This is a genomic window from Candidatus Endoriftia persephonae (genome assembly GCF_023733635.1).
GTDB lineage: Bacteria > Pseudomonadota > Gammaproteobacteria > Chromatiales > Chromatiaceae > Endoriftia > Endoriftia persephonae.
Genome location: NZ_CP090569.1, coordinates 3,466,051 through 3,521,259, shown reverse-complemented (window position 1 = coordinate 3,521,259; position 55,209 = coordinate 3,466,051). Strand labels below are relative to the sequence as shown.

Annotated in this window: 54 protein-coding genes (2 of these 54 cut by a window edge); 36 read left to right on the top strand and 18 right to left on the bottom strand. The window is 60.0% G+C overall.

Features of this window, described 5'->3' with window-relative positions; translation table 11 throughout:
* From L0Y14_RS15980 to L0Y14_RS15970, 3 genes are all read left to right on the top strand, one after another.
* Window positions 1-159, top strand: partial view of an AAA family ATPase gene (locus L0Y14_RS15980; protein ID WP_240991707.1) — the final stretch only. It extends 1,623 nt beyond the left edge of the window; 159 of the gene's 1,782 nt are visible here — the last part of the coding sequence; the start codon falls outside the window, past its left edge; its stop codon occupies window positions 157-159.
* A 274-nt stretch (window positions 160-433) separates the two neighbouring features.
* Window positions 434-5,059: a glutamate synthase large subunit gene (gene gltB, locus L0Y14_RS15975; RefSeq protein WP_006475441.1), complete on the top strand. Its 4,626-nt coding sequence runs from the start codon at window positions 434-436 to the stop codon at window positions 5,057-5,059.
* 93 nt (window positions 5,060-5,152) lie between these two features.
* Window positions 5,153-6,607: a glutamate synthase subunit beta gene (locus L0Y14_RS15970; protein WP_005958490.1), complete on the top strand. Its 1,455-nt coding sequence runs from the start codon at window positions 5,153-5,155 to the stop codon at window positions 6,605-6,607.
* 59 nt (window positions 6,608-6,666) lie between these two features.
* Here the strand turns inward: L0Y14_RS15970 and L0Y14_RS15965 are convergent, their stop codons facing one another.
* A complete protein-coding gene (locus tag L0Y14_RS15965) occupies window positions 6,667-7,077 on the bottom strand; it encodes a hypothetical protein (RefSeq protein WP_005958489.1) in 411 nt (136 codons plus the stop codon).
* Window positions 7,078-7,322: 245 nt separating this feature from the next.
* On the opposite strand from L0Y14_RS15965, the gene L0Y14_RS15960 reads away from it, so the two are divergent.
* Window positions 7,323-7,532: a hypothetical protein gene (locus tag L0Y14_RS15960; protein WP_139042015.1), complete on the top strand. Its 210-nt coding sequence runs from the start codon at window positions 7,323-7,325 to the stop codon at window positions 7,530-7,532.
* 63 nt (window positions 7,533-7,595) lie between these two features.
* Here the strand turns inward: L0Y14_RS15960 and L0Y14_RS15955 are convergent, their stop codons facing one another.
* On the bottom strand, window positions 7,596-8,657 hold the full coding sequence (locus tag L0Y14_RS15955; RefSeq protein WP_005958487.1) for an XrtA/PEP-CTERM system-associated ATPase: 1,062 nt from the start codon (window positions 8,655-8,657) through the stop codon (window positions 7,596-7,598).
* Window positions 8,658-8,984: 327 nt separating this feature from the next.
* Between L0Y14_RS15955 and L0Y14_RS15950 the strand changes: the two genes are divergently transcribed.
* From L0Y14_RS15950 to L0Y14_RS15930, 5 genes are read left to right on the top strand one after another with little or no spacing between them, the layout of a single operon-like run.
* The gene (locus L0Y14_RS15950) at window positions 8,985-9,449 is read left to right on the top strand and encodes a peroxiredoxin (protein WP_006475445.1); all 465 of its coding nucleotides are present in this window, start codon (window positions 8,985-8,987) and stop codon (window positions 9,447-9,449) included.
* Window positions 9,450-9,473: 24 nt separating this feature from the next.
* The gene (locus tag L0Y14_RS15945; RefSeq protein ID WP_005958485.1) at window positions 9,474-11,789 is read left to right on the top strand and encodes an ATP-binding protein; all 2,316 of its coding nucleotides are present in this window, start codon (window positions 9,474-9,476) and stop codon (window positions 11,787-11,789) included.
* A gap of 34 nt (window positions 11,790-11,823) precedes the next feature.
* On the top strand, window positions 11,824-12,681 hold the full coding sequence (locus L0Y14_RS15940; protein ID WP_005958484.1) for a response regulator: 858 nt from the start codon (window positions 11,824-11,826) through the stop codon (window positions 12,679-12,681).
* Window positions 12,682-12,691: 10 nt separating this feature from the next.
* Window positions 12,692-13,024 carry an ArsR/SmtB family transcription factor gene (locus L0Y14_RS15935; RefSeq protein ID WP_006475446.1) on the top strand — a complete coding sequence of 111 codons (333 nt, stop codon included), beginning with the start codon at window positions 12,692-12,694 and terminating at the stop codon, window positions 13,022-13,024.
* Window positions 13,025-13,029: 5 nt separating this feature from the next.
* Window positions 13,030-13,233 (top strand): SlyX family protein, encoded by a 204-nt coding sequence (locus L0Y14_RS15930; protein ID WP_005958482.1) that lies wholly within the window; start codon window positions 13,030-13,032, stop codon window positions 13,231-13,233.
* A 41-nt stretch (window positions 13,234-13,274) separates the two neighbouring features.
* Here the strand turns inward: L0Y14_RS15930 and L0Y14_RS15925 are convergent, their stop codons facing one another.
* From L0Y14_RS15925 to argH, 4 genes are all read right to left on the bottom strand, one after another.
* Window positions 13,275-16,100 (bottom strand): class I adenylate cyclase, encoded by a 2,826-nt coding sequence (locus L0Y14_RS15925; RefSeq protein ID WP_006475447.1) that lies wholly within the window; start codon window positions 16,098-16,100, stop codon window positions 13,275-13,277.
* Between the two features lie 4 nt (window positions 16,101-16,104).
* Window positions 16,105-16,926: a GGDEF domain-containing protein gene (locus L0Y14_RS15920; protein WP_006475448.1), complete on the bottom strand. Its 822-nt coding sequence runs from the start codon at window positions 16,924-16,926 to the stop codon at window positions 16,105-16,107.
* A gap of 189 nt (window positions 16,927-17,115) precedes the next feature.
* Window positions 17,116-17,490, bottom strand: coding sequence for a nucleotide pyrophosphohydrolase (locus L0Y14_RS15915; RefSeq protein ID WP_005958477.1), 375 nt, complete (start codon window positions 17,488-17,490; stop codon window positions 17,116-17,118).
* Window positions 17,487-18,881: an argininosuccinate lyase gene (gene argH, locus L0Y14_RS15910; protein WP_005958476.1), complete on the bottom strand. Its 1,395-nt coding sequence runs from the start codon at window positions 18,879-18,881 to the stop codon at window positions 17,487-17,489. Before argH ends, L0Y14_RS15915 begins: the two co-directional genes overlap by 4 nt.
* Before the next feature lie 55 nt (window positions 18,882-18,936).
* Here argH and L0Y14_RS15905 point away from each other — a divergent pair, with 55 nt between their 5' ends.
* From L0Y14_RS15905 to L0Y14_RS15895, 3 genes are all read left to right on the top strand, one after another.
* A complete protein-coding gene (locus L0Y14_RS15905) occupies window positions 18,937-20,013 on the top strand; it encodes a sensor histidine kinase (protein WP_006475449.1) in 1,077 nt (358 codons plus the stop codon).
* Window positions 20,010-20,738: a LytR/AlgR family response regulator transcription factor gene (locus L0Y14_RS15900; RefSeq protein ID WP_039959364.1), complete on the top strand. Its 729-nt coding sequence runs from the start codon at window positions 20,010-20,012 to the stop codon at window positions 20,736-20,738. The genes L0Y14_RS15905 and L0Y14_RS15900 overlap by 4 nt, the downstream gene beginning before the upstream one ends.
* A 208-nt stretch (window positions 20,739-20,946) precedes the next feature.
* The gene (locus L0Y14_RS15895; protein ID WP_138921819.1) at window positions 20,947-21,936 is read left to right on the top strand and encodes a hypothetical protein; all 990 of its coding nucleotides are present in this window, start codon (window positions 20,947-20,949) and stop codon (window positions 21,934-21,936) included.
* 119 nt (window positions 21,937-22,055) lie between these two features.
* Here L0Y14_RS15895 and L0Y14_RS15890 read toward each other — a convergent pair whose 3' ends face one another.
* Window positions 22,056-22,607, bottom strand: coding sequence for a chalcone isomerase family protein (locus L0Y14_RS15890; RefSeq protein ID WP_240991636.1), 552 nt, complete (start codon window positions 22,605-22,607; stop codon window positions 22,056-22,058).
* 315 nt (window positions 22,608-22,922) lie between these two features.
* Between L0Y14_RS15890 and L0Y14_RS15885 the strand changes: the two genes are divergently transcribed.
* The 5 genes from L0Y14_RS15885 to L0Y14_RS15865 all read left to right on the top strand — a co-directional run bounded on the left by L0Y14_RS15885 (window position 22,923) and on the right by L0Y14_RS15865 (window position 27,790).
* Entirely contained in the window at window positions 22,923-23,444 is a 522-nt protein-coding gene (locus L0Y14_RS15885) for a c-type cytochrome (protein ID WP_006474599.1), read from the top strand.
* Window positions 23,445-23,577: 133 nt separating this feature from the next.
* On the top strand, window positions 23,578-24,507 hold the full coding sequence (gene hemC / locus L0Y14_RS15880; RefSeq protein WP_039959362.1) for a hydroxymethylbilane synthase: 930 nt from the start codon (window positions 23,578-23,580) through the stop codon (window positions 24,505-24,507).
* Complete coding sequence (locus tag L0Y14_RS15875; RefSeq protein ID WP_050799369.1) at window positions 24,497-25,306, top strand: uroporphyrinogen-III synthase; 810 nt, start codon at window positions 24,497-24,499, stop codon at window positions 25,304-25,306. Before hemC ends, L0Y14_RS15875 begins: the two co-directional genes overlap by 11 nt.
* Entirely contained in the window at window positions 25,296-26,525 is a 1,230-nt protein-coding gene (locus L0Y14_RS15870) for a uroporphyrinogen-III C-methyltransferase (RefSeq protein WP_006474602.1), read from the top strand. Before L0Y14_RS15875 ends, L0Y14_RS15870 begins: the two co-directional genes overlap by 11 nt.
* Window positions 26,522-27,790, top strand: a complete 1,269-nt coding sequence (locus tag L0Y14_RS15865) for a heme biosynthesis protein HemY (RefSeq protein ID WP_006474603.1) — start codon at window positions 26,522-26,524, stop codon at window positions 27,788-27,790. The genes L0Y14_RS15870 and L0Y14_RS15865 overlap by 4 nt, the downstream gene beginning before the upstream one ends.
* Before the next feature lie 47 nt (window positions 27,791-27,837).
* Here L0Y14_RS15865 and L0Y14_RS15860 read toward each other — a convergent pair whose 3' ends face one another.
* Window positions 27,838-28,848, bottom strand: a complete 1,011-nt coding sequence (locus L0Y14_RS15860) for a CDP-6-deoxy-delta-3,4-glucoseen reductase (protein WP_006474604.1) — start codon at window positions 28,846-28,848, stop codon at window positions 27,838-27,840.
* Between the two features lie 89 nt (window positions 28,849-28,937).
* On the opposite strand from L0Y14_RS15860, the gene L0Y14_RS15855 reads away from it, so the two are divergent.
* A complete protein-coding gene (locus L0Y14_RS15855) occupies window positions 28,938-29,810 on the top strand; it encodes an SDR family oxidoreductase (RefSeq protein WP_251859230.1) in 873 nt (290 codons plus the stop codon).
* On the opposite strand, the gene L0Y14_RS15850 is transcribed toward L0Y14_RS15855, so the two are convergent.
* Window positions 29,807-30,445 carry a nucleotide-binding protein gene (locus L0Y14_RS15850; protein WP_006474607.1) on the bottom strand — a complete coding sequence of 213 codons (639 nt, stop codon included), beginning with the start codon at window positions 30,443-30,445 and terminating at the stop codon, window positions 29,807-29,809. The two genes, L0Y14_RS15855 and L0Y14_RS15850, sit on opposite strands and share 4 nt — an antisense overlap.
* A gap of 69 nt (window positions 30,446-30,514) precedes the next feature.
* Window positions 30,515-31,981, bottom strand: coding sequence for a 4-hydroxy-3-polyprenylbenzoate decarboxylase (gene ubiD, locus L0Y14_RS15845; protein ID WP_005958461.1), 1,467 nt, complete (start codon window positions 31,979-31,981; stop codon window positions 30,515-30,517).
* Window positions 31,982-32,174: 193 nt separating this feature from the next.
* On the opposite strand from ubiD, the gene L0Y14_RS15840 reads away from it, so the two are divergent.
* The 6 genes from L0Y14_RS15840 (at window position 32,175) to L0Y14_RS15815 (ending at window position 40,055) form a co-directional block, all read left to right on the top strand.
* Window positions 32,175-33,227 carry an efflux RND transporter periplasmic adaptor subunit gene (locus L0Y14_RS15840; RefSeq protein ID WP_006474608.1) on the top strand — a complete coding sequence of 351 codons (1,053 nt, stop codon included), beginning with the start codon at window positions 32,175-32,177 and terminating at the stop codon, window positions 33,225-33,227.
* Entirely contained in the window at window positions 33,220-36,441 is a 3,222-nt protein-coding gene (locus L0Y14_RS15835; RefSeq protein ID WP_006474609.1) for an efflux RND transporter permease subunit, read from the top strand. Before L0Y14_RS15840 ends, L0Y14_RS15835 begins: the two co-directional genes overlap by 8 nt.
* Before the next feature lie 224 nt (window positions 36,442-36,665).
* On the top strand, window positions 36,666-37,535 hold the full coding sequence (phnD, locus tag L0Y14_RS15830; RefSeq protein ID WP_050799370.1) for a phosphate/phosphite/phosphonate ABC transporter substrate-binding protein: 870 nt from the start codon (window positions 36,666-36,668) through the stop codon (window positions 37,533-37,535).
* A gap of 31 nt (window positions 37,536-37,566) precedes the next feature.
* The gene (locus tag L0Y14_RS15825) at window positions 37,567-39,024 is read left to right on the top strand and encodes a HAMP domain-containing sensor histidine kinase (RefSeq protein ID WP_006474612.1); all 1,458 of its coding nucleotides are present in this window, start codon (window positions 37,567-37,569) and stop codon (window positions 39,022-39,024) included.
* A 77-nt stretch (window positions 39,025-39,101) separates the two neighbouring features.
* The gene (locus tag L0Y14_RS15820) at window positions 39,102-39,323 is read left to right on the top strand and encodes a hypothetical protein (protein WP_006474614.1); all 222 of its coding nucleotides are present in this window, start codon (window positions 39,102-39,104) and stop codon (window positions 39,321-39,323) included.
* Window positions 39,324-39,452: 129 nt separating this feature from the next.
* Window positions 39,453-40,055 (top strand): YqiA/YcfP family alpha/beta fold hydrolase, encoded by a 603-nt coding sequence (locus tag L0Y14_RS15815; RefSeq protein WP_005958452.1) that lies wholly within the window; start codon window positions 39,453-39,455, stop codon window positions 40,053-40,055.
* A gap of 23 nt (window positions 40,056-40,078) precedes the next feature.
* Here L0Y14_RS15815 and L0Y14_RS15810 read toward each other — a convergent pair whose 3' ends face one another.
* Together L0Y14_RS15810 and L0Y14_RS15805 are read right to left on the bottom strand one after the other, a co-directional pair.
* On the bottom strand, window positions 40,079-40,543 hold the full coding sequence (locus L0Y14_RS15810; protein WP_005958451.1) for an OsmC family protein: 465 nt from the start codon (window positions 40,541-40,543) through the stop codon (window positions 40,079-40,081).
* A 41-nt stretch (window positions 40,544-40,584) separates the two neighbouring features.
* Complete coding sequence (locus tag L0Y14_RS15805; RefSeq protein ID WP_006474616.1) at window positions 40,585-41,220, bottom strand: uracil-DNA glycosylase family protein; 636 nt, start codon at window positions 41,218-41,220, stop codon at window positions 40,585-40,587.
* A 103-nt stretch (window positions 41,221-41,323) separates the two neighbouring features.
* On the opposite strand from L0Y14_RS15805, the gene L0Y14_RS16760 reads away from it, so the two are divergent.
* From L0Y14_RS16760 to L0Y14_RS15795, 3 genes are all read left to right on the top strand, one after another.
* Window positions 41,324-41,473, top strand: coding sequence for a PLDc N-terminal domain-containing protein (locus L0Y14_RS16760; RefSeq protein WP_005958449.1), 150 nt, complete (start codon window positions 41,324-41,326; stop codon window positions 41,471-41,473).
* A complete protein-coding gene (locus L0Y14_RS15800; protein ID WP_005958448.1) occupies window positions 41,474-42,469 on the top strand; it encodes a zinc-dependent alcohol dehydrogenase family protein in 996 nt (331 codons plus the stop codon).
* 373 nt (window positions 42,470-42,842) lie between these two features.
* Window positions 42,843-43,706: a hypothetical protein gene (locus L0Y14_RS15795; RefSeq protein ID WP_006474617.1), complete on the top strand. Its 864-nt coding sequence runs from the start codon at window positions 42,843-42,845 to the stop codon at window positions 43,704-43,706.
* Here L0Y14_RS15795 and L0Y14_RS15790 read toward each other — a convergent pair.
* Window positions 43,703-45,151 (bottom strand): lipase maturation factor family protein, encoded by a 1,449-nt coding sequence (locus L0Y14_RS15790; RefSeq protein ID WP_006474618.1) that lies wholly within the window; start codon window positions 45,149-45,151, stop codon window positions 43,703-43,705. The genes L0Y14_RS15795 and L0Y14_RS15790 overlap by 4 nt on opposite strands.
* Window positions 45,152-45,271: 120 nt before the next feature.
* Between L0Y14_RS15790 and L0Y14_RS15785 the strand changes: the two genes are divergently transcribed.
* Window positions 45,272-45,658 (top strand): hypothetical protein, encoded by a 387-nt coding sequence (locus L0Y14_RS15785; RefSeq protein WP_005965758.1) that lies wholly within the window; start codon window positions 45,272-45,274, stop codon window positions 45,656-45,658.
* 99 nt (window positions 45,659-45,757) lie between these two features.
* Window positions 45,758-45,952, top strand: a complete 195-nt coding sequence (locus L0Y14_RS15780; RefSeq protein WP_006474620.1) for a putative motility protein — start codon at window positions 45,758-45,760, stop codon at window positions 45,950-45,952.
* A 35-nt stretch (window positions 45,953-45,987) separates the two neighbouring features.
* Here the strand turns inward: L0Y14_RS15780 and L0Y14_RS15775 are convergent, their stop codons facing one another.
* Together L0Y14_RS15775 and L0Y14_RS15770 are read right to left on the bottom strand one after the other, a co-directional pair.
* Complete coding sequence (locus L0Y14_RS15775; protein ID WP_006474621.1) at window positions 45,988-46,434, bottom strand: NfeD family protein; 447 nt, start codon at window positions 46,432-46,434, stop codon at window positions 45,988-45,990.
* Entirely contained in the window at window positions 46,434-47,351 is a 918-nt protein-coding gene (locus tag L0Y14_RS15770) for an SPFH domain-containing protein (RefSeq protein ID WP_006474622.1), read from the bottom strand. Before L0Y14_RS15770 ends, L0Y14_RS15775 begins: the two co-directional genes overlap by 1 nt.
* 114 nt (window positions 47,352-47,465) lie before the next feature.
* Here L0Y14_RS15770 and L0Y14_RS15765 point away from each other — a divergent pair, with 114 nt between their 5' ends.
* From L0Y14_RS15765 to L0Y14_RS15735, 7 genes are all read left to right on the top strand, one after another.
* A complete protein-coding gene (locus tag L0Y14_RS15765) occupies window positions 47,466-48,197 on the top strand; it encodes a tRNA 2-thiocytidine(32) synthetase TtcA (RefSeq protein WP_006474623.1) in 732 nt (243 codons plus the stop codon).
* Window positions 48,194-48,655 (top strand): CBS domain-containing protein, encoded by a 462-nt coding sequence (locus L0Y14_RS15760; protein ID WP_005965771.1) that lies wholly within the window; start codon window positions 48,194-48,196, stop codon window positions 48,653-48,655. Before L0Y14_RS15765 ends, L0Y14_RS15760 begins: the two co-directional genes overlap by 4 nt.
* Window positions 48,652-49,971 carry an ArsB/NhaD family transporter gene (locus L0Y14_RS15755; protein ID WP_006474624.1) on the top strand — a complete coding sequence of 440 codons (1,320 nt, stop codon included), beginning with the start codon at window positions 48,652-48,654 and terminating at the stop codon, window positions 49,969-49,971. Before L0Y14_RS15760 ends, L0Y14_RS15755 begins: the two co-directional genes overlap by 4 nt.
* Window positions 49,972-50,096: 125 nt before the next feature.
* Window positions 50,097-50,306: a hypothetical protein gene (locus tag L0Y14_RS15750; RefSeq protein ID WP_006474625.1), complete on the top strand. Its 210-nt coding sequence runs from the start codon at window positions 50,097-50,099 to the stop codon at window positions 50,304-50,306.
* Between the two features lie 16 nt (window positions 50,307-50,322).
* The gene (locus L0Y14_RS15745; RefSeq protein WP_006474626.1) at window positions 50,323-50,829 is read left to right on the top strand and encodes a hypothetical protein; all 507 of its coding nucleotides are present in this window, start codon (window positions 50,323-50,325) and stop codon (window positions 50,827-50,829) included.
* Window positions 50,830-50,950: 121 nt separating this feature from the next.
* Window positions 50,951-51,457, top strand: a complete 507-nt coding sequence (locus tag L0Y14_RS15740; protein ID WP_006474627.1) for a DsrE family protein — start codon at window positions 50,951-50,953, stop codon at window positions 51,455-51,457.
* A 115-nt stretch (window positions 51,458-51,572) separates the two neighbouring features.
* Entirely contained in the window at window positions 51,573-51,746 is a 174-nt protein-coding gene (locus tag L0Y14_RS15735; RefSeq protein ID WP_006474628.1) for a hypothetical protein, read from the top strand.
* Between the two features lie 297 nt (window positions 51,747-52,043).
* On the opposite strand, the gene prlC is transcribed toward L0Y14_RS15735, so the two are convergent.
* The 3 genes from prlC to L0Y14_RS15720 all read right to left on the bottom strand — a co-directional run.
* Complete coding sequence (gene prlC, locus L0Y14_RS15730) at window positions 52,044-54,080, bottom strand: oligopeptidase A (RefSeq protein ID WP_005965780.1); 2,037 nt, start codon at window positions 54,078-54,080, stop codon at window positions 52,044-52,046.
* Between the two features lie 117 nt (window positions 54,081-54,197).
* Complete coding sequence (locus tag L0Y14_RS15725) at window positions 54,198-54,761, bottom strand: CNP1-like family protein (protein WP_006474629.1); 564 nt, start codon at window positions 54,759-54,761, stop codon at window positions 54,198-54,200.
* A 74-nt stretch (window positions 54,762-54,835) separates the two neighbouring features.
* Window positions 54,836-55,209, bottom strand: the 3' end of a protein-coding gene (locus tag L0Y14_RS15720) for an E3 ubiquitin ligase family protein (protein WP_251859229.1). Its footprint extends 577 nt past the window's final position; the window shows 374 of its 951 coding nt (coding positions 578-951); its start codon lies beyond the right edge, outside the window; it ends in the stop codon at window positions 54,836-54,838.

Here is a 55,209-nt window from a genome sequence, read left to right as displayed (position 1 = left end):
AACAACAAACCCTGGCATGTGCTGCTGTGGGGTGTCTATCCTGACAGGAAGAGCGCGAAGGCGGCTCAGGCCGAGCTTCCGGCCTCGCTGCGGCGAAAAACGCTCTGGATTCGCGGTCTGGGTTCGATCCAATCGAGCATGCTTGAATCACCTCGATAGACGAGGTAAAGCATCCATATTTCAGCCACTTAAGAGCAGAATGCCTGCTTCATTCTGGAGCTGGACAGCCTCCCGTTAGGCTGCTGATTGTCAAGCACTGGCTTGTGCTCCATTTCTCATATATGCTACGCGGTTTCGTGCGCGCCATATTGCGGTGCAGCAGGTGCTATTGCCCGGCGATCAGCGCCAAACAGGATTCAACTGCCTTGAATAAGCGCCAAATGTCTGGTTTATATCCGGCCTTGGCGCATTAATCGACCTTAGAGGTTTTGCAATGAACCAAGGTGCTTTACCTCCGCGCCAGGGGTTGTACGATCCCGCTAACGAACATGATGCCTGTGGTGTCGGCTTTGTTGCCAACATCAAGGGCGAGAAGAGCCACCAGATCGTCCAGCAGGGGCTGGAGATTCTTGATCGACTGACCCACCGTGGTGCAGTCGGTGCCGACCCCAAGGCGGGTGACGGTGCTGGCATCCTGATGCAGTTGCCTGATGTCTTCTTCCGCGCAGTCGTCGATTTTGATTTGCCGGCGGTGGGTGAGTACGCGATTGGCATGTTGTTTCTGCCGCGTAACGAGGCGAGCCGCACTGTCTGCGAAGAGGTCGTCGAGCGCCTTATCAAGGAAGAAGGCCAGCAGCTGATCGGCTGGCGTGATGTGCCGGTAGACAACAGCGGTCTCGGCTACAGTGTGACCCCGACCGAGCCGGTGGTGCGTCAGGTGATCGTAGCGCGTGGCGACAACTGTGCAGATCAGGAAGCTTTCGAGCGCAAACTGTTTGTGATCCGCAAGCAGATCGAACAGCTGGTGCGTAAGGCTGAGATGGAAGGCGGTAGCTCCTTCTACTTCAGCTCCTTCTCCTCGCGCACCATCGTCTACAAAGGCATGCTGCTGTCGAACCAGGTCGGTGAGTACTATGAAGATCTGCGTGATGAGCGGATGACCAGCGCCCTGGCGCTGGTGCATCAGCGCTTTTCCACCAACACCTTCCCCACCTGGGATTTGGCCCACCCCTTTCGCATGATCGCCCACAATGGTGAGATCAACACCCTGCGCGGCAATGTCAACTGGATGCGGGCGCGTAAGCACTCGATGGCCTCCGGTATCCTGGGCGAGGATCTGGAAAAGATCTGGCCGCTGATCCCGGAAGGCCAGTCCGACTCGGCCTGCTTCGATAACGCCTTGGAGCTGCTGGTGGCCGGCGGTTACAGCCTCTCTCACGCGATGATGATGCTGATCCCAGAAGCCTGGGGCGGTAACAAGCAGATGGATCAGCAGCGCCGCGCCTTCTACGAATACCATGCGGCCCTGATGGAGCCCTGGGATGGCCCTGCCGCAGTCGCCTTCACCGATGGCCGGCAGATCGGCGCCACCCTCGACCGCAACGGCCTGCGTCCTGCCCGTTACCTGATCACCGAGGACAATCTGGTGGTGATGGCCTCTGAGATGGGCGTGCTCGATATCCCGGAAGAGAAGATCGTCAAAAAGTGGCGTTTGCAGCCGGGCAAGATGTTTCTCATCGATATGGAGCAGGGGCGCATCATTGACGATGCCGAGCTGAAACAGCAGATCGCCAGCGCCAAGCCTTACCAGGCGTGGCTCGATAAGACCCAGATCCACCTGGACGCCCTCCCCTCGGATGTCGCTCCAATGGCTCCGGATGCCGCGACTCTGCTGCGCGCTCAGCAGGCCTTCGGCTACAGCCAGGAGGACATCAAATTCCTGCTCACGCCGATGGTGCTGACTGGCCAGGAGGGCACCGGCTCGATGGGTGCAGACAACCCGCCCTCGGTGCTGTCGCTGCGTGCCAAGCATCTCTCCACCTATTTCAAGCAGAACTTCGCCCAGGTGACTAATCCGCCGATCGACCCGATTCGCGAAGAGATCGTGATGTCGCTGGTGAGCCTGATCGGGCCGCGGCCAAACCTGCTGAACCTCTCCGATGCGGGTCGACAAAAGCGCCTGGAGGTCTCCCAGCCGGTGCTGACCAATGAGGACCTGGAGCGCATCCGCCACATCGAAGACAACACGGGTGGTGCCTTCTGCACCAAGACCCTGCATATCAGCTACCCTGTCAGCGAGGGCGCGGCAGGGATGAAGGCGGCGCTGAGCGCGCTCTGCGAACTGGCAGAGCAGAGTGTTGAAGAGGGCTACAATATCCTGATCCTCTCCGACCGCCGGGTCGATGCCGACAACATCGGCATCCCGGCGCTGCTGGCCACCTCTGCGGTGCACCACCACCTGATCCGTAAAGGGTTGCGTACTGAGTCGGGGCTGGTGGTCGAGACTGGTGGCGCGTTGGAGATACACCACTTCGCCACACTCGCCGGCTACGGTGCCGAGGCGGTCAATCCCTATCTCGCCTTTGACACCATCCAGGCGCAGCTTGCCTCACTGCCTGAGCCGCTGGCGTTTGCCGAAGCCCAGGCCCGCTACATTAAGGCGATTGGTAAGGGGCTGAAGAAGGTGATGTCGAAGATGGGCATCTCCACCTACCAATCCTACTGCGGTGCGCAGATCTTCGATGCGGTGGGTCTCTCCAGCGTCTTCATCGACGACTACTTCAGCGGTACCACCACTACCATCGAAGGTGCGGGCTTGTTGGAGGTTGCCGCCGAGGCAGTGAAGTGGCATGGCAAGGCCTTTGGTGAGCAGCAGATCTACCAGAAGCATCTCGATGTGGGCGGCGACTACGCCTACCGGCTACGTGGTGAGGATCACAACTGGACCCCTGAGAGCATCGCCAAGATGCAACATGCGGTACGTGCCAACGACTGGAACAGCTACGAGGCGTTCGCTAAGTCGATCAACGAACAGAATGAGGTCCTGCTGACTCTGCGCGGCCTGTTCGAGTTCAAGTTTGCCGAGCAGCCGATCCCGCTGGACGAGGTCGAGCCGGCTAAGGAGATCGTCAAACGTTTCGTTACCGGCGCCATGTCCTTCGGCTCCATCTCCTATGAGGCTCACTCCACCTTGGCGGTGGCGATGAACCAGATCGGCGGCAAGTCGAACACCGGTGAGGGCGGCGAGGAGCCCGCGCGCTTCAATCCGCTGCCGGACGGTTCGCGTAACCCGGAGCGTTCCGCCATCAAGCAGGTCGCCTCCGGCCGTTTTGGCGTAACCACCGAGTATCTGGTCAACTCCGATGATATTCAGATTAAGATGGCCCAGGGTGCCAAGCCCGGTGAGGGTGGTCAGCTGCCGGGCCACAAGGTCAACCAGCAGATCGCACGGGTACGCCACTCCACCCCGGGTGTGGGGCTGATCTCGCCGCCGCCGCACCACGACATCTATTCGATCGAGGATCTGGCCCAGCTGATCCACGATCTGAAGAACGTACAGCCCAAGGCGCGGATCAGCGTCAAGCTGGTCTCGGAGGTGGGTGTGGGCACGGTTGCCGCTGGCGTTTCCAAGGCCCACGCTGACCATGTCACCATCTCTGGCTACGATGGCGGCACTGGCGCCTCGCCGCTGACCTCGATCAAGCACGCCGGTTCGCCCTGGGAGATCGGCCTCGCCGAGACCCACCAGACTCTGGTGCTGAACCGCCTGCGCTCACGCATCGCGGTACAGGCTGACGGCGGCATGCGCACCGGTCGTGACGTGGTGATCGCCGCCCTGCTGGGCGCCGATGAGATCGGCTTCGCCACCGCACCGCTGATCGCTGAAGGCTGCTTGATGATGCGCAAGTGCCACCTCAACACTTGCCCGGTGGGCATCGCCACTCAGGACCCTGAGCTGCGCCAGCGTTTCACCGGCAAGCCCGAGCATGTGATCAACTACTTCTTCTTCGTCGCCGAGGAAGCGCGTCGTTTGATGGCGAAGCTCGGCTTCCGCAGCTTTGGCGAGATGATCGGCCAGTCCGAGCGTCTCGACATGCGCAAGGCGATCGGCCACTGGAAGGCGAAGGGGCTCGACTACTCCCGGTTGCTGGCCAAGCCGCAAGCCGCCGAGGGCGATGCGGTCTACAATAGCGAGCGCCAGGACCATGGTCTCGACAAGGCGATCGACAACGAGCTGATCAAACAGGCCGCACCCGCCCTGGAGAGGGGCGAGGCAGTGAAGATCGCGATCGACATCCACAACTACAACCGCACCTTTGGCACTATGCTCTCTGGTCGGCTGGCGGAGCGGTACGGCTTCGCTGGGCTGCCGGATGACACCGTCTATATCAAGGTGAAAGGCACTGCTGGTCAGTCCTTTGGGGCCTGGCTGACCAAAGGCGTAACCCTGGAGTTGGCCGGTGAAGGCAACGACTATGTCGGCAAGGGCCTCTCTGGCGGACGTCTGGTGATCTACCCGCCTAGCGAGTCAAAGATCGGCAAGGCGGAGGAGAACATCATCGTCGGTAACACTGTGTTGTACGGTGCGATCTCCGGTGAGTGTTACTTCCGCGGGGTCGCCGGTGAGCGTTTCTGCGTGCGCAACTCCGGTGCCAGCGCAGTGGTAGAGGGCGTGGGCGACCACGGCTGTGAATACATGACTGGCGGTGTCGTGGTGGTGCTCGGTAGTACCGGCCGTAACTTCGCTGCAGGCATGTCGGGCGGTATCGCCTATGTGCTCGACGAGGCGGGCGACTTCGAGGCTCGCTGCAACCTGGCTCAGGTTGAGCTCGAGCCGATCGCCGAAGAGGACGACGCGCTGGAGGCGCTGGAGCACCAGGGCGGTGATCTGGAGACCCATGGTCGGGTTGATGTCAGTCACGACATGACCCGCTTCGACGCGATCCGCCTCAAGCAGCTGATCGCAAACCACCTGCACTACACCAATTCTGAGGTTGCGAGGAACATTCTTGACAACTGGGAGGCGTACCTGCCGAAGTTCGTCAAGGTGATGCCGGTGGAGTACCGTCGCGCACTGAAGGCGCTGCAGGCAGAGAAGCAGGCCGGGGCCGGCGCCTGATAGCCATTGATTATTGGTCCGCGAAAAACGCAAGACACGCAAAGAGTTTATTGTTTTGCGTTCCTCGCGGATAAAAACCGGAGTTAACTAACGATGGGTAAGCCCACAGGTTTCAAAGAGTTTCCGCGCCAGGACCGCGGCTATGCGCCGGTCGCCGACCGGCTGACTCACTACGGCGAGTTTATGATTCCGCTCAGCGATGAGGCGCTGAGTCAGCAGGGCGCACGCTGCATGGATTGTGGTATCCCCTTCTGCCATCAGGGCTGTCCGGTGAACAACATCATCCCCGACTGGAACGACCTGGTCTATCGGGGCGAGTGGCGTGCTGCCATCGATGTGCTGCACTCCACCAACAACTTCCCTGAGTTCACCGGTCGGATCTGCCCTGCCCCCTGTGAGGCGGCCTGCACACTCAATCTTGACGATGTCCCGGTAACCATCAAGACACTCGAATACAGCATCATCGAGCGGGCCTGGGAAGAGGGCTGGGTGACGCCACAGATCCCCCGCCACAAGAGTGGCAAGCGGGTTGCGGTGGTCGGCTCCGGTCCTGCCGGCATGGCGGCGGCGCAGCAGCTGGCCCGTGCTGGTCATGCGGTGGTGATCTATGAAAGGCAGAATCGCATTGGCGGTCTGCTGCGCTACGGCATTCCCGACTTCAAGCTGGACAAGAAGGTGATCGACCGGCGCATGGCGCAGATGCGTGCGGAAGGGGTCGAGTTTAAGACCAACGTGCATGTAGGTGTCGACATCAAGGCGAAGCAGCTGCTCGAGGCGTACGATGCAGTGGTGCTGACCGGCGGTTCTGAGAAACCCAGGGATCTGCCGATTCCGGGGCGCGAACTGCGGGGCGTCGAGTTCGCCATGGATTTTCTGCGCACCAACAGCCGTCGGGTGCAGGGTGATCAGATCCCCGAGGATGAGTTTATCTCTGCCGAAGGCAAGCATGTGGTGGTGATCGGCGGTGGTGATACCGGCTCCGACTGCATCGGTACCTCCAACCGACATGGCGCAGCCTCCGTCACCCAGCTGGAGATCATGCCGCAGCCGCCGGAGAAGGAGGACAAATCCATCACCTGGCCCAACTGGCCCAACAAGATGCGCACCTCCTCCTCTCAGGAAGAGGGCTGCGAGCGCATCTGGCAGGTCGCCACCAAGGCGTTTGTCGACGATGGCAACGGCCAGGTCAAGGCGGTGAAGTGCGTCAAGGTCGAATGGAATAAGGATGATGCGGGCAACTGGCAGATGTCCGAGGTCGAGGGCTCTGAGTTCGAACTAAAGGCCGATCTGATCACCCTGGCGATGGGCTTTGTTCATCCGGTTCACGAGGGCATGCTCGAAGAGCTGGGCGTGGAGCTGGATGGCCGCGGCAACGTCAAGGGTGAGACCGAAGGTGTGGATGCCTACAAGACCTCGATCGAGGGGGTCTATGCGGCGGGAGATATGCGCCGGGGGCAGTCGCTGGTGGTCTGGGCGATCCGTGAGGGGCGGCAGTGCGCCAAGGCGGTGGACGAATATCTGATGGGTTCGTCTGATCTACCTCGATAAAGCTGAGTTATCGGGCTGGCTAAAAAAGGGGCTGCGGCCCCTTTTTTTGTGGTTGTCACTCAGGTCAGATGGAAAACCGTCAGCTCCTGGTCGGGATTGAAACGCCAGTCGATGTGGGTCCAGCTGGGGGCGATCTCCAGTCCACCAATGTTGAAGCGCTGGTACTTCTCCTGAATGACCGCCTGCATCTCCTGGGGCGTGAGGCCGACACAGATGATGTCGTAGGCATTGGCAATGGCATGTTGTGAGGTGGCCGAAAAGTAGGGGCTCTCGGGGGTTCGAAAACCACTCCACTCTCTCTCTCCACCGCAGTGATAGTTGTTGATTATGAGCGGCTTGCCAAGATATTTGCGCAGTTTGATGAGATTCTTATAGGCGCGCCGGTTAACGAAATTCCAAGCCCGTTGCTCGCCAAACCGGGTGTAGATTGCCGGTGGCACCAGTTCGGCAAGGTGGAAATAGTCACTCATTGTTTTCTCCTTTCAGTTTGATCGGGCCAGTGACGAGGGTGGCCGGCAGATTGTCTAATAACAGTGGGATTAAATCATCGTGTATGGCTGAGGTGCGTGATCCTGATAGAAAAGAGTGTAGTTGACCTGCCTGGGTGGCTGGCTAAGCTGAAGAAATAGCTTGGTTTTATGGAGACTTCAGGTCGGTTATGCTGCTCCTTGTCGTTGCAAGCAGAGAAGCCGAGGTTTTCATGAAGGAGAAGTTGATGGTGCTTCCTAGCACCCATTTTGAGCAGATCAGGGTGGTCTCGATTCCCAATGATCTGGATGCCAGTGAGGCGTTTCGCTATGCCACCGGCATTATTGCCCAGGCCGAGGAGTCAGAGGGCGACTACTCATGGGATGATATTGCAGAGGCGCTGGAGGCGCGGGGTTTTATCCAAGTCGATGTAGTACTCGGTCCTGAACTCGACTGAAACAAAAAGGGGCAACGGCTTGCTGCCGCAGCCCCTCTCTTCGATATCAAGGTTTCGGAAGGCTCAATTGTCGCCAAACTCGTCCATATCCATCTGCAGCAGGATCGCCTTACGCAACAATTTCTGCTCGTTCTGCATGGTCCGCTTGATATTGCTGATCTCCTTCTCCAGGTCCTGAATGCGGTAGATCAGTTCTTCGGCATTCATCTCTACATCCGGCGAGATGCTGATACCGCCGCCAGCGACTGCCCGATTGCCACTGGAGTGTATCTCCGAGACTGACGCGAGTTGTGTTTGATTTGGCTGCTGGTAGCTGACTTCCTGCTGAAGTTCAGTGATTACCGAGTCGATGGCTTTGTCGTCAAGGGTGTGCAGCTCTTCGAGGCAACCGTAGAGCATCAGGCGGTCGCAGATCGAATTGATCCGGCGCGGAACGCCATTGGTGAAGTCAAAGATCTTCTTGAAGACCTCGTCAGTGAGCTCCGGATCATTCTTCCAGCCAACCAGCTGCAGTCGGTGCTTGATGTACTTTTCGGTCTCGTCAGCGCTGAGCGGCTCTAGGTGGTAGGAAGCGATGATGCGCTGACGGAATTGCTCCATGCCGGGGCTTTGCAGGGTGCGCTTGAACTCCTCCTGGCCGAGCAGGAAGGTCTGTACCAGTGCCTTATCAGCAACCTGAAAGTTGGAGAGCATGCGTAGCTCCTCGACAGAGCGGGCCGGCAGGTTCTGTGCCTCGTCCACCACCAGCAGGATCTGCTTGCCCTCAGCATGACGGGTGCGGGCGATCGCCTCCAGATTATGCAACAGGGTGGCCTTGTTGAGGCCCTCGTGGGCCAGACCGAAGGAGGCGCAGACCATGCGCAGCATATCGTCAGGATCGACCTGGGTGGTGACTAGCTGGGCGGCCATCACATCTTTGTTGGATATCTCTTGGAACAGGTTGCGCACCAAGGTGGTTTTGCCGGTTCCGATACCGCCGGTGATGACGATGAATCCTTCGCCCTGCTCGAGACCGTAGCGCAGGTAGGCCATTGCGCGGTTGTGGCCCTTACTGTTGAAGAAAAACTTGTGGTCTGGGGTGAGTTGAAAGGGCTTGCCTTTCAGCTTGTAGAAATCGTCATACATTAGATCTTGCCCGTATGGTCTCTTTACCGTCCCTTGGAGTGGCCGTTGGCCCGGGTCGGGATCTTAATTCCTAGGTCAGTCATGTTAAAGACTTGTCAGGGAACCCCGGCGGCAGCTGCGGAAATCGTGAAATTTCACCGGCTCAATTATGCATAGAAAGGTTTGCTTTGCATACAGCACGAGCCGCAAAGCGTTGATCGGTTCATATCTTGGAAAAAGCGGGGATTGGCATCGGGCGTTTCCCCCTATTGACGCTGCCAAACCGGCTCAACTATCTTCCATGCCTAATGAACGTCGCATAATTTCAATAACCGAAAAGGAGCGTTTATGTTGCAAATCGGAGAGGTGGCACCGGAGTTTGAATTGCCGGATGCCGATATGTATATGGTTAAATCCACAGACTTTATAGGTAAAAAGAACCTAGTTCTCTACTTCTATCCCAAAGACGACACTACCGGCTGTACCATCGAGGCGGTGGAACTTTCGGACCTGGTTGAGACGTTTGAGCAGTCCGACACACAGATTTTTGGGGTGAGTCGGGACAATTGCGTCAGCCATGCGGCGTTTCGTGACAAACATGGTTTGACGGTGCGCCTGCTGGCCGATCCAGATGGCGAGGCGTGTGAGGTCTATGGAGTTTGGCAGGAGCGAGAGGCGCACGGAGAAAAGCGCATGGGAATCGTGCGCTCGACCTTCATCATCGACAAGCATGGAGTGCTCCGGCATGCGCTCTATGATGTCAAGCCCAAGGGGCATGCCGCCGAGGTGCTGCAGCTGGTGCAGCAGCTCTGAGCCAGACAATCTTGGGATGAGGGATTGAAACTACGTACCCAACTGCTGCTGTTTCTGTTTCTCTACGGGTTCATCCCGCTCATTGCTATGGTGGCGATCAACCTTCCGTTCGTGCTCGATCGGATGGAGCTGTTCTACCATAAGGCGCACCTGCAAAACTTGCGCGCCGATTTTAAGGATTTGGACGAGCATCTGGCCAGCCGCCATGTGATCCTGCGCCTGCTGGCGAAACTCCCCGAGCCGGGCACGATTCTGGAACGGCAGCCTGAGAAGTCGTCGTCGGAGATCGATGCTGCCCGGCTGCGCTATACCGGCTGGATCAATGAGACCCTGCGCGACCAGCTCGATATCGTGCAGATTCTCTTCATCGATAATCAGGGGCGACCGCGCTTTTGGCTGGAGCGGGATTCCCGTGACCAGCAGTGGAAGCCAACCATCAAAAAACCTGAACTGCCCTCAAAGGCACTGTTTCAGGCGAGTATCAGGCGGGAATTTGGTTTCGTCGGAGTGAGCCAGATTCGCCTCAATCAGCGCACTAACGACCCGCGTCGGCTGATGACGCTGACCCTGATCAGCCCGGTGTTCGAGCGGGCCAAGCCGGGTGGGCCGATCGGAGCGGTGGCGATCAGCATCGACGTCGGCGGCATGGCTCAAGCCTACCGGGACACCCTGTGGGTCACCAACAACGGCGCCTACCTTGAAGAGCGTCTCAAGGGCGACACTCGGCCGCTTGCGTTTGCGGATTTTCAGGGGCTGGAGGAGATATTCAGGCAGGGTAGCCTGGCGCTCTGGAAAGGAGATAAGCAGCAGGTGATCTGGGTGCCCCTGTTTATGACCGAAGAGTCTGGCCCGCTCTGGGTGGGGCGTTCGGTGGACCCCTCTCCGCTGGCCGAGTTTCGTACCAGCCTCTCGTTGCGGGTGATCTTGATCGTGTTGGTGGCGTTGATCATCGTCCTGCTCTCATCGCGTTGGATTGCCCAGCAGATCGCCCATTTCAGCGAAACCCTGGCCGATGGCATCGGGCGGGTGCTGAAATCGGATCAACCGGTGGCGTTTCATTGGCGTGGCCCGCGGGAGATCGAAGAGCTCGGTGAAAAGCTCACCGCCCTGGCCGAGACCCATGCGCATCACACCCAGGCCCAGCGCGAGCATGCCCGTCAGCTGGAGGAGTCGAACCGCTACAAATCAGAGTTCCTGGCGAATGTGAGCCATGAGCTGCGCACCCCGTTGAATTCGATCCTGCTGCTGTCGAAGATGCTGAGGGAGGAGGGGGACAATCTGGGCGAGCAGCAGTGCAAGCAGCTAAAGGTGATCCACGAGGCCGGCAGCGACCTGAAGGCGCTGATCGATAACATCCTCGATCTCTCGCGTATCGAGGCCGGGCAGGCTGGCCTTGTCCTTGATCAGATTGATATCAGGCGCATGGTAGAGGAGCTGCTGGAGCTGGTGCAGCCCCAGTTCGAGGCCAAGGGGCTCTATCTGAAGGCGGAATTTGATCCGCAGTTGCCGGATGGCTTTCTCTCCGATCAGGAGAAGGTGCGGCAGATATTGAAGAATTTCCTTTCCAACTCGATCAAGTTTACCGCAGAAGGCGGCGCAATCCTGCATGTCTATCGAGACCTGGACTCCGCCTGTTGTCCGCTCTGTTTTGCGCTGCAGGATAGCGGTATCGGCATCCCGCAGGAGAAGCACGAACTGATCTTCGAAGCCTTCAAGCAGGCGGATGGCTCCACCAATCGGCGCTTTGGCGGTACCGGGCTGGGGCTCAGCATCAGCCGTCAGCTAGCGCAGCTGCTGGGCGGCGAGATTAGGCTGCAGAGCCAGGAGCAGCAGGGCGCACGATTCACTCTCTGTCTGCCGCTGCAACCGCCGGCTGATGCTGCGATAGAGCCGCCGCCGGAACAGCCCTCTCTGCTTACCGTCAGTCGGCCGCGATCGCAGCCGGAGGAGCCGCCTGTGGATGCGTTCACGGGGGTGCGTTTGCTGTTGGTCGACAACAACCTGAACAACCTGCTGGCCCTGACGCCGCTGCTCGAGGGCTGGGGCCTGGAGGTGACCGCTGCGGGGGATGGCGACGAGGTGTTGGAGACGCTGAATGAAGAGAGTGACTTCGCCATCACACTGGTAGATACCATGATGCTGGGTATGGATGGCTATGATACGATTCGCCGTATCCGCGAAGAGGCGCGCTTCAGTGCCATGGCGATCATCGCGCTCACTGCAGACACGACGGCTGAAGATCGGGAGCGCTGTCTCGAAGTGGGGGCTGATGATTTCATCTCCAAACCGATCGAGATGGAGGAGTTGAAAACAGTGATCGAGCGGCACCTGCCCGCATGACCATTGAGACAAGCTGACGGACCGCCAGGAGCAGATGAAGCGCTACACCGGATTCAAGTTACTGATCGTTGACGATCATGAGCATAACCTTTTTACCCTGCGGACCCTAATCGAACGCCACATGGATGTGCAGGTGTTCGAGGCGGATTCCGGCCAGCAGGCGATCGACATCGCGCTGCATGAGCCGGCTATCGACCTGATCATCCTCGATGTGCAGATGCCGGGGATGGACGGTTTCCAGACTGCCTCGATGCTGAAGATCCGCAGCAAGACCAAAGATATCCCGATCATCTTTCTCACCGCGGCGTTCAAGACCGAGGCGTTCCAGCAGAAGGGTTACGAGGTCGGCGCGGTGGACTATCTGCTCAAGCCGATCGATGATAATCAGTTGATCAACAAGATCAGCACCTACTTCCGCCTGATCGAGAAGGAGCGTGGCCTCAACCGGGTGCTCGAGCAGAAGGTAAAAGAGCGCACCGCGGAGTTGGCGGCAGCGAAGCGCCATCTGGAGAATATCCTCACCCATATGGGCGAGGCGCTGCTGCTGCTTAATCCGGAGGGAGAGATCGAATCGGTAAACCCTGCCGCCTGTGAGATGCTGAGCTATCCTGAAGATGATCTGGTTGGCATGACTATCGCTGATATCTTCGAGGAGGAGGAGCAGGAGCAGGCGGGTGCCTTCTTCGGCACCTGGCTTGAGGCTCTGATTCGGACCGGAGCGTTGAACCGCATCGAGGCGCGGTTCATCGCCAAGGATGGTCGGCGGGTACCGATACTGTTCTCCCGCACCGCAGTGAAGGATGAGGCGGGGGAACTTCAGCATATCATCTGCATTGCAAAGGATATGACTGGATATGTACGTGAAGAGGATGCAGTTGATTCAGCATCCTGAGGAGTGTGTCATGAGTGAACCAACAGACCCGGAAATCCAAGGTGAAGATACCGTACTAACGGCCAATGCATTGAAGGCGATGGCGCATCCACTGCGCTGGAAGATCCTCTGTTCGTTGGGCGACAGTGAATTGTCTGTCGGTGAGATCGTGGAGCGTACCGGTACCTCACAGAGCAACATCTCCCAGCACCTGGAGCAGCTGCGTAACAAGAACATTGTGGTCTCCCGCAAGGAGGCAAACCGGATCTTCTACCGTATCCGCAACCATCAGTTACTCGACCTGATCGGCACCATGCGCAATGTGCTCTGCCCTGCCAATCTTGATGACCGCTATCCGAGGTAGAAACGATGGATGAAGCGCTGATCGATTTGCAGACTCGTGTGGCCTTTCAGGAAGAGAGCATCCAGGCACTGAATCGTGCGCTGCTGGATCAGCAGCAGGTCATCAATGCGCTGCAGGCGGAGCTGGAGACCGTGCATCAACGGCTGCGTGCGCTCACGCCATCGCCACTGGAAAGTGATGCGGTGGAGCCGCCTCCGCCGCACTATTGAGAACGGCTCACCCCGGTCGACATAGAATAAAAGGGCAATCTTCAGCCAAGCTCTTCCAGGGCGTGGTTAAGCTTCTGTTCAATCGCCCTTTTCAATTTTAGCAGGGTCACGGTGGCTGGTGCCTCATCCTGGCGCATGCTGCTAATCCTGAGTGAGGTCAGATAGATTGGATAGCGCTTGTTGCCTGCCCGTAGTCCTTGCAGAAAACCTGCGGTGGCGCTGTAGATCATCTCGCCATATTCAAGCCGGCTGAACTCACGATCACCACATACCAGAGCCACTGGCATGGCGTCGGATGCTAGGGAGTCGGTGACCAGGGTCAGCTCCATGTAGTCGTCCGGACCGTTCAGCGGTACTCGGCGCCGCTCTATGCTCCAGTCGCCGGACGGCGCTTGTTTTAGCTCGTAAAACTCGGTCTCAGCGAGCAGATTGCCCGCCCCCCCTGGCAGCATCAGTCGCAGCTGTTGCAGGCTGTTCAGAAACCGCCGCTGCTGCAGCATCATGAAGCGTGGGCTATCCATCAGCATCGACTGGCGGAACAGCGCACCCTGTTCATCCAGCAGGTAGATCTGCACCGACTCCCGTTGTACATGAAAAAACAGCTGGATGAGATCTGGCTTATTGTGTCGATAGAGAGCTGGGTAGGGAGTCTGGCGCAGGATGCGGGGGTCGATCTGCAGAGGCTGAAACACATGCTGTGGTGTTTCCAGCGCCTGCAGAAAATGTTCGAAGGAGTCGAGGTTACGCCACTGAAAGCCTTGCTCCTTCTGCTGGATCAGATAGAACGCTTCACTGATGCGAAAGGCGTAACGACCGCCGTGGCCTGGCTGCTGGTTGAAATAACCCAGGATGTGGCGATACAGCCCGGCCAGTCGCTGTGCCACCTGTGGGCCCTTGCTGGCAGCGTGGCTGAATGCTTCGATGTGCGCCAGGGCTGGCATTTGGCTTGGCTGCTGCTGCATTGTCAGCAGCTGACAGAGAGAGTCGAGCAGACCCTCCGGCCCCTCCCGGTGCAGCACCAGCCGCTCGCCCCAGCTGGTTACCACCAGCTCTTCCATATTGATCAATAGGTTGGCACGGGCTGAACCGTAGCTGAGTGGGTCGTAGCGGTCGCTGGTGAGCTGTTTCCCTTCAGCGGAGAGGTGCTGCATCGGATCCTGGCCGAGATTGACGAACAGCGCGATTAGGGTGGGATAGGCGGGGCCTGCGAGCTGGTCAATCGTCACATGTGCGCTCTTGTGCTGCGGGAAGAGGTGCTGGAGATCATAAAAGATAGCGTTCAGTTCGTGGCGTTTGATCGGACCGTGGCTGGGAAACAGATGGGTCAAGGTGGCGCTTCCCCAGACCTGGTTGAGCAGGCACCAAAGCAGCATCTCTACCAGATTGAGGGTGACCTTGATCGGCTGCTGTTGATCGGCCTGTTCGACCTTACCGCGGAACAGCATCCAGCTGAGGGTGCCGGCCTTCGAGGGGCTGTGGTGGAGTGACAGCTCACTCTCCGTAAGATTCTTTGAGATGCCGGGATTGATGCTGTCGATCTTGCCGGGGCGGTGGTCCAGTGCAGTGTAGAGCTTGCGTCCGAGCAGGTTGAGCTCCATCGGGTCGATGGTGCTGGTTTGGGCATGGGTGCGGGCAAAGTCGGTGAGCAGGCGGTAGCTGCGCGAGAGCACGCTGACCATCACGTTGCGTTCACGGATTACCCGGTCGATCTTCCACTCTGGACGGGTATCAAGCATCTGCAGCTGAGTCTGGCTCCAGCCCCACTCCCGGGTCAGTTTGAGCAGCTCGCGGGTGCGCCAGTGATGATGTGTCGAGAGGCGACTGAGCGGCTTGTCGACTTTGAAGTAGAGACAACGCCGGGCCAGCTCAAGGCGCTCCTGGTCCTGCAATTGTGTCAGGTACTCTTCCACCTGACGATACATCAGGATATAGGCATCGAGCTGGTTAAGATCGGTCTCACCGGCGTAGATAGCGCGTTTGGTCTGCAGGGCAAGCCACGGGGTGTCAGGGTAGTGCTTGCTGTAGGCCTCCATCAGGAAGATCTTGAGGATCGATTTGTAGGGTGAGTCGATGCCCTTGTAGAGCTGCCAGAGTGCGGCGCCAAAAAATTCCCCGGCAGGGACCTGATCGAGTCCGCCCAGATCGAGTAGGTCACTGGGCTCGACAAAACGCTTTGCCAGCAGGTTTTCAGTGTAGCGCTGATAGTCCTGCTCCTTGTCGGGGGGCACCAGCCACCAGAGGGGGGGGAGGCCGGCCAGCATTACCGCACTGCGGTAGAACTCCTCCAGCAGCAGGCTGTGTTGGGTGCTGCCGCTGCTCTCGGCATCGAGTTTGGTTGCCTCCCGGCGGCGAAACCGCTCTGGATCGACGAGGAAGATGTGCAGTTCGATACCGAGTGCATCGGCCTCCCGTTCGATCGCATTAATCTTTTTTTGCAGATTCTGGCGTTGCTTCTCCGAGAGGCTCGGGGCATGACAGAGCCAGAGATCGAAGTCGCTGCCAGACGATTGGCCGATGGTGCCGATGCTGCCCATCAGGTAGAGGCCGAGGATGTGAAACACTCGGTGGGCGCGTTTTTTATAATCGAAGCTGCGATTCAGGTGGTGGGCTGCCTCCAAAGCCTTACGCGAGGGGCTGAAGTCAGGGATGCCGGCCGGTACCTTGCTGTTGATGTAGCCTGGCAGTACCGGATGGTTGATGTGAAACAGCAACGGCAACAGCTGCAGCAGATCCTGTTGTGTGGGTCTCAGCTCCCCCAGGATGCGCCGCAGCCGCTCCCGGTGGAGTCGCTGGAAGCGCTGCCGGATGATCTTCAGATCTTTGCGGCTGATTCCCTCATCGAAACTAATGGCGCGCGATTCAGGCATCGCTTTAGCTGGTGGTCTCCTCAAGCTGTTGCTGAGCGGAATCGATCAGGCGTTGCGGATCGAAGCCCTTCTCCCAATGGGCAAGCCCGTAGCGGATCAGTGGCAGTGGTGTCTTATCGGGCAGGCTGAGCGCACCCTCGTGACACTCCTGCACGATCTTTTCGAGCAGCACCCCGGCATCGGCCAGGCTGGTCTCTGGTAGCACCAGCATAAATAGATTGCTCTGGTAGCGGCCGATGGTGTCGGCCCAGCGCAGTCGGTCACGCAGGTAGTGCGCAAAGGTGAGGATGAGCGCTTCGGGTACGGGCTCTTCGGGGGTGTTGGGGATGTTGATCTCCACTATCCCCAGGGTCAGCGGATTGCCGTAGCGGCGGCTGCGCGTCACTTGCACACCCAGTGCCTGCAGGGTGGCCTTGCGGTTGGAGAGGCCGGTCAGCTCATCGGTGATGGTCAGCTCCTCCACCTGACTCTTCAGCACGTCGCGTTCAAGCTGGGTGCTGATCTGGTTGCTGATGTCCTGATAGTAGTGAATGCGCAGAGGGCCGGGTTCCGAGTCGTTGATCTCGCGGATCTCCCGGCGGAACCAGCGTTCGCCATCGCCATCGCCATTGATGGAGATGTGGAGCATGTCGCTCTCATCGAATAGGGGGTGCAGCCCTTCCGGCAGGGTCTGTTTATCTTTGCCGATCAGCTCGGCCGAGTCGAGATGGAGCATCTGCTCCAGGGCCGGGTTGAGCCAGCAGATGCGGGAGTCTTGGTCGAAAGCCAGCATGCCGGTGGGGCAGGCTTCGAAAAACGCTTTACTGAAGTTGATCAGATCACTCATGACCGGAGTTCCAGATTCAATTTTAATGCCCGGGCCAGCGCGACGGAGCGGCTGACGTTATGCGACCGCAGCAATTGGGCTGCGGCAATCTACACAGCAGTTAGCGACAGGGGAAAAAAAATCTTTAGGGGAAATCCCTGATCATTGGCGTGAAAAATGCGCTGAAGCCCGAGTGAGGAAAACCTCATATCACTCATATTCAGAGGCGCGACGGGCATCACCGTAGACTTTGTCTGCGGGATAGCGGGCCTCGTTGATCTCGATCTTGCGCTGGGCGGCCTCGATCAGGTCGATATCGAGCCGTTCTGCGCAGCGGATCAGATAGATGAAGATGTCTGCCATCTCCAGCGCCACGGCATCGTGTTTGTCTGGCGGCAGCTGATAGCTCTGCTCCTCGCTGAGCCACTGGAAATGTTCGACCAGCTCGGCGCACTCGGCGATCAGCGCCATCGAGAGGTTTTTCGGCGAGTGGAACTGCTCCCAGTTGCGTGTCTGGGCAAACATCTTGAGGCGCTGGTTGAGCTGCGCCAGGCTGTCAGTCTGCGGTGTGGGCGAGCTGCTCATCGGTTGATCCGCTCCCGTGCTCTGCCGATCGCCGCTCGTACCTGGCTCGGCGCGGTGCCACCGATGTGGTTGCGGGCGGCCACTGCCCCCTCCAGGGTGAGTACCTTGAAGACATCCTCCTCGATGTCTGCGGAGAAGCCCTGTAGCTCCTCAAGGCTCATCGCTGAGAGGTCGCGCCCCTCGGCCACCCCGAAGGCGACGGCGCGTCCCACTACATCGTGAGCATCACGGAACGCCATCCCCTTGCCCACCAGGTAGTCGGCCAGGTCGGTGGCGGTGGCGAAGCCTTTCATCGCCGCCTCGCGCATGTTTTGCTTGCGGCAGGTGACGCCGGGCATCATTTCGGCGAATACCTTCAACGAGCCCTGCAAGTTATCGACAGTATCGAACAGCGGCTCCTTGTCCTCCTGGTTGTCCTTGTTGTAGGCCAGGGGTTGCCCCTTCATCAGGGTCAGAAGGCCGATCAGGTGGCCAAAGATGCGCCCGCTCTTGCCGCGGATCAGCTCCGGTACGTCCGGGTTCTTCTTCTGCGGCATGATCGAAGAGCCGGTGCAAAAGCTGTCGGAGAGCTCTATGAAGGCGAACTGGGCTGAAGACCAGATGATTAGCTCCTCGGAGAAGCGCGAGAGGTGCATCATCAGGATGCTGGCGTCGGCGCTGAATTCGATGGCGAAGTCCCGGTCCGAGACCGAGTCCAGCGAGTTCTCGCTGGGGCGCTCGAAGCCGAGCAGCTCGGCGGTATAGTGGCGGTCGATGGGGTAGCTAGTGCCGGCCAGGGCCGCCGCCCCCAGGGGCATCACGTTGAGCCGCCGGTTGCAGTCGGCGAAGCGCTCCCGGTCCCGCTCCAGCATTTCGAACCAGGCCATCATGTGGTGGCCGAAGGTGATCGGCTGGGCAGTCTGCAGATGGGTGAAGCCGGGCAAGATAGTATCGGCCTCGTGCTCGGCCAGGTCGAGCAGCGCCTGCTGCAGACGCAGGATGCCGTCGCGGATCACCTCGATCTCATCGCGCAGCCAGAGGCGGATGTCGGTGGCGATCTGGTCGTTGCGGGAGCGGCCGGTGTGCAACTTCTTGCCAGCATCGCCGATGGCGGCGGTGAGCGCCGCCTCGATGTTCATGTGCACATCCTCCTGGGCGATCGACCAGTCGAAGCCGCCGGCCTCGATGCGTTCGCGGATCTGCTCCAGCCCCTGGACGATGGCGTCCCGCTCCGCGCTGGTGATGATGCCTTGGCGGGCCAGCATCCTGGCGTGGGCGATGGAGCCCTCGATATCATGCCGGTAGAGACGCTGGTCGAACTCGACCGAGGCGGTGAAGGCCTCGACAAAGGCGTCGGTGGGGGCGCTGAGGCGGGCGGAGGAGAGTTTCGCGGAGGCGCTGTTGTCGCTCATCTGGGGCTATCCTAATAACGGGCCGGAAGCGCACCATTATACAGGCGAATGTTCCATGCATCAGGTGGAAAGGCGTGACGAATCGAAACGGCAGGGCACAAGCGATAGCGGCTGTTTTCTGCCCAACTTCTGCTCGATCCGGGCGGTATTCGGGGCGGTGGTCACTGCCGAGCTACTGGCGTTGCTACTGGTGCTGGCGTCAGCGACGCCGCTAGCGCGGTTCTGGACCGAGCTGAGCAGCCTCTCGCTGGTGGTGCAGTGGATCGCCCTGAGCAGCGCGCTGCTGCTCTGCCTGCTGCGCCCCCTGCTGTGCCGGTTTGGCAACCGGGTGGCGGGGGTGTCGGCCTGGCTGTTGCTGCTGCTGACAACCCTGCTGGCCTGCGAGGCGGCGCGAATGCTGACCAGCGCCAGCTACCGCCCCTTCGACGGTGCCGACTGGGAGGCGCTACTGCGCTATCTGGGGATCGCCGCTATCGTTGGCCTGCTGCTGTTGCGCTATCTCTATCTGCAGTTTCTCTGGCGCCGGCAGCAGCAGGCGGAGAGCGCGGCGCGGCTGCAGGCGTTGCAGTCGCGGATTCGTCCTCACTTCCTGTTTAACAGCATGAATACGGTGGCCAGCTTGACCCGCACCGACCCGGCCCTGGCTGAACGGGTAGTGGAGGATCTGGCGGATCTGTTCCGCGCCGCCTTCGGCGATGCACAGCGTGACTCGACCCTGGGGCGTGAGCTGGAGCTGGCGCGTCACTATCTGAATGTGGAGCGCCTGCGCCTGGGTGAGCGGCTGCAGCTGGAGTGGGATCTGCAGGATCTGCCTGAAGCGGCGACCCTGCCGGCGCTGACCCTGCAACCGCTGATCGAAAACGCGGTCTACCACGGTATCGAGCCTGCGCCGGAGGGGGGGCGTATCGAGATCGTTGGCCGCTACCGGCGCCGACGCATCAACCTTAGTATCCGCAACAGTCTACCGCCGGAGAGCGCGGAGAAGGTGCGTGAAGGCAACCGTCTGGCGCTGGAGAATATCCGCCAACGGTTGGCGGCGCGCTTCGATACCGAGGCGAGTCTGATTCATTCTAAGGTGGATGGGATGTATCAGGTGCGGTTGGTGATCCCCTACCCTTGGAGCGAGACATGAATATCCTGCTGGTGGACGATGAGCCCCTCGCCCGGGAGCGGTTGACGGCGCTGCTGGTCGAGCTGGGTGGCGACTACCGGGTAGTGGCGATGGCGGCAAATGGCGAACAGGCGCTGCAGCTGTGTGACGAACTGCAGGTGGATCTGCTGCTGCTCGACATCCGCATGCCAGGCATCGATGGCCTGACAGTGGCGGCACGACTGGCTGAGATGGCGACGCCGCCGGCGGTGATCTTCACTACCGCCTATGATGAGCACGCGCTGCAGGCATTTGAGCAGAATGCGGTGGGCTACCTGCTGAAACCGGTGCGCAAACAGCGCCTGCTGCAGGCGCTTGAGCAGGCGCGGCGGCTGACCCGACCGCAGCTGGCGGCGCTGAGCGTGGCACAGGCGTCGAGCGCCCCGCCGCTGCGCTCCAGCTATCGGGGCGGGCTCGAGACCCTGCCGATCGAGGCGGTGATTTACCTCAAGGCCGAGGCCAAATACGTAGTGGCCCGCCATGCGGGTGGCGAGCTACTGCTGGAGGAGTCCCTGAAGAGCCTGGAGGGGCGTTATCCCGAACAGCTGTTGCGCATCCATCGTAACGCCCTGGTCGCCCGGCAGCGGCTGGTGGCGCTGGAGCGAGGGACGAATGGCGGTGCCTGGGTGCGTCTGCAGGGGTGTGATGAGCGGCTGGAGGTGAGCCGCCGCCATTTGCCAGAGATACGGCGCTGGTTGAGTCGGTGAGAGTAGGTTTGGGCTTGTGGGGTGTCAGGAATGCTCGCTCTGCAATCTTGTATAGGCGCCTGACTCGGATATAGGAAGGTTTTTGCGTTGTAATGCCTGTGGTTAACAAAACCCTTGGCGCAAATACTAGAATTTATAGTGCAGGAAGGGAGTTCCGAGGCCGTATTCGTAGGGATGAACGTTCACCTGTCAAATGTGGGGGTGTGCGATGTTTAGACAAACACGCTTGAGTTCGCCGACCCCGTCTTTCAAATGGAGCCTGATCTTCGCGGTGTTGGCAGGGTGCCTGTTCGTAGCACCGGCGTTAGCGGGTACGCTCGTCGTCGAGAGTAGCAGTGACTGGAAGTCCTTTAACGCAGTGGCTGATCCAGGAGTCTGTCCTGGGGTCATAGATTCAGCGGGTCCAGCATGGACCCAAGCTGGCTTCGATGATAGTGGTTGGCGCAACGCCAAGGCACCAACGGAGTTTTACCCCTGGTATGGTAATCCGCCCGGACCTGAGTTGGAGGTCTTTATGTGGGACTGCCCCCAGGGATGCACCTCGTATAGCAATGGTCCGGATGAGGCATTCTTCCGTTATCAGTTTAGCATCGACAGACCGTTGCTTGCGGCAACAGTTAAATTCGATGTGAATGACGAGTTCCAGTTCTATATCAACGGTACGCTGGCCTATATCGACCTTACCGGTGGTGCCAATCAGACTGGCTGGATTGATGTCACTTCCTATCTGAATCAGGGGGAGAATACTCTGGCCATGCGGGCCTGGGATGGTTACATGTGCAGCGTATTCGATCGGGGAGTGGCTGAGGCCGCAATTAAGTTGCAGATTGAGACCGATGACACGATCTATGTCGAGATCGACATCAAGCCGGGTAGTGAGGTCAACAGCATCAATCTGGGTTCATCGGGCGTAGTGCCGGTGGCGATCCTCAGCTCGTCTGAGTTTGATGCTACCACAGTCGTGCCTGAGAGCATCGAGCTGGCTGGTGCCCAGGTGAAAATGGCGGGTAAGAGCGGTAAATACCTCTGTCACCAAGATGATGTCAACGGTGATCAGTTGATCGATCTGGTCTGCCAAGTCTACACCACCCAGTTCATGATCGAGCCGGGTGAGGCAAGCGCGGTACTGGAGGCCAAGACCGAAGATGGCATGATGGTTCGCGGCGAAGATAGCGTGCGAATTGTGCCCGACCACTAGGCATAAGAGGCTGCCGATATCCCCTGTTGTCGAGCAGGGGGTGTCGGCTGTTTGAACGCGAGACTGGCCTGTCCAGAATGGTGCTCAGTGACGGAGTGTTCCCGCACCCGATCCGCCGCTCATCGCGCCAACATACCCTCCTTCAGCCCTTTGTCCGCGGGCTCATTTCCCAACCAAATTTTCAGCCAGGCGATATGAAAATCTGCGCCCTTGATGGTGGCCTTGAGCTGACCGCGAATCCATATCTCGGTGCCACGCCCTGGGATGTAGTCGAGATGGATCTCATCCCCCTCATCGACGCCACTGAAGGCGGCATTAAAGGCATCGATGCGCGGCTGCAGGGTGGTCAGTTCGGTGCTGTCGAGGTTCTTTCTGAACCCCTTGTTCCAGCCATCGACCAGCTTTTCTCTATCCAGGTGATCGTAGAGAAAATGCATGCTGACCCTTTTGGGTCCAGACATCGGGTAGATGGTCTCAGGATCAGTCGATTTTTGGGGCAAATAGAGGGCGCCCACATAGATCTTGAAGAAGAACTTTGTTCGGATGCCGGCGCCATTCAGCAGCAGTGACTTACCAGCAACTGTGGTTGTCTCAGCAAGCGGCACGCCGGTTATTTCACGGGCAAAAAGCGAGGGTGCCAGCAGTAGCGTGGACAAAGCAATAAGAAGCACACGAATCATGTCCTGGCCTTTGTATAAAGGACGCGATCGTCCAATTGGTAGAAGGTGACGGGCCTGAGTCAGGAGGAGTGCGGTAAGATTCGCCGTTGTCGAGATAGCAAACTCATACCCAAGAACTCAGGCTACTGGAATACTAGCACGGTGCTGCATTTTAACCGGTTTTTGAAAAAGGCTTCTCTGGTGCTGCTCTGTTCGCTGCTGCAGGCCTGCCTGCCGTTGCGTCAGTCACAACTCCCGGCCCAACAGACGCCTTCCCCACCCCTGCCATCAGGCGCAACGCGAATTACCGCTCCAGCAGCCAGCTCGATGCTTGCACAGGGCTGTTTTGGTTGTCATGGCCCGCAGGGCGCATCGTCAGGCCCGGCCACCCCAAATATCGCCGGCCTGCCGGCAGATTACTTCATCAAAGTAATGCGGGCCTATCAGCAGGGGGAGCGCATTGCCACCGTCATGGGCCGCATCGCCAGAGGCTATTCGAGCCAAGAGATCGCACGCATGGCCGGCTACTTTGCCGCCCTGCCCCGGCGTTCGACCCGCCTACAGGGGGTGGATTGGGTTGCAGCGCGCTTCGGTCAGCGGCTGCACTCGCGCTACTGTGGAGAGTGTCACGATGCGCAGGACAAGGGCGCGCCACGCCTGCAGGGTCAGCACTCGGCCTATCTGCGCTGGACCCTGCATGACTATGTGCTGGGCGCCAATCGTACCGGCAACGGCATGCAGCGCCAGCTGACCCGGCTGATCCGGGCCGAGGGGAAGGCAGGACTGGAGGCGCTGCTCGCCTACTATTCGGCGGATCTCTCCATACCGGAGGCTTCGCTTAGCCGATAGGCGTGAGAAATTGCCTCCAGCATAGGCAGGCTTTAGCATAGTGGCCCAGCACGGCGCCCCTTCCGTCACTGCCTGCGGGCTGAGATGGGGGCGAAGGCGCCGAGAATATGAATCTTGCAAGGCCCATCTCCTAATGTCCGACAATAGAATCCGCATCGCTACCCGAAAATCCCCTCTCGCCATGTGGCAGGCAGAACATGTCGCCGCCGAATTGAAGCGGGCGCATCCCGGATTGGAGGTGGAGCTGCTGGGTATGAGTACCCAGGGCGACAAGATCCTCGATACACCGCTGGCGAAGATCGGTGGCAAGGGGCTGTTCGTTAAGGAGCTGGAACAGGCCATGCTGGAAGGGCGCGCCGATATCGCGGTGCACTCGATGAAAGATGTGCCGGCTGAGCTGCCGGAGGGGCTGCACCTGCCGGTGATCATGCAGCGGGAGGATCCGCGTGATGCCTTTGTCTCGAACCAATACTCCAGCTTCGAGAGCCTGCCCGAAGGCGCGCGCGTAGGCACCTCCAGCCTGCGCCGCCAGTGCCAGTTGGCCGAGGCGCGCCCCGATCTGCAGATCAAGCCCCTGCGGGGCAACGTCAATACCCGTCTGCGCAAGCTCGATGAGGGCGAATACGATGCGATTATCCTCGCCTCCGCCGGTCTCAAACGGCTCGGCTTTGAACAGCGCATCACCGCCTTCATCGCTCCTGAGCAGAGCCTACCGGCGATCGGCCAGGGTGCGATCGGCATCGAGTGCCGCAGCGACGACGCGCAGGTCAATGCCCTGATTGCGCCGCTGCATCATGTCGACACCGCTGCCTGCGTGCATGCCGAGCGAGCCATGAACAATCGCCTGATGGGTGGTTGTCAGGTGCCGATTGCCGGTTACGCGATGCTGGAGGCCGGCAACCTCTGGCTGCGTGGTCTGGTGGGCGAGATCGACGGTAGCCAGATCCTGCGTGGTGAAGCTGAAGGGACGCCGGATGAGGCGGAGTCCCTTGGTGTCGGTTTGGCCGAGCGCCTGCTGGAGTGGGGCGCTGACGAGATCCTGTCGACACTCTATGCCGACTGAGTCCGACAGCGCTTGTGATTTGCAGGGTGTCGGGGTATTGGTGACACGGGCGGCCCACCAGGCTGAGCCGCTCTGCCGGGCGATCGAAGCGCACGGTGGGCGGGTGGTTCGCTTCCCGGCGCTGGCGGTTGAGCCGGCCGGGGGGACGGCAGAGCTGCGGGCCAGTCTGGCAGTGCTGCAGCAAGGGGCGCTGCTAGTCTTCGTCAGCCCAAACGCCGTCGAGTATGGCTTGAAGTTGCTGCCACGGGATAAGCCAGCAGTTCAGTTGGCAGCGGTGGGTCGGGCCACCGCCAAAGCCCTGGAGCAGGCCGGCTGGCCGGTCGACATCCTGCCGCAGTCGGGCTTTGACAGCGAGGGGCTGCTGGCCAGCGAGGCGCTGCAACAGGTTGCAGGGCGGCAGGTTTTGATCTTCCGTGGTGAGGGGGGCCGCGCCCTGCTGGGCGATACCCTGATCGAACGGGGAGCGCAGCTGAGCTATGTCGAGGTCTACCGGCGGGTCTGTCCGCAACTTGACGTTGGCCCGCTGTTGCAGCGTTGGCCGACAGAGGTGCAGCTGGTCACCGCGACCAGTAATGCAGTGCTGGAGAATCTGCTGCAGATGCTGGGGCCGGCTGCACAGCCGATGCTGCTGGCCACCCCCTTGCTGGTGATCAGTCGGCGCATGCGGGAACGGGCGCAGCAGTTGGGATTCAGACGGATCCTGTTGGCGCAAGGCGCCGACGAACAATCGATTATGGAGCGGCTCTGCAGTTGGATGGCACAGAGCAACCACTGGCAAAGCACAATAGATGATGGATGAAGAGTCGATGACAGAGCAGGATAAGCGCGAACAGTCCGGGTTGGAACAGGAGCCGGAACAAGCGAAGCAGCCGGCGCCTGAAGGGGTCAGCGAAACCGTAGGCGAGGAGCCGCCAGTCCAGTCTGCCGAGAAACAGTCGGCCTCCCGCCTGCCTTTGGTGCTGGCAGTGATCGCCCTGCTGGCGGTGCTGGTCGGATTGTTGATGGGCCAGCGCTACTGGGAAGGGATGCAGCAGTCATTGTTTCAGGTTCAGGCTGAGCTGAAGCAGACGAGTCAGGAACAGAGCCGCATGAGTGAGCTGTTGCAGCAGACCGCCCGGGAGTACCAGTCCCAGCAGGCGCAGATCGAGTCGCAGCAGCAGGCGCTGGCCAGTCAGCGCCAGGCGTTACTGGCCCAAGTAGAGAAGATGGAGCTGGAGCGCCAGTTGCTGCAACAGCGGGGTCAGCAGCTCGACAGCTCGCTGCAGGAGATGCGCAACCGGCTCGGCAGTAACAGCAATCGTTGGCGGGTGGCGGAGGCGGAGTATCTGATGCGCCTGGCCAATCATCGCCTCTCCCTCAGCAGTGACCTGAAGAGCGCAGCGGCAGCGCTGCAGGCGGCGGATACGCGGCTGCGCGATACCCTTGATCCCGGCTGGAACGGGGTGCGGGATATTTTGGCCCAGGAGATCAGCACTCTACAATCGACCCCATTGCTCGATTTGAGTGGGCTGAGCGGCCGTATCAACGGACTGATCGAGCAGGTTGATGGCTTGCGGCTACTGGATGAGGGCGGCGTGGTGTTGCGTCCCAAGGCGAACGTTGAAACCTTACAGCCGCCGATGGAGGATGGGCGCATCGACTGGCGCCAGCTGGCGGAGGATCTGTGGCAGGGCTTCAAATCGCTGATGGTGATTCGCCACCACCAGCGTCCGGTGACGGCGATGTTGCCGCCGGAGCAGCGCTACTTCATCTACCAGAATCTGCGTCTCAAGCTGGAAGGAGCGAAGCTCGCCCTGCTGAGCAACAGCAGCGAGCTCTATCAGGATAGCCTGCAGACCGCCCATCAATGGGTGGCGCGCCATTTCGATAGTCATGTGGCGGAGACCGGTCTGTTTCTAAAGCAGCTCGACCTGTTGGCACAGCAGCCGGTGCAGCTCAAGCATCCCGATATCTCCGCCTCGCTGCGGGCGTTGCAGGGGCGGCGTGCGCTGCTGCGTGATCAGCAGGAGGCCAAGTGAAAAATCTGTTTACTGCCTTTATCGTCGCGCTGTCCGCGATCATCCTGACCCTGTGGGTTAAGGAGGACAACGGTTATGTGCTGATCGGCTACGGCGAATGGACCGTGGAGGGAAGTCTGGCGCTCTTCACGCTGGCCAATCTGCTGCTGTTCTTGCTTCTCTATCTGTTGCTGCGCAGCCTGGCCAAAATTTGGTCGATCCCGCGCGGTCTCTCGGCCTGGCGCGGACGGCGGCGCAATCGGCGTGCGCAGAAGGCGCTGACTCAGGGGCTGGTGGAGCTTTCTGAAGGCCACTGGAAGGTGGCGGAGAAGCAGTTGGTGCGTTATGCCCATCAATCCGAAACGCCGTTGCTCAACTATCTGGCGGCGGCCCGGGCGGCACAGTTACAGGGTGAGGATGGGCGACGCGATCACTACCTGCAGCAGGCCCACCAGAGCATGCCGATGGCGGATGTGGCGGTGGGGCTGACCCAGGCGGAGCTGCAGCTGGCGCACCAGCAGTATGAGCAGGCGCTGGCGACCCTGACCCATCTGCGCAGTCTGGCACCCAAGCATGTCTATGTGTTGCGGCTGTTGCGCCGTCTCTATGAAAGTCAGGAAGAGTGGCAGCAGCTCGAGGCGCTGCTGCCGGAGCTGCGCAAGCGCAAGGTGGCGGATGCAGGGGATCTCGATGCCCTCGAGCTGCGGTTGGTCGAGCAGCGACTACAGCGGGTTGCGCAGAAGTCCGGCGAGGAGGGGCTGCGCCACGCTTGGGGCGAGCTCTCAGCTTCATTGCGCCGGCGTGCCGAGCTGATCGGTGCCTATAGCCGGTTGATGTTGGCGGAAGGGCGCGGTGAGCTGGTGGAGTCGCTGCTGGCGGATGCCCTGCGCAGTCAGTGGAGCGAATCGCTGCTGCGGCTGTTTGGCGCGATCGAACGGGGGGATCCGGCGCAGCGTCTGGAACTCGCTGAGAGCTGGCTGCGCGATCGGCGGGAGGATCCGCTGCTGCTGTTTATTCTGGCCCGGCTCTGCCTGCAGAACAAACTCTGGGGTAAGGCGCGCAGCTACTTCGAGGCGAGCATTGCGATTGAACCAAACGCTGATGCCTACCGGGAACTGGGGGCGTTGCTGGAGCAGATGGACGAGCCCGCGGCGGCGCTCGACTGCTACCGGGAGGGTTTGCGTTGCGCTACCGAGAGCCGCCAGCCGTCAGCACCGGCGGCGTTGCCGCCGCCAGCGAAGCCGGCAGTGATGGGGTCAGCGCACCTGATCGGGGTGGAGGGCTGAAGCCTAGCTGTCTGGCCGAACGTCCAAAGCAGCCCGGCTCGCATGGCTCACTTGCCGGAGGCGGCACCGTACTCGAATGAGTCGGAGTAGAGGTGATCGGGGCTCAGGCCTTTGTCGAGAAAGGCCTGTTTAGCGGCATTGATCATTGGCGGCGGACCGCTCATGTAGAGTTCATAGTCGCTCAGATCGGGGTGATCCGCCGTCACGGCTTCGTGCACCCAGCCGGTCTGACCCTGCCAGCCCTCGTCCGGTTCCGAGAGCACCGGCACATAGCTGAAGTTGTCGTGATCTGTAGCCCACTGCTTGGGCAGCTCGGGCAGGTAGAGATCGGCCTTGCTGCGTACACCCCAATAGAGCACCATCTTGCGCTTGACGCCGATCTCAAAGGCGTGTTCGATGATCCCCTTGAGCGGCGCGAAGCCGGTGCCGCCTCCGGCGAAAATAATCGGGCGCTCCGACTCCTCGCGCAGGAAGTAGCTGCCGAGGGGTGCCTCCAGGCGCAGGATCGTCTTCTCCTGCATATCATTGAACAGGAAGTCGGTGAACTTGCCGCCTGCTATATGGCGGATATGCAGCTCGATGAACTTGTCGTCGTGGGGCGCGTTGGCAATGGAGAAGGCGCGTTTGCTGCCATCCTCGAGGATGAAGTTGAGGTACTGACCGGCCAGAAACTGCAGCCGTTCGCCCTCGGGGAGTTTGATATAGAGGCGGATTACGTCGTCATTGAGATGCTCGATCCGGTCGACCTTGCAGGGGAACTCTTTGATTTCGATATCGCTGGCCTGTGTGGCTTCTTTCACCTCGATGCGCAGATCGCTGTTGGGGGTTGCCTTGCAGGTCAGGCAGCTGCCGGCCGGTTTGCCGTCCAGTGCTGGTGGCTCACCATCCGGGTAGCTCACGCTGCCTTCAGAGAGGCTGCCCTGGCACTCACCGCAGAAACCGTTGCGGCAGCCGTAGGGAAGATTGATGCCTTGACGAACCGCAGCCTCGAGGATGGTCTCGTTTTTTTCGACGTTAAATTCGTGCCCGCTGGGCTCGACATGGACTTTAAAACTCATGGGAATCCTTGATATCTAGAGCGAACTGCTAATGGGGCGAAATTCTCGCCTATTTAAGTCAGGAATTAAACCTAGGAGAGTTTCAGGTAATGGCGGAGATCACCATCGTGGGTTGTGGCGATATCGGTGCGCGGCTGGCGCAGCGGTTGATCGGGGCGGGTGAGGCGGTGCGCGGCTGGGTGTGTAGTCCGGACGGTATCGAGCGGCTGCAGCGGTTGCGCATCCCCGCCGCGTTGGTCGATCTAGATCGGCCCGATGCCCAAGGATCTGACCTGGAGGGTGCGCAGCTCTTTTACTTTGCGCCGCCACCTAAACAGGGAGTGGAGGATGGCCGGGTGGCGCACCTGATCGAGCTGTTCGCCCAGCTCGGCCAGCCGCGACGGGTGGTCTATCTCAGCACCACTGGTGTCTACGGCGACTGCCAGGGTGAGTGGGTCGATGAAACGCGGCCGCCGGCGCCACGGGTCGACAGGGCGCGCCGCCGGCTGGATGCGGAGCAGCGCTGGCGGGCCTGGAGCGAGGCAACGGGTGGCGAACTGGTGATTCTGCGAGTGGCGGGGATCTATGGGCCTGGCAAGCTACCGCAGGCGCGACTGCAAAACGCCGTGCCGATGGTGTGCCAGGCAGAGTCACCGCTCACCAACCATATCCACAGCCTCGATCTGGTGGAGATCTGTGTTGCGGCGATGCAGCGTGGACACAATGGCGAGGTCTACAACGTCAGTGACGGCCAGCCTGGCAGCATGACCGACTACTTCATCCAGGTGGCCGACTTCCTCGGCCTGCCGCGGCCACCGTTGATCTCCCTGGAGGAGGCGAAGCAGCAGCTCTCGCCGGGTATGCTCTCCTATCTGGCGGAGTCGCGCCGGCTCGATAACCGCAAGATGTTGGAGGAGTTGGCGGTGCAGCTACGTTACCCGAATCTGGATCTGGGGCTACCGGCGGCGCAGGAGGCTCCTTAAGAGTTAAGTCCCTCGTCGACCCAGTCGAGCAGGCTGTTCCAGGGCGGAAGATCTTTATAGACCGATGAGCGCGGCAGTTCGAACACCCCGAGGCCGGTCTCGGCGGCGCGGATGTAGCTCTGGCTCTCGCGCAGGTGGCCAATTACCGGGAAGTTGAGGTCGCCGAGGAAGCGTTTCAGATCTTTGTAGGCGCGGGTCTTGCGGTTGACCCGGTTGGCGACGAAGCCGATGCGGGTCTGATGGCGTAAGACCCGACCGCTGCGCAGTAGCTCGTCGAGGTGACGGCGGCAGGCCCGGATATCGATGGGGGAGGGCAATACCGGGATGATCAGGCTGTCGACCCGGCGCAGCATCTGATTGATCTGCTTGCCGTGCACTCCGGCGGGTGCGTCCATCACCAGAAGGTCGGTGCCGCGAGCCGGTTTGGGGGCGGCCTTGGTGGCGTCGATGGCCTCGATCTCCGGGATGCCAGTGTAGTCTTGACGCGCCTCCAGCCAGTCGAGACTGGAACGCTGCGGGTCGAAGTCGGCCAGTGCCACCTTCAGCCCTTCGTCGGCGTACCAGCTGGCCAGGTTGGTGGCCAGGGTGCTTTTGCCGCAGCCCCCCTTGGCGTTCATCAGCATGATCTTGTGCATGGTTTCCCCCTGCCGTTTCGCATCATCCCAAGCCTAGCGGAGCTTGAGCCCTGCCGAAAGGGGCCTCGCTCAATCTATTCCCAACTCATCCCAGATCGCATCGACCCGCTGTTTCACCGCCTCCTCCATCTGGATCGGCGTACCCCACTCGCGGGTGGTCTCGCCGGGCCATTTGTTGGTGGCGTCGAAGCCAATCTTCGAGCCCAGGCCGGAGACCGGCGAGGCGAAGTCGAGATAATCGATCGGCGTGTTCTCGATCAGCGTGGTGTCGCGGGCCGGGTCCATGCGGGTGGTCATGGCCCAAATCACGTCGTTCCAGTCGCGGGTGTTGATGTCGTCATCCACCACGATGACAAACTTGGTGTACATGAACTGGCGCAGGAAAGACCAGACGCCGAGCATCACCCGCTTGGCGTGCCCAGGGTACTGCTTCTTCATGCTTACCACGGCCATGCGGTAGGAGCAGCCCTCTGGTGGCAGGTAGAAGTCGGTGATTTCGGGGAACTGCTTCTGCAGGATCGGCACAAAGACCTCGTTCAGCGCCACGCCGAGGATTGCCGGTTCGTCCGGCGGCCTGCCAGTGTAGGTGCTGTGGTAGATCGGTTCTTCTCGATGGGTGATGCGATCGATGGTGAAGACCGGGAAGCTCTCCACCTCGTTGTAGTAGCCGGTGTGGTCACCGAAGGGGCCCTCCGGGGCCATGTCGTCGGGGTGGATATGACCCTCCAGCACAAACTCCGCCGACGCCGGCACCTGCAGGTTGTTGCCGATAGACTTCACCACCTCGGTGCGTGAGCCGCGCAGCAGCCCGGCGAAGGCGTATTCGGAGAGGGTGTCGGGCACCGGCGTGACCGCGGCGAGAATGGTGGCCGGATCGGCGCCCAGCGCCACCGTTACCGGGAAGGGTTCGCCGGGATGGGCCTCTTGCCACTCCCGATAATCGAGTGCACCGCCGCGATGGGCCAGCCAGCGCATGATCACCCGGTTGCGGCCGATTACCTGCATGCGGTAGATGCCCAGGTTCTGGCGCGACTTGTTGGGCCCCCTGGTGATCACCAGTCCCCAGGTGATTAGCGGGCCGGCGTCACCGGGCCAGCAGGTCTGCACCGGCAGCTCGCCCAAGTCCACCTCGTCAGCCTCGGTGCTGATCGCCTGACAGGGGGCGTTGCGCAACTCCTTGGGGGCCATGTCCAAAACCTTTTTAAACACCGGCAGCTTCTGCCAGGCGTCCTTCATCCCCTTCGGCGGATCGGGCTCCTTGAGAAAGGCGAGCAGCTTTCCGACCTCGCGCAGTGCGCTGACATCTTCCTCACCCATGCCTAACGCAACCCGCTCGGGGGTGCCGAACAGATTACCGAGCAGTGGGTAGCGGGAGCCCTTGACCCGCTCGAACAGCAGTGCTGGCCCGCCGGTCCGAAGGGTGCGGTCGCAGATCTCGGTGACCTCCAGGTTCGGGTCGACCTCACTGTGGATGCGTTTGAGCTGGCCGCGTTGTTCGAGTTGCCGGATAAAATCGCGCAGATCCTGGTATTGCATGGCGGTGCTACAGAGTTGGTTGAGACCGGGAGACCCTACCCAGCCAGGCAAAATGGGTCAACTTTGCCACCCAAGCCCATTTTATGGCGACGTCAATTTGGCAAAGTAGGGCTTATGGGGCATAAGAAAAACTTGAAAAATCTGTTTTGGAAGCTAGTGTTAGCAAAATCTAATATATCGGGAGAATAATTCCATGTACGCCAAATTCATGGTCTGGCTGTTGCCAGCACTACTGATAATTAGCGGGGTTTCTGGTGTGTCAGCGGCCGAACTGCCGAGCGAGCCGGCGATCTACCGGGAGATCCCCCGTGAGTTCCGTCTCGATGGGACGGTCGAGGCGATCAATCGGACCACCGTCTCCGCCCAGACCCAGGGGGTGGTAGAGCAGATCCTGGTCGATGTGGATGACTTTGTAGAGAAGGGCATGCTGATCGTGCTGCTCAACGACACCCAGCATCAGGCTAAGCTGAAACAGGCCCAGGCCGAGCTGAAGGAGGCGGTGGCGCGGCTGCAGGAGGCGCAGGATGAGTTCAAGCGGGTCAAGGGGCTGCACGAGAAGAAGCTGGTTTCCCAGTCGCAGATGGACAAGGCCACGGCGGCCCTGAAGTCGGTCAAGGCGCGTCGCGAGGCGGCCAGCGCGGGTCTCGATCAGGCCCGTGAGCAGCTCGAATACACTCGGGTAAAGGCCCCCTACAGTGGCATTGTCACGCACCGTCATGTGGAGGTGGGTGAGATTGCCCAAGCGGGTCAGCAGCTGATGCGAGGCATCTCGCTGGATGAACTACGGGTCACTGTGGATGTGCCGCAGAGCCTGATCCCCACCATCCGTAAGTTTGGCAAGGCGTGGGTGGAGCAGCCGGAGGGTGGCTTCGTGGCGGCGACCAGGCTGACGATCTTCCCCTTCGCTCATCATGGCAGCAATACCTTCAAGGTTCGGGTCGACCTGCCGGAGGGGGTTAAGGGGCTGTTCCCTGGCATGTTCGTCAAGACCTCGTTCCTTACCGGCAGCAAGCGTGAACTCGTGGTGCCGGCAATGGCAGTGGTCTACCGTTCTGAGGTGACCGCGCTCTATGTGATCGATGCTGATGGTCGTATCGGTTTTCGCCATGTGCGGGTTGGTCACTACACCGAGGATGGCATGCAGGCGGTGCTGGCGGGGCTCTCCGAGGGCGAGCGGGTGGCGCTCGACCCGGTGGCCGCCGGTGCGCTTCTGAAGCAGCAGCGTGCGGAGGCCGCTAATGACTAAGCTGGGCATCTCCGGGCGCATCGCGGAGCGCTTTCTGGTCACTGAGATCACCCCGCTGCTGGCGCTGGTGGGGCTGTTGCTGGGGGGGTTTGCGGTGCTGGTGACACCGCGCGAGGAGGAGCCGCAGATCAACGTCACTTTCGCCAACGTCTTCATCCCCTTTCCCGGAGCTACCGCCAAAGAGGTGGAGAGCCTGGTGGCGACGCCGGCCGAGCAGGTGCTCTCCGAGATCGATGGCATCAAGCACGTCTACTCTACCTCGCGTCCCGGCATGGCGGTGCTGACGGTGCAGTTTCTGGTGGGCGAGGATCGAGAGGACGCCATTGTGCGCCTCTTCTCCAAGGTCTACTCCAACCAGGACTGGTTGCCGCAGAACCTGGGTGTGGGTCAGCCGATTATCAAACCCAAGGGTATAGACGATGTGCCGATTATCACCGCCACCCTCTGGTCGGAAAACCCAGAGGTGGGCGCCTATGAGCTGGGCCAGGTGGCACATGCTCTCGAGTCAGAACTGAAACGGGTGCCCGGTACCCGCGACATCTATACCATCGGCGAGCCCGACCGGGTGGTGCATGTGCTGCTTGATCCGCAGGCCCTGTCGGGTCACAACATCGACCTGAGCGATCTGCGCCGGACGCTGCAGGCGGCCAACCAGATCCACGACTCGATCACTATCACTGCTGACAACCGGGAGCTGCTGGTGCAGGCCGGTACCTTTCTCACCTCGGCGGAGGAGATCGGCCAGTTAGTGGTGGGAGTACAGGAGGACAAGGCAATCTACCTGCGCGATGTGGCGAGCATCAAACATCAACCCGACCTGCCGGCACAATATGTCTGGATGGGTGGTGGTGCCCAGGGTGCGCAGAAGGGGCTGCAGCCGGGGATGAGCTATCCTGCCGTGACCATTGCGGTGGCGAAGAAGGCGGGCACCAATGCGGTGGAGATTGCCGAGTCGGTGATCGAGCGGTTTGCGCAGCTCGAGGGCACCTTCATCCCCGATGGAGTCGAGGCGACCATCACCCGCAACTATGGTGAGACCGCCGAGGCCAAGGCCAACAAGCTGATCACCAAGCTGGCGTTTGCCACCCTCTCGGTGATCGTCCTGGTGTTTCTCGCCATCGGCTGGCGTGAGGCCTTTATCGTTGGTGGTGCGGTGGTGGTGACCCTGGCGATCACCCTGTTCGCCTCCTGGGCTTGGGGGTTCACCCTCAACCGGGTCTCGCTGTTCGCGCTGATCTTCTCCATCGGTATTCTGGTGGATGACGCCATCGTGGTGGTGGAGAACATTCACCGGCACCTGCAGATGGGCTCCAAGCAGCTGCTGGAGGCGATTCCGGCGGCGGTGGATGAGGTGGGTGGCCCGACCATCCTGGCTACCTTCACAGTGATCGCAGCACTGCTGCCGATGGCCTTCGTCACCGGCCTGATGGGCCCCTACATGAGCCCGATCCCGATCAACGCCAGCACCGGCATGTTGATCTCGCTGGTGGTGGCGTTTGTCTTTACCCCCTGGCTCACCAATAAGGCGCTAGCCAATCAGGCAGAGCAGATTGCTGCCCATGCCCATGATGAAAAAGAGGAGACCGGCCTGAGCCGTTTCTTCGGCCGCGTGATGCGGCCCTTGCTGCTCGGTTCCCGCGGCAACCGCAACCGCTGGTTGCTGCTGAGCGGCATCATGCTGCTGATCGTGCTGTCGATCTCGCTGGTGGTGAACAAGGCGGTGGTACTGAAGATGCTGCCCTTCGATAACAAGTCAGAGTTCCAGGTGGTGCTCGATATGCCGGAGGGGACCAGTCTGGAGCAGACCACGCGGGTACTTAGCGAGATGGGTGACTATCTCGCAACAGTGGATGAGGTGAGCGACTATCAGGTCTATGCTGGCAGCGCCGCTCCGATTGGCTTCAATGGCCTGGTGCGTCAGTACTACCTGCGTGAGGGGGCCTACCTGGGCGATATCCAGGTCAATCTGGTGGACAAACATCAGCGCGATCGCAAGAGCCATGAGATCGCCCGGGCGGTGCGCGAGCCGCTGCGACAGATCGCGTTGACCCATAACGGCAACGTCAAGGTGGTGGAAGTGCCGCCGGGACCGCCGGTGATGTCGCCGCTGGTGGCGGAGGTCTACGGTCTCGACTATCGTGGTCAGACCGAGGCGGCTTGGGAGATCCGCCAGGTGTTTGAGAACACGCCGGATATCGTCGATGTGGATGACAGCGTCGAACACCCCGCGGCGAAGTTTGTGGTGCAGGTTGATAGGGCTAAGGCGGCACGCCTTGGAGTGCCGCAAAGCAGCATCGTCGAGGCATTGGCGACGGTGCTGGCTGGTGAGGATGTCAGCTTTCTGCACGGTGAGAACCTGAAGTATGCGGTGCCGATCCGCCTTGAGTATTCAGATGCCGACAAGGCCGATCTGGAGCAGGTGTTGTCGCTGCGGCTGCGCTCCCAGAGCGGCAGTCTGGTGCCGCTGTCGGAGATTGTTGAAGTGATCCCGCGGGTGCGTGAGTACTCGATTTACCATAAGGATATGATGCCGGTGGTCTATGTTACCGGTGACATGGCGGGTGAGACCGACAGCCCGCTCTACGGTCTATTTGGGATCTCTGGCCAGCTCGATGGGGAAGGCGGTATCGACCAGTGGTTTCTGAGTCAGCCGGAGAATCCTTACGAGTACAGCCTGAAGTGGGATGGTGAGTGGCAGATCACCTACGAGACCTTCCGCGACATGGGCATTGCCTACTCGGTGGGGCTGCTGATGATCTATCTGCTGGTGGTGGCCCAATTCCGCAGCTACCTGGTGCCGCTGGTGATCATGGCGCCGATCCCGCTGACGGTGATCGGCATCCTGCCGGGTCATGCACTGATGAATGCGCAGTTCACCGCCACCTCGATGATCGGCATGATCGCGCTGGCGGGCATCATTGTGCGTAACTCGATCCTGCTGGTGGATTTCATCAATCAGCAGGTGCGGGAAGGGATGGTACTGGAGGCGGCGGTGGTGCGCTCGGCGGCGGTGCGCGCCAAGCCGATCGCACTCACCGCGCTGGCAGCAATGGCCGGTGGCCTCTTCATCCTTGACGACCCGATCTTTTCGGGGCTGGCGGTATCGCTGATCTTCGGCCTCTTCGTCTCCACCCTGTTGACCCTGGTGGTAATCCCGGTGGTCTACTATGCGGCGATGCGTAACCGGGTCGAGATGCTGCGTGCCGAGGCCTGAGTGGGGCTGTTAAGGCGATAGTTCGTGACTCGAGGGTAGCTCGCCCTCGGGTCGCCCTTCGCTTGCTGACTGATGTCGTTGTTGCCCCTGCCATTCTGCATGTGACGCCCTTATTCAAGCCTCAACATTTAGTGAGCTCTGCCGATGAGGTCTGAACGGAAGGAACTATCTTCCAGCCGCAGAACCCGCTGTGGCAGGTTGCCACTGGACATAGAGACAGTCTCATGCAACAGCTGTTATCCCGATCTATCACCATCTCTGTTTTGTTTGTGTCGCTGCTCGCTTGGGGCTTGAGCGGTGCAGCAATGGCCGACACCATACTCAATTTCGGCGTCTATACGGCGGACAAACCGACTTCGGTAGTGCGTCAATTTAGGCCCCTGCTGAGTGGGCTCGAACAGCGTCTGAGCCTGTTGCGCGGTGAGCCGGTAAAGATCCGCATCCAGGTGGCAAAAAACTATCAGACGGGCATAGATGACCTGGTCAAGGGACGGGTCGATTTCTCCCGTTTTGGGCCGGTTTCCTACATCTTGGCGAAGCGGCAGAATCCGAGCCTGAGCATCATCGTGGCGGAATCCAAGCAGGGGAAAAAGGAATACAACGGTGTTATCTGTGTTCACAAAGATAGCCCGATAAAACGGATCGAAGAGTTGGCCGGCAAGCGGTTTGCCTTTGGCAATCAACGTTCCACCGTTGGCCGCTATCTGTCGCAACTCTATCTGGTGGAGCATGGGGTGCGGGAGAGTGATCTGGCGTCGTATGACTACCTGGGGCGGCACGACAAGGTGGGAATGGCGGTGGCAGCGGGTACCCATGATGCGGGGGCGCTGAAAGAGAGCACCTTTTTCAAGTTGGCCAAGAAAGGCAAGCCTCTGCGGCAGCTTGTCACCTTTCCGCTGGTCACCAAACCCTGGATTGCCAGGGCAGGATTGGCCCCCGAACTGCGGGCCCAACTGCGTCAGGCACTGCTGGAATTTCGGGATGACAAGGCATTCAAGGCGCTGAAGAAGGATGGCTTCCTGCCGGCGGACGATACGGATTACGATCGAATCCGCCGTGCGATCGAGCAGAATGAGCAATTTTTTGCGGATTAGTCGGGCGGTTTGAGTGACAAAGCAGATAAAGATGTTGCGCAGACTGCAATGGATCCGTTGGCTGCAGGATTGGCCGCTGTGGCTGCAGTTAGGCCTGGGGCTGGCGATCATCATGTTGTTGGCGGCACTGGGTGGCGGAGAGGTGGTGCGCCAGTTTGAACAGCAGCGTCAGCTGCAGGCTGCCCGTCAAGATGCCTCCCATCTATTGTCGGTGTTGGCGGCCTCTGTGGTGGAGGCGGTAATTTCGGAGGATATCCCTCTGTTGGAGGCCCAAGTGCGGCAGCTGGTGTTAACCGATCTGGATGTCTACAGCCTACAAGTGGTGAATGAGGTGGGCGTGCAGCTGCTGAGCTGGCAAAGGGACAAGTCGGCTCCGGCAGCAAATGTGGTGCTGCAACGGCAAGGCATCGAGCTGGAGGGCGAGCGGTTTGGCGAGATCCAGATCGCTCTAGACATGACGTCCCGTTATGCTGAGGTCAGGTATAGCGTTGAGCTGGCGAGGCAGCTGTTGTTTCTGCTGCTGTTTCTGATCGCCGCAGCGCTGCTGCTCCTCTCCGAGTTGTTGGTGGTGCGGCCGCTGAGACAGATTGGCGAGCGCATCCATGCATTGGGTGACGGGCAGCTAGAGGGTGACCTCGAGCTGAGGAGCTCTCGCGACATGAATCTGCTGGCCGAGAGTGTGAATATGCTGGCGGATGCCCTGCGCAACGAGGATGTGCATAAGCAGGAGCTGAAGATGACCAAAGAGGCGGCAGTGGCGGCGAGTCGCTCCAAGTCCCGTTTTATGGACAACATGAGCCATGAGCTACGCACCCCGTTGAATGCGATCCTTGGTTTTTCCCAGCTGTTGAGCAGTGACGATGACGAGCTGCTGAGCTCCACGCAGGCGAGTTTTGTGGCGGGAATCAATGCTGCCGGCAGCAGCCTGTTGCAGCTGGTGGATGAGCTGTTGGTATTGTCCAGAAACGAGTCTGATGACCTGGAGATTAGTCTTGAGTGGGTTGAGCTCCAGCCACTGCTAAAGAGCTGCTTGGGGCTTGTGGAGTCTTTGGCAAAGCGCAGTGGGGTGCGGTTGGTGACGGTAGCTGCCGAGGGTGGGTTGGTCTCTGTGTATGCAGACCGGGAACGTCTAAAACAGGTGTTGTTGAGTCTGCTGTTCCGTGCGATCGAGTTCAGTGGCAAGGGCGGCGTGGTTGAGTTGCTCGGTCCCGAGCCGGGCGAGTTTGGGGTGCGCTTGCAGGTGACTGACAGTGGGCCGGGGATGGGCCTTGAACAACAGTTACGGGTGTTTGAGGGGTACTCATGTGGTGAGGACGGCAGTGGGTGTGGAGGTGCCGGTATCAGCCTTGAACTCTGTCATCGATTGATCCAGATGATGGGGGGCATTATGGGGATGACGAGCGAACCAGGTCAGGGCTGTAGCTTCTGGATTGAACTGCCTGATATAGAAAGCGCTGAGCCTCAGCTGCAGGCGTCGGTGTCCGATTGATGGATCTCATCGGTTTGTCGTTCCATCTGCCCCATGATCGATTGCCGAAAAGCGGCTTAATGGAGTGGGAGCAAAGTATGTGTTACGCCATCTATACGATTCTTATCGGACTTTTTCTCATCTACAGTGATGCCGTGCTGGAGCCACTCGCGCTCTCGGAGCTGGTGGGTGAGGGGGAGTGGATGGTGGTGGCCCTGGGGTGGGAGATGGTGTTTTCGATCTGGCCGCTACTGCTGATGGCGATGGTAGTAGCCAGCGCTCTGACATTTTTTGGTATGCGTTGGCTGAAGTGGAGTTAGGCGCCAGGCGTACCCGGGTGGCCTCTGATTTATTAACAGCCTGTGCTGAGTCCGACAGGTCGTCAATGCTCCTGATTCCGGTTGCGAGGTCGCCGAATCGATGGTTAAACGGTTAATTTAGGTCAGCCGATGCTCATCTATCTTCACGGCCTTAACAGTTCCGGTGGATCGGCCAAGGCCAGGGTGTTGCGCGATGCTCTGCCGCAAATCAGCCAGGATGCGCCGACTTATCCGGCGCATCGTCCGGTTCAGGCGGTTGCAGCACTACAGGGCTATTTTGAACAGCTGCTGGCATCGCTTTCCAGCGGCGAGCCGCTGCTGCTGATCGGTAGCTCGATGGGGGGATTCTACGGGCGCTATCTGGCGCAGCAATTGCCCTTTGACCATCTGCTGATGATCAATCCGGCGTTGCAGCCCTGGGACTTGTTGCCAGAGCATGAGGGTTGGCAGGAGACTGCGTTGGGAGAGCATTACTATCTGTCGGCGCAGACCTTCGCTGAGACTCGTGATTACGCCGTCGAGGCTGGCGACGGCCCAGTGCCAGTGACCCTGCTGCTGGATGAGGCGGATGAGGTGATCGACTACCGCATCGCCGCGCGGATCTTTCGTGGCAGTGCCGATCTGCATATCTACCCGGGCGGCGATCACGCCTTCCAACACATGGATGAGGCGGTGGCGATCATCGCCAGGCTGCACGCCGGGATTGCTGAGCGCAAGCGTGTTCCCGGATAGCAGCGTCGCGGCCTGGCGGCTGTTCAGTCGTCGCTCTTGTGCAGCACTTCGCCTGCCTGGTTGACTACCTCCACCCCCACCGGGATACCTTCGCGGATGCTGGCAGTAACCACGCAGAAGTCCTCGAACAGGTCCATGCAGCGCTCGAGCTTCTTTGTTTGCAGCAGTTCGTCGCCGGCGGTGATGCGCACATCCATGCGACCGACCCGCAGGCGTCGCTTCTCGTTGCGCACCATGGTGCAGGTGACCTCGGTCTGCACGTTGCGGTCGGGCACCTCCTCCTTCGCCAGGCAGAACATCAGGCTGGCGCTGAGGCAGTTGGCGGCGGCTGCCGCCAGCATGCGCGAGGCGTTGGGGCCGTTGCGTTCGCCGAGTGGCGGAGGCTCGTCCATCAGCACATCCTCGGCTTTTTTAATGTCGAACTTGACGCGGAAGGCGTAGTCTTCTTCTTGCTCCAGGTGGATGGTAAATTTGCCAACTTCCGACATGGTTCTATCCTCGTTTGGTTATTTGGCTGCCGAGTGGCCCTTCAGCGGGGGCGCGTCGGGATTGAGTGATTATCGATGAGCTGTTGCCAGGCTGAGTGGCGGTGGATCAGTTCCAGTGCATCGTTGAGTAGCTGTTTGCCAGGCTCGGTGCGGTGCCAGGTGGAGGCACCGGAGGGGTGCGGCAGGGGGATCAGATCGGCCGGGCTGTCATTGAGATCGATCGAGTGGCACTGGCCGATCACCTCGGTGAGTCTATTGAAGTGGCAAAATTGCTCGATCGCCAGCTTGCCGACCGGGATCAGCAGGCGTGGCTGCAGCAGTTCGAACTCGCTCCGCATCCAGTCGGCACAGTGGGTGATCTCCTGCTTGTTTGGCACTCGGTCGCCTCCCTTAGGCTTTTTGCCTGGAAAACAGCGGCAGACCGCCGCCATGTAGACCTGGCTGCGAAACTGTGCCTCATCCATGCCGATCTGCTGAAACCATTTGAACAGGGTCTTGCCGGCGGTCCAGGCGAAGGGGTGACCGGCTGGGCCCTCCCGGTCGCCGGGGGCCTGGCCGATCAGCATCACCGCTGAGAGTGCCGGCTGGCCTGTGACCACCGGGCCGATCATCTGCGGACAGCGCTGGCAGGCGCGAAGCTGCTGTTGATGGTGTTGCAGGGCTTGAAGCGTGCTCATACGGAGAGTAGTTTTCGCTTTTTGGTTCTGGTGAATCGAGAGTGATACAGACCTTGCTTGGTTTCGGGTTTGCGCGCTGTTCGGGGCGCTGTTTATCTGGCTATTGCCCATTGTACTGATCCTGCGCTCAGACAAAACGGCTGGTGTAGAGAAGCTGCTGTGGCTGCTGGTTGTGCTGTTTGTCTCTTGGTTTGCCTGGATTCTGTATGCGCTGTTTGCCCCGCTTGGGCCGATCGACAAAAGGAGAGTGTGAATGAAAGCGGTAGTGATGCCTGCACCTGGTGGTCCTGAGGTGCTGTTGTATGAGGATATCCAAGAGCCGGGGCTGGAGTCGCCGAGCCAGGTCAAGGTGCAGATCCGGGCGGCCGGGGTCAATCCGGTGGACACCAAGATACGCAGCCGCGGGGTATTTATGGCCGACGGCCTGCAGGCGGTGCTGGGCTGCGATGCGGCTGGGGTGGTGGTCGAGGCGGGCGAGGCTGTGCAGCACCTTGAGGTTGGCGATGAGGTCTGGTTCTGCAATGGTGGTCTGGGGGGGAGCCACGGCAACTACGCGGAGTTTGCGGTGCTCGATGCCTGTCTGGTGCGCAAGAAGCCAACTACCTTCAACTTCGAGCAAGCCGGTGCGGCGCCGCTGGTGTTGATCACCGCCTGGGAGGCCCTGTTCGGTCGGGGGCGTCTGGCTGAGGGGCAGACGGTGCTGATCCATGCCGGAGCTGGTGGGGTGGGCCATGTGGCGATCCAACTGGCCAAGTCGGTTGGGGCGCGTGTGCTGACCACGGTTAGTTCGGTGGAGAAGGCTGACTTTGTGAAGTCTCTGGGGGCGGATGAGGCAATCCTCTACACGCAAGAGGATTTTGTCGAGGTAGTGGACCGTCTCACCAAAGGGCGGGGCGTCGATCTGGTGCTCGATACGGTGGGGCCAGAGGTGTTCGCCAAGTCGATTCCAACGGTGGCCCACTACGGAGATCTGGTGACCCTGCTCGATCCGGGTGGTGAGCAGGTCTGGAAAGAGGCGCGCAACCGTAACATCCGCGTCGGATTTACCCTGATGCTGACGCCGATGCTGCGTGATCTGCCTGAGGCACGAGACCATCACGGCGAGATATTGGAGCAATGCGCCGAGCTTGCGGATAGCGGCAAGCTGGATCTGCGGGTTAGCCGGGTGATGCCGTTGGAGGAAGCGGCTGAAGCTCATCGCCTGGTCGAGGTGGGGCATACTCGGGGCAAAATTGTATTGATTCCTTGAGTGTTTCGACGCTAAAAAGTCGCTGTTTTTCTCTCTCCGCGTCTCCTATGTCGCGGAGAAAGCGAGTTGAGGAGGGGCGTTTTTTCACGATAATTGTCAGGCTTGATCGCACAGTTTGAGTGTCCGGAACGAAATTCTTATAGATTTCGCTGAGAATCCGGGTAGAATTGTATATAAATAAACGCTAATACTCTTACACTGGTTCTTGGTTTTGGTTTGGCTCCTGTGGGGCGGGAGGCAGGCCATCGGGTCGGGCCGCCGTGTGCGGCGCATCGCAGTTTGACGATACAGCAACAGGGAAGCATCAAAGTCGTAATTTAGTTGCCGAACAGTTAATTGTGACCGAACCCGAACTGGAACGGAGACGATGATCATGGCAGGCAATCTCGACTCGATAGATCGGGTACGCATAATTCGACAGGAGCTGACCAAGATGGCAGCTGGCGGGGCGATGGAGATGACGTCTGATTCATCCTGCGCGCTTCTGCGTAACTATTTCGACTTCCTCGAACAGCAGTTGTCAGATGCTGGGGCGATTCCTGATGTAAGCCAGATCCAGGAGATGCTGCTGGAGGTCTCGGAGTTTATTCGTTCCGGGAAGACGGGCTACTACTCTGACGAATACGGTCGGATTCTCAAGCGACTAGTCAGTATCTATGCCGGCGGCTTCAGCTCCAGTAGCAGCAGCGCCTTCACGCTGACCTCGGCAAACTATGCCGATGTGGTGGAGGCGATCAGTAACCGCTTTCCCGGTTACGACTACACCGAGGCGATGGGACAGTTGCTTGCCTATATGGAGCAGCTTTTCGCCAACCGCAAGTCAGACTGGAAGACCATCTACGAGCACATCATTTCCATGCCCGAATCGGTTGAAGCCAAGCGCCTGATTAAGGCTGCGCGTTTTGAGGAGGTCCGGCAGTGGGCGGAAGAGGGGGCGGGAAACCTGTTTGGTATCCGTGCGGATCTGCTGGAGGTGATCGGGCAGCTCAGCGCTGAGATTGATCAGTTGAATGCCGATATCGAGCACCTCGGGCGGGCTTGGCGAACCGGCCGGGTGGTAAGTTTGGCGGCCCGGCGCAAGGCGAATGAAGTGCCGGCCCTGATCGAGGCGAGGGAGCGTGTGATTCATCAGCGAATGGATAAACAGAACCTGGTTGAGTTAATCGAATCGAATATCGAGGAGTTCGAGATGCTGCTTCGGAGTGCCCGCCGGGCGTTCTTTTTTCACATCGTTTAGGGGCGTCTGGGCGGGGTGTTTGGAAACTGCCCCAGATAGTCGGCCCGCCACCAGTTGCCGCTCTCCCGCCGCTCCTGACTACTGGTGAAGCGGTACCGATAGACCAATACTCGCAAATAGCGCGGAGGCCTATCGGAAAAGGGATTATGCGCCAGCAACCCAGTCACTTCCGGTGTGTTCTTCCCCAGCCGCAACATCAGCCTGTCAAACCAATAGAGCATCTCCGGTGCCTGGGTCGGTACAAACCAGACCATCCAGTCGAGGCGTGGCTGATGTGGAATGATGAAGGCCGGCTGCCGATCGAGAGGCCCCGGCTTGTAGCGAAAGCGATAGGCGTGCCACTCGATTCCATCCTGACTCCCTTCGATCCGCAGTTCATGGCGTTCCCGCTGCATGGTTGGAAAGACGTGGTAGACGTTGCCCAGGCCAAATTGATGGCCGGTAAACGCGATGCTGGCGAGTGGTTCCGGCAGACTCCGGCCTGAGATCATCTGGTATCCGAGACTCAGGCTGACCAGTAGGATGAAGCCGGCGGCCAGACCGCTTATCACTGGCGCGAAGCGACTGTGACCTGAATGCTGAGGCAGAGGGGGTGAAGCCTTGTGCCACTTCGCCGGTAACAGGCGCCGGACAAAACGGTCGTCGAGCAGGAACAGGCAGAGCAGGATCGTCAGCAGGTTGATGAAATTATGGTTGCTGGTGGCGATGATGCCGATCTGCACCAGGGTGGTAGACAGCGCGGCAAAGATGCGAAAAGGTCGTGGCAGGAAGATGAACAACGGCAGCAACAGCTCCGAGAAGAGCACCAGCGCAGTGGCCGCCATCAGCAACCCCTCCGGCAGCTGGTGGGCGTACCAGGCACCGATATGGGGAAGCGGCTGGGTCTCGAAATAGTATTCCAGGGTGGTCAGGCTGCCCCAGCTGGGATCGCCGCTGAGGATTTTGGAGAGGCCGGATAGTAGGCGCAGGCGGAACAGCAGCCAGTGGAACAGAAAGATTATCAGCCGGGTTGGCCGATCGACCAGGAAGATCGACAGGAAGCCCGCCTCCAGCAGTAAATAGTCCCACTGGAAGTTGAGGAAAAACTGCCCTGCTTGGGTCAGGGAGAGATAGAGAACGAAGAGCAAAACCAGCATGGCGCGTGGCCGGATGCCGGCAAGCAGCAGCAGAGCACAGAGTGAACCAGCCCAGCTGGCAGCCTGCAGCGCCCAGTCGTGGCTGGAGAGCCAGAAAATATTGGGGATCTGCCACCAAGCGGCATAGCCTTGTGCGGCGAAGCTGTTCCGCAGCTGTTCCTGGAATGGCAGGATACCGTTGCTTCCCACCAGGCCGACGATCTGGCCCGACAATGAGTAGAAGGCAGCGAGATAGATCAGCGCCAGCAGCTTGATGAAGAGGCGCGAAATCAGCCGATAGTCATCGTCTACCTGAAAGATGCGTTGCATGGGCGCGTTCATTGCTGACTCGGCCTTGTCTTACTCTGAGTTTTGGTTGTCGTGGTCTAATCGTTACAATCGCCCCCCTCTCCAGTTTAGATCGCCGTGCAGGCGGCAAGGTGATAAAGAGTGTCTCAGCCCCTGCTCTACTCGATCATTGAATCTCCCACACACCCGGATTTCGCTCCCCTTTACCAGCGCTTGGGGCTGGAAGTGCTCAGCTTTAAATCCATGCGCAAGGCGATCAGCCAGTTGAAGGGGCGAGCGCCAGATATTGTCGTCTGTGAGTTCTTCTATGGTTATGGCAACAATTACGCCGGGGTGAATATCAGCAATCTCGATGTGTTTCTCTTCAGCCTGCAGAAGTATGCCCCGCAGGCTCAGGTGATCGTGATGGTTGAGCCGGCCGAGCGGCACTATGTGGATAAACTCAATGAGATATTACCGCTGCATGAGGTGCTGAAGCACCCGGTTGACAAGCCGCGGATGGAAGCGCTGTTGCGGTCGCTTATTTGACCGGCAGGGGAAGCAGAGTCACGACCTGTGGCAGATTACTCAACAATTCTGCTGGCTGCCGATAGTCTGATTGTCCCATCCATCGACAGAGGTGTAGGCATGATCGACTCCATTGGCGCCGCCCAGCAGGCGGCTCGGCCGCAGCAGGGCGACACAAACTCCCAGCTGGTGACGGCGATGCTGAAAAAGCAGAAACAGGTGACTGAGGAGCAGGGTCAGATGGCGATAGAACTGCTCAACTCGGTACCTAAACCGCACGGTGCCCTTGGGCAGAATGTGGACGTCAAGGTCTGAACCGCTGCCGATAAAATTCGGTTTCAGCCGGCCGCTTAGCGGCTCTGCTCCACCAACAGCACCACGCCATCCACGCCGATGACCTTGATCTGGCTGCCGCCCGGGCAGTCGTTGCCGCGGATCTTCCAGGTGGTGTCGTCGACGCGGATCTTGCCTTCACCGTTGATGATCGGATCTTCCAGGGTAAAACTCCTCCCCAGATATTGCTCGCCACGCCGGTTAAGGGTCGGCTGATCAGTCTGGATCGGATGGCGCAGCAGAAAGCTGCGGGCGGCGAGGATGCTGGCGACGCTGAACAGGGCGAACCCCAGCAGCTGGTAGTGCCAGCCGAGTTCGGGAAAGGCGAGCAGTAGCAGCCCGACCAGACCGGCGGCGAGCCCCATCCAGATCAGAAACACTCCAGGCGAGAAGATCTCCAGGATTACCAGCAGCACGCTGAGGATCAGCCAGTGCCAGTAGTCGAGTTGCTGCAGCAACGCCATCAGGCATCTCCCCGCTTGCCCAGCGCCTGCTTCACCAGTTCGCTGATGCCGCCGATTGAGCCGATCAGGCTGGAGGCCTCCAGTGGCATCATGATCACCTTCTGGTTCTCTGCCGAGGCGATACTCTGCAGTGCCTCGGTGTACTTCTGTGCGACAAAGTAGTTGATCGCGTTGATGTCACCCTTGGCGATCGCCTGGGAGACCATCGCGGTGGCGCGAGCCTCCGCCTCGGCGAGTCGCTCGCGGGCCTCCGCCTCGCGGAAGGCCGCCTCCTTTTCGCCTTCGGCCTTGAGGATCGCTGCCCGTTTTTCGCCCTCGGCACGCAGGATCTCCGCCTGGCGGGTGCCCTCCGCCTCGAGAATCTGGGCGCGCTTATCGCGTTCCGCCTTCATCTGTCGCCCCATCGACTCCACCAGATCCTGCGGCGGGGCGATGTCCTTGATCTCGATGCGCGTCACCTTGATGCCCCAGGGGGTGGTGGCATCGTCCACCACGGTGAGCAGCTGAGCGTTGATCGTGTCGCGTTGGGAGAGCAGTTCATCCAGATCCATCGAGCCCATCACGGTACGGATATTGGTCATGGTCAGGTTGAGGATCGCGCGTAAGAGGTCGTTCACCTCGTAGGAGGCCTTCGCGGCATCGAGCACCTGGAAGAAGACCACGCCGTCCACCCTGACCATCGCGTTGTCCTTGGTGATCACCTCTTGGGAGGCCACGTCGAGCACCTGCTCCATCATGTTCTGCTTGTTACCGACCTGGTCGATCACCGGCACGATCAGGTTGAGGCCTGGGCGCAGGGTCTTTGTATAGCGGCCAAACCGCTCCACCGTGTACTCCATCCCCTGGGGCACTCGTTTGGCGCCAAGCACCAGCAGAGCGATGGCCAATGCGAGTACTGCCAATACAAATACATCCATGCTGTTCTCTCCGTTGGTTGAAGCTGGATCATCAAGATGGGGGATTTTGCGGTGAAATACAATGGTCGAATTGGTTTCGGCGACGACCGTCCTGCGGGTGTAGAATTGCCAGCTATGAGTGACTATGCCAAACCACCCAAGTCCCTGCTGCGCAAGGTCGGCCGGGCGATTGCTGACTACGAGATGATCCGTGAGGGTGACCGCATTCTGCTCGGGGTTTCCGGCGGCAAAGACTCGCTGTCGCTGCTGCAGATCCTCAGTCATCTGCAAACCTACGCGCCGGTGAAGTTCGAGTTGGGGGTGATCACCGTCGACCCGGAGGTCGAGGGGTTCGATCCCGTGCCGCTCAAAGCCTACTACGACCGGCTGGGTGTGCCCTGGTTCTACCGTGAACAGCCGATCATGGAGGACGCCAAGAAGAGCATGGACGGCGACTCTTTCTGCTCCTACTGCGCGCGCATGAAGCGCGGCATCATGTACTCCACCTGCCGCCAGCAGGACTACAATGTGTTGGCACTGGCACAGCATCTCGACGACCTGGCGGAGAGCCTGCTGATGTCGATCTTCCACGGCGGCCAGCTGCGCACCATGAAGGCGCACTATCGGAATGACGCAGGCGATATCCGGATCATCCGTCCGCTGGTGTACTGTCGTGAGAGTATGACCGGCGCCTTCGCCCGGGATGCGGGGCTGCCGATCATCCCCGACAGCTGTCCCGCGTGTTTTACTGCCCCCTCCCAGCGTGCCCAGATGAAACAGCTGCTGGCGATGCAGGAGCGGCAGAACAAGCATCTCTTTCCCAACATTCTGCACGCGATGCGGCCACTGATGGATGAGACGCCATGAACCTTGCCAAGATCCTTATCAAGACCAGCGTGGTGCGTTCCGGCATGAGCTTTGGTGATGCGCTGCAGGAGTGTGTCGACAAGGATGTGCCGGGCATCCCCTATGTGGATGCGGAGGGCCGCATCGCCGGCCGTTTCTCGGTGCGCCACGCATTTCGAGAATGCTGCGTGCCGCGTGATCTGATCCTCGGTGGCCATCTGCTGGGGGATGACATCGACCACATGAATCTGCCCGAGGTGCACGCCGAGGAGGTACTCTCCGCGCCGGTTGAGAACTACCTGCTGGAGGATGCGATCCGCCTGCACTGCGACTCCCATGCGGTGCGGGCACTGGCGTTGATGGAGCAGTTCAACACCGGCTATCTATTTGTCACCGATGCGGATGACAACTACCGGGGCGTGATCACTCGCATGGGCATAGCCAAACTCCTCACTAGCCGCGAGTGCAGCGACATATGAGCGAGTCGGCGACACTGTTTACCGGAGAGATGCAGTTCTCCGCTGCGATCCTGCTGTTGGCCTATGTGCTGATCTTCTCCGAATGGATGCACCGCACCCACGCGGCGATCCTTGGCGCGGTAGTGATGATCGGTGTCGGCATGGGGTTCGGCTTCTACTCCCAGGAGGCAGCGCTACAGGCAATCGATGCCAACACCATCTTCCTGCTGGCGGGGATGATGATGCTGGTTTCGATGCTGCGCCCCACCGGCGCCTTCGACTATGCTGCGGTGCGCATCACCCGTCTCGCCCAAGGTGATCCCCGGCTGTTACTGATCTACCTCTCGCTGTCGGTGAGCCTGATCAGCATGATCCTCGACAACGTTACCACGGTGATTGTGTTCGCCCCGTTGACGGTGCTGATCTGCCGCCTGCTCAAGCTCAACCCGATGCCCTACCTGATGGCCGAGGCGATGCTCTCCAATATTGGTGGCGCCTCGACCCTGGTGGGTGATCCGCCCAACATCATGATCGGCAGTGCCGGTGGGCTCAACTTCAGCCAGTTTCTGCTGCACATGGGGCCGCCGATTCTGTTTGTCTGGCTCGGTACGGTGGGACTGCTGCTATTTCTGTTCCGCGAACAGCTGCGTCCCGGCGGCATCCAGGCGCGTGAGCTGGTAGAGACCCACGCGATCAAAGACCCACTGGCGCTGAAGAAGATCCTCTCGGTGCTGGCGCTGGTGATCCTGCTCTTTTTCGTCCACCATCACTTCCACTTCTACCCCGCCTATGTTGCCTTCATCGGCCTGGCGCTGGCGCTGCTGCTGTTGGCCCCGGAGCCAGAGGCGCTGTTCGGCGAGGTCAACTGGTCGGTACTGATTTTCTTCTGCGGGCTCTTCATCATCGTTGGCGGGGTCGAGGCCTCCGGCCTGCTCGACCTGCTGGGTACCTGGCTGGCCGGGCTCGCCAGCCAGCCGGGTAGACTGCTGCTGGCCGGGTTGCTACTGATGTGGGCAGCGGCAGCGCTGAGTGCGGTGGTGGACAACATCCCCTTCACCGTCACCATGATCCCGATCATCCTTGGTTTGGAGAGCCACGGTGTCAACATCACCCCGCTTTGGTGGGCGTTGGCGATCGGCGTCGGTCTGGGCGGCAACGGCACCCACATCGGCGCCACTGCCAACCTGATTGCGGTCAGCGAATCGGAGAAGTGCGGTATCGACAGCGCCCGTATCTCCCCCGCCCAGTGGATGCGCATCGGCATCCCTATTACCCTCTTTAGCCTGCTGCTGGCAAGCGTCTTCTACACGCTCTTTTTCGAGCTTTTTGAGGGTTAATCGCGCGTTTCTCCAGCTGGGTAGACCCAACCCACACTTTCTTCGGAACAATTATGCCGCCATTATTCTTGATTAAATTACTTGGTTATCTATACCTAAGTAGTAACGATACGAGGATGATAATTATGCATATTCGAACCACCACAGATCCAATCACCCTGCATGAGGTGCGCAACCCTGAGATGCACCCCTGTGTCTATGAGGGGGATGGCGACAATGGTCTAGAGATCTATTTCGAGACAGAGGCCAATAAGCGCACCTATCTGGCAATGGAGCTGGAGGATCGCAAGGTAGTGCAGGGCAATGATAGCGATGACTATGTAGCTGAAGGTTAGGCCTGGGGAGGCAGTGATGTTAAGACGAGTCTATCTGTTGTTTCCGGGGCGTAAGTTTGCTGAACGGGCGGTGGTCGATCTGACCGGGATGGGAGTGGCGAGGCGTCATATCCACACCATCGCCCGTCAGGATGTGGATATCGAGGGGCTGCCCGAGGCGAGCGTGCGCCAGCGCAGTGACTTTGCGGCCAGGCTGGAGCAGTGGTTTTGGGATCTTAATCTGCTGCTCTTCTTTGCCGCGTTGCTGGTGCTTGTTGCCGCGGCCTTTAGCGGCAGTGTCGGCGTGACCCTGGCGGCACTGCTGGTGATGGGGTTGACCTATCTGGCGGGCCGCCACTTTGTGCGCCATCTGCCTCACGCCCATCTCGATGAGTGCCGTACGGCAATCCGCCATGGCGAGATCCTGCTGCTGGTGGATCTGCCCCGCGAACGGGTTGCTGCGGTTGAACGCAGCATGCGCAAGCGCCATCCTGAGGTGGAGGTCGGCGGCGTCGGCTGGACCCTGGATGCGCTGCAGATCTGAGCAAGCAGGAGATGGTTGGCGGATATTTGGTTGGTGATGACGTCGCTCTCCTCCAGGAGGTAAGTAGTAGGAATCACACATGGGGACGGTTTTACTACGGAACCTTCCTGGGGAGAGAGTTATGGCAATCCAAAAGCTGCTGCTGTGTTGTGGGGTTCTGGCGATAAGCCTGACGGCTGAGGCGGGGCAAGAGGTAGAGCCAGCCTACGAACCGCCCAAGGCGGTCTACGACTTCTATCTGGACGATCCGGCAAAGATGGGCAGTGCGCTCTACTGGATCCGCTCACTGATCAATCCGCTGATGGACTCCCCCTACGACATGGCACCGGAATTCATGGAGATCAAGGTGGTGGTGCATGGCACCGAGATCGTTACCCTGGCGAAAAAGAACTACGAGCGTTACCGGACAGAGGTGGAACGGATGCGCTACTACGCCTTGCTGGGTGTTGAGTTCAAGGTCTGTGGTCTGGCTGCCAGCGACTATGGCTATAGCGTCGAGGAGTTCCACGATTTTGTCGAGGTGGTCCCCTCCGCCTTCGCCGAACTGCTGCACTGGCAGCGACAGGGGTATGGGCTGATTACGCCGCGGGTCTATATCCGCCAGCAGAGCCTGGAAGAGATTCGTTGATCGTCAGCGCCCCGCCTGCCATCGGTGCTCGGCCAGTGTGACACAGCACGCTGGCTGCGTCGGTAGGCAGGGTGTTACCTTATGCTGCACTTGTTCCAGTCGACAGGGAAAAAGGATGCAGAGAGTAAAGCTTGTCTCGTTGCTGCTGCTATTGCTGAGCGTGCAGGGATGTGCCGCAGTGGTGGTCACCGGCGTCGTGGTCGGCGCTGCCGTTGAGGTGGTCGAGATTCCGTTCGAGGTAGGCGGTGCGGTGATCGACATGGCGACCGACGATGACGATGATGACTAAGGAGCCTCTGAACAAGTCATGAACTCGTATCTTGCGTCCAGAAGATTCAGCTTTTTCGTTGCAAATCTCGGCAACTGCGCCTTGCGTTGCTCTACCTCCTGCATCCATGCAGTCATTCGCAATAGCCAGTTATCCCCTACATCCCTGTAGGGGAAGCGCGTAAGCAGGGAGCGGTAGCTTTAGGTGCGATTTGCGCCTCAAATCTGAACATTCTGAATTGCGATCTACTTCGTCCAGACTTATTCAGAGGCTCCTAAGGCTGTGCTATCTACACCCCGCTGCTCTGATTCTCCGGCTTTATTCCGCTGTTATGCCGCTATGTCGCAATAGTGCATCGATCTGTGGCTCCCGCCCGCGGAAGGTGGTGAACAGCTCCATCGCCTGCTTCGAGCCGCCCTGCTCCAGAATCTCCTGCAGGAAGGCCCGCCCTGTCTCGGCGTCGAAGATGCCCCGCTCTTCGAATAGGGAGAAGGCGTCGGCGGAGAGCACCTCTGCCCACTTGTAGCTGTAGTAGCCTGCCGCGTAGCCGCCGGCGAAGATGTGGGAGAAGCCGTGGGCGAAGCGGTTCCAGGCCGGCGGGATCAGCACCGAGACCTGCTGCCTCACCTCATCGAGGATCTCATAGATGCGTCCGCCGTGGGCCGGCTCGTACTCCCGGTGGATGCGGAAGTCGAAGATCGAGAATTCCAGCTGGCGCACCATCTGCATCGCCGACTGGAAGTTCTTGGCCGCCTTCATGCGTTGGTAGAGGTCGTCCGGGATCGGCTCGCCCGTCTCCCAGTGGCCGGAGATCAAGTCGAGTGCCTCACGTTCCCAGCAGAAGTTCTCCATGAACTGGCTCGGAAGTTCCACCGCATCCCAGGCGACGCCGTTGATGCCGGCCACTGCTGGGTAGTCGATGCGGGTCAGCAGATGGTGCAGGCCGTGGCCGAACTCGTGGAACAGAGTCTCCACCTCGTCGTGGGTGAACAGCGCCGGCTGCTCGCCCACTGGCGGTGAGAAGTTGCAAGTGAGGTAGGCCACCGGGGTCTGATCGAGCTGATCGGTGAAGAAGCGGCTGGCGCAATCGTCCATCCAGGCGCCGCCGCGCTTTTTCGGTCGCGCGTAGAGGTCGAGATAGAACTGGCCGCGTAGCTGGCCGTCGGCGTCGCGAATCTCGAAGAAGCGCACATCCGGGTGCCAACTATCGACCCCCTCGATCGCCTTGATCTGGATGCCGTAGAGCCGCTCCACCACTGCGAACATACCGGGCACTACCTTGGTCTCGGGGAAGTAGGGCTTGAGCTCCTCCTGGCTGATATTGTGGCGGTGTTGGCGCAGCTTCTCGCTGTAGTAGCCAATGTCCCAGGCCTGCAGCTCCAGCATGCCATGTTCCTCACGGGCGAACTGGCGCAGCTCTTCGAGCTCGCGCTGGGCCTGGGGACGGGAGCGCTCGGCCAGATCGTGCAGAAACGCCATCACCGCATCGGTTGAGCGGGCCATCTTGCGCGCCAGGGAGCGCTCGGCATAGTTGGCGAAGCCGAGCAGCTGCGCCTGCTCATGGCGCAGCGCCAGGATCTGCTCCATCAGCTCGCTGTTGTCGAACGCTTTGTCGTGGGGGCCCTGATCGGAGGCGCGGGTGGCGAAGGCCTCATAGACCTCGCGGCGCAGCTCGCGGTCATCAGCATAGTTCATCACCGGCAGATAGGAGGGAAACTCCAGGGTCAGCAGCCAGCCGCTCTCGCCACGCTGTTCGGCGGTCTGCTTGGCCAGCGCCAGGGCCGACTCGGGCAGGCCGGCCAGGGCCTCGGGGTCGTCGATCCGTTTGCTCCAGGCGTTGGTGGCATCGAGCAGGTTCTCCTCATATTTGCTGGTGAGCTGGGAGAGCTGCTGGCTGATCTGCTTGAAACGCGCCTTTTTCTGCTCGGGCAGATCGACGCCGGAGAGATGAAAATCCTGCAGGGCGTTATCGAGCAGTTTACGTTGCACCGGATCGAGGCTCTCATCCCCCTCCGCGACGGCCTTGTAGGCGGCGCAGAGTTCGGCGTTCTGCCCCATCTCGGTGCCATATTCGCTCAGTTTTGGCAGGCAGGCATTGTAGGCGGCGCGCAGCGCATCGTTGTTGACCACTGAGTTCATGTGGCTGACCGGCGACCAGGCGCGGCTGAGTTGGTCATCGAGGATCTCCAGCGGCTCGATCAGGTTGTGCCAGCTGAAGGGGCTTGGCTGTTGCAGCAGCCGTTCGGTCTCGGCCCGGTTGTGGGCCAGTAGCTGGTCGATGGCGGGCTCGACCAGATCAGGGGTGATGCGGGAGAAGGCGGGCAGGCCTTCCATCTCGAGCAGGGCGTTGGACATTCGGTAGGCTCCGTAAGGAATCTGTCAGCGGGGCACAGGCCCCGTGGGAAATCTGCGGCGATTCTATAGCTTTTTGGCTGCCTGGTCCCCGTGGGGATTCGCGGGTTTAGCCGACCGTTAGTCGTCGATGAAGCTGGGGCGTTCCTGCAGCGACTGGTTGCTCTGCATGGCGCGGATAGTCTGTTCGGGGGTGTAGGGGAGGCCGGTGAGGATGTCGCACAGGTAGTGGCTGTAGAGCGGGTCGCGGAAGTTGCCGTAGCCGCTTTTCATCACCCGCTTCCACTTTGCTCGCTTGACCGCCTTGAGGCCTTTTTTACCGCTATAGGCGTAGACCTTGTAGCGGCGTTCGCCGCAATGGAAGCCTTCGAAGGAGGTGTTGATGGCGCCGCTGGCGGAGCGGATCACAATCAGGGTGCGAGTCACGCCATCCTTGCCCAGTTGCAGGGCGCTGCGGTCGATGAAGTAGCGAAAGCGGCTGTTGGGGTCGTCGACCTGGAACTCCACCAGGTTCTCTGCCTTGGGCAGTTCGGGCAGCTTGGTCGCCTGCTCCTTCCAGACTGTCTCCTCCAGGTCATCGCGGGCCTGGGGATCGGCCTCATCGATGAAGGGGCGATCCTTGGCCTGCAGGGGCAGCGCCAGGCTGGCGAGGATGAGGGTCTGGATCAGGATCGGGTGGCGCATGGTTCGATCAGCTCTGGAGATTGTTTGAGTGTGACAGTGGTGGGACGCTGGAGTTCGGCCGATTCTAGCAAAGTTCAGCTGAGCAGTCGGACGCCGAGCATCCAGCTGGCGATGCCGCCGGCGAGAAAAAAACTGCTGATGGCGGCGAAGGCGATGCGCTTGTAACGGGTGACGAGCTTGAATTCGGCATGGCTGGAGATGATGAAGGGGCGGCGGCTGGTACCGGTGTTGCTCAGAGTGTGTAGGTTCTGGCGGTCGGCGGCGGCCTCCTCCCGGGTCGCCTGGCGATGGGCCTGGCGGCGTGCCTGATCCCACTCGTCCAGGTCGATGCGACTGTCACCGTTGCGGTCGAAACGCGCTAGCAGTTCGGGATGATCCTGCTTCCACTGGCGCAGCAGGTCGCTGGCGTGCGCCTTGATCAGCGCCTGGCGGTCGGTCTCGTCAAAGG

What these genes read in the sequence shown, in the direction of transcription:
- L0Y14_RS15875 (WP_050799369.1), top strand. Translation starts at nt 24,497, where the DNA reads ATGCCGACTGAGTCCGACAGCGCTTGTGATTTGCAGGGTGTCGGGGTA.
- phnD (WP_050799370.1), top strand. Translation starts at nt 36,666, where the DNA reads ATGCAACAGCTGTTATCCCGATCTATCACCATCTCTGTTTTGTTTGTG.
- L0Y14_RS15810 (WP_005958451.1), bottom strand. Translation starts at nt 40,543, where the DNA reads ATGTCGGAAGTTGGCAAATTTACCATCCACCTGGAGCAAGAAGAAGAC.
- L0Y14_RS15940 (WP_005958484.1), top strand. Translation starts at nt 11,824, where the DNA reads ATGAAGCGCTACACCGGATTCAAGTTACTGATCGTTGACGATCATGAG.
- L0Y14_RS15850 (WP_006474607.1), bottom strand. Translation starts at nt 30,445, where the DNA reads ATGCACAAGATCATGCTGATGAACGCCAAGGGGGGCTGCGGCAAAAGC.
- L0Y14_RS15960 (WP_139042015.1), top strand. Translation starts at nt 7,323, where the DNA reads ATGGTGCTTCCTAGCACCCATTTTGAGCAGATCAGGGTGGTCTCGATT.
- gltB (WP_006475441.1), top strand. Translation starts at nt 434, where the DNA reads ATGAACCAAGGTGCTTTACCTCCGCGCCAGGGGTTGTACGATCCCGCT.
- hemC (WP_039959362.1), top strand. Translation starts at nt 23,578, where the DNA reads ATGTCCGACAATAGAATCCGCATCGCTACCCGAAAATCCCCTCTCGCC.
- L0Y14_RS15870 (WP_006474602.1), top strand. Translation starts at nt 25,296, where the DNA reads ATGATGGATGAAGAGTCGATGACAGAGCAGGATAAGCGCGAACAGTCC.
- L0Y14_RS15860 (WP_006474604.1), bottom strand. Translation starts at nt 28,848, where the DNA reads ATGAGTTTTAAAGTCCATGTCGAGCCCAGCGGGCACGAATTTAACGTC.
- L0Y14_RS15935 (WP_006475446.1), top strand. Translation starts at nt 12,692, where the DNA reads ATGAGTGAACCAACAGACCCGGAAATCCAAGGTGAAGATACCGTACTA.
- L0Y14_RS15925 (WP_006475447.1), bottom strand. Translation starts at nt 16,100, where the DNA reads ATGCCTGAATCGCGCGCCATTAGTTTCGATGAGGGAATCAGCCGCAAA.
- argH (WP_005958476.1), bottom strand. Translation starts at nt 18,881, where the DNA reads ATGAGCGACAACAGCGCCTCCGCGAAACTCTCCTCCGCCCGCCTCAGC.
- L0Y14_RS15780 (WP_006474620.1), top strand. Translation starts at nt 45,758, where the DNA reads ATGATCGACTCCATTGGCGCCGCCCAGCAGGCGGCTCGGCCGCAGCAG.
- L0Y14_RS15855 (WP_251859230.1), top strand. Translation starts at nt 28,938, where the DNA reads ATGGCGGAGATCACCATCGTGGGTTGTGGCGATATCGGTGCGCGGCTG.
- ubiD (WP_005958461.1), bottom strand. Translation starts at nt 31,981, where the DNA reads ATGCAATACCAGGATCTGCGCGATTTTATCCGGCAACTCGAACAACGC.
- L0Y14_RS15805 (WP_006474616.1), bottom strand. Translation starts at nt 41,220, where the DNA reads ATGAGCACGCTTCAAGCCCTGCAACACCATCAACAGCAGCTTCGCGCC.
- L0Y14_RS15775 (WP_006474621.1), bottom strand. Translation starts at nt 46,434, where the DNA reads ATGGCGTTGCTGCAGCAACTCGACTACTGGCACTGGCTGATCCTCAGC.
- L0Y14_RS15725 (WP_006474629.1), bottom strand. Translation starts at nt 54,761, where the DNA reads ATGCGCCACCCGATCCTGATCCAGACCCTCATCCTCGCCAGCCTGGCG.
- L0Y14_RS15820 (WP_006474614.1), top strand. Translation starts at nt 39,102, where the DNA reads ATGTGTTACGCCATCTATACGATTCTTATCGGACTTTTTCTCATCTAC.
- L0Y14_RS15920 (WP_006475448.1), bottom strand. Translation starts at nt 16,926, where the DNA reads ATGAGTGATCTGATCAACTTCAGTAAAGCGTTTTTCGAAGCCTGCCCC.
- L0Y14_RS15970 (WP_005958490.1), top strand. Translation starts at nt 5,153, where the DNA reads ATGGGTAAGCCCACAGGTTTCAAAGAGTTTCCGCGCCAGGACCGCGGC.
- L0Y14_RS15905 (WP_006475449.1), top strand. Translation starts at nt 18,937, where the DNA reads ATGCATCAGGTGGAAAGGCGTGACGAATCGAAACGGCAGGGCACAAGC.
- L0Y14_RS15755 (WP_006474624.1), top strand. Translation starts at nt 48,652, where the DNA reads ATGAGCGAGTCGGCGACACTGTTTACCGGAGAGATGCAGTTCTCCGCT.
- L0Y14_RS15770 (WP_006474622.1), bottom strand. Translation starts at nt 47,351, where the DNA reads ATGGATGTATTTGTATTGGCAGTACTCGCATTGGCCATCGCTCTGCTG.
- L0Y14_RS15795 (WP_006474617.1), top strand. Translation starts at nt 42,843, where the DNA reads ATGGCAGGCAATCTCGACTCGATAGATCGGGTACGCATAATTCGACAG.
- L0Y14_RS15825 (WP_006474612.1), top strand. Translation starts at nt 37,567, where the DNA reads ATGTTGCGCAGACTGCAATGGATCCGTTGGCTGCAGGATTGGCCGCTG.
- L0Y14_RS15790 (WP_006474618.1), bottom strand. Translation starts at nt 45,151, where the DNA reads ATGCAACGCATCTTTCAGGTAGACGATGACTATCGGCTGATTTCGCGC.
- L0Y14_RS15765 (WP_006474623.1), top strand. Translation starts at nt 47,466, where the DNA reads ATGAGTGACTATGCCAAACCACCCAAGTCCCTGCTGCGCAAGGTCGGC.
- L0Y14_RS15740 (WP_006474627.1), top strand. Translation starts at nt 50,951, where the DNA reads ATGGCAATCCAAAAGCTGCTGCTGTGTTGTGGGGTTCTGGCGATAAGC.
- L0Y14_RS15950 (WP_006475445.1), top strand. Translation starts at nt 8,985, where the DNA reads ATGTTGCAAATCGGAGAGGTGGCACCGGAGTTTGAATTGCCGGATGCC.
- L0Y14_RS15930 (WP_005958482.1), top strand. Translation starts at nt 13,030, where the DNA reads ATGGATGAAGCGCTGATCGATTTGCAGACTCGTGTGGCCTTTCAGGAA.
- L0Y14_RS15815 (WP_005958452.1), top strand. Translation starts at nt 39,453, where the DNA reads ATGCTCATCTATCTTCACGGCCTTAACAGTTCCGGTGGATCGGCCAAG.
- L0Y14_RS15835 (WP_006474609.1), top strand. Translation starts at nt 33,220, where the DNA reads ATGACTAAGCTGGGCATCTCCGGGCGCATCGCGGAGCGCTTTCTGGTC.
- L0Y14_RS15900 (WP_039959364.1), top strand. Translation starts at nt 20,010, where the DNA reads ATGAATATCCTGCTGGTGGACGATGAGCCCCTCGCCCGGGAGCGGTTG.
- L0Y14_RS15840 (WP_006474608.1), top strand. Translation starts at nt 32,175, where the DNA reads ATGTACGCCAAATTCATGGTCTGGCTGTTGCCAGCACTACTGATAATT.
- L0Y14_RS15735 (WP_006474628.1), top strand. Translation starts at nt 51,573, where the DNA reads ATGCAGAGAGTAAAGCTTGTCTCGTTGCTGCTGCTATTGCTGAGCGTG.
- L0Y14_RS15895 (WP_138921819.1), top strand. Translation starts at nt 20,947, where the DNA reads ATGTTTAGACAAACACGCTTGAGTTCGCCGACCCCGTCTTTCAAATGG.
- L0Y14_RS15750 (WP_006474625.1), top strand. Translation starts at nt 50,097, where the DNA reads ATGCATATTCGAACCACCACAGATCCAATCACCCTGCATGAGGTGCGC.
- L0Y14_RS15885 (WP_006474599.1), top strand. Translation starts at nt 22,923, where the DNA reads ATGCTTGCACAGGGCTGTTTTGGTTGTCATGGCCCGCAGGGCGCATCG.
- L0Y14_RS15745 (WP_006474626.1), top strand. Translation starts at nt 50,323, where the DNA reads ATGTTAAGACGAGTCTATCTGTTGTTTCCGGGGCGTAAGTTTGCTGAA.
- L0Y14_RS15965 (WP_005958489.1), bottom strand. Translation starts at nt 7,077, where the DNA reads ATGAGTGACTATTTCCACCTTGCCGAACTGGTGCCACCGGCAATCTAC.
- L0Y14_RS15955 (WP_005958487.1), bottom strand. Translation starts at nt 8,657, where the DNA reads ATGTATGACGATTTCTACAAGCTGAAAGGCAAGCCCTTTCAACTCACC.
- L0Y14_RS15800 (WP_005958448.1), top strand. Translation starts at nt 41,474, where the DNA reads ATGAAAGCGGTAGTGATGCCTGCACCTGGTGGTCCTGAGGTGCTGTTG.
- L0Y14_RS15915 (WP_005958477.1), bottom strand. Translation starts at nt 17,490, where the DNA reads ATGAGCAGCTCGCCCACACCGCAGACTGACAGCCTGGCGCAGCTCAAC.
- prlC (WP_005965780.1), bottom strand. Translation starts at nt 54,080, where the DNA reads ATGTCCAACGCCCTGCTCGAGATGGAAGGCCTGCCCGCCTTCTCCCGC.
- L0Y14_RS15760 (WP_005965771.1), top strand. Translation starts at nt 48,194, where the DNA reads ATGAACCTTGCCAAGATCCTTATCAAGACCAGCGTGGTGCGTTCCGGC.